This is a genomic window from Paenibacillus ginsengihumi DSM 21568 (assembly GCF_000380965.1).
GTDB lineage: Bacteria > Bacillota > Bacilli > Paenibacillales > NBRC-103111 > Paenibacillus_G > Paenibacillus_G ginsengihumi.
In genome coordinates this window covers 1-57,671 of record NZ_KB905557.1, presented here as the reverse complement: position 1 = coordinate 57,671, position 57,671 = coordinate 1, and the positions used below count along the sequence as shown (strand labels likewise).

Below are 57,671 nucleotides of genomic sequence, written 5' to 3'. Positions count from 1 at the left end.
AACAATTTTGAAGTTTTTTCCGATATTTACGAGAAGGTGCTGAGCACCCCGCTGGCGGAAAATGAGGAGAAGCAGGTCGAGGGCGTCGTCGTCTTCGAATCCGGAAGCGTGCCGGAAAATTACGTGGACCGCATGAAGCAGCGGCCGGAAGTCGTCGTCATGAAGGTGCGCGACCGCGACATTACGATTTTGCAGCATCGCAATGTGTTCGAAATATTGCTCCCCGAAACCGAATCTGTGGTACACTAAAAACCGAAGTCATTCGGTTTTTTTTGTTTGAAATTGCTGCATGGGAGAGGAAATCAAAGAGAGATGAGTTACCCGACGATAATCGACACAAATCGCCAATTGGAAGAAGCATTGCAAGGACTGCTGGAGCAGGTCCGCAAGGAGGGGGACCGGGTCAGCGAGGGGAAGATCGTCCAGCTGCTGCACAAGGCGGCAAGCGGGCGGATGGGGATTGCCTTCTGCGGCCATTTTTCCGCAGGCAAATCCAGCCTCGTCAACCGGCTGTGCGGTCATGAGCTGCTGCCGTCCAGTCCGATACCGACAAGCGCCAATATTGTTACGATCGCAGACGGCGAGGCCGGAGCCCGGATCGTATACCGGCAGAACCCGGGGGTGGCCGGCGCCCCGCGCACGGACGTGGTGCCGCTGCACGAGCTGGCGGAGCACTGCCGCAACGGCGAAGCGATCGAAACGGTGGAGATCGCCTATCCGATTCCGTTTCTCGGCTCTGCTGCGGCGCTGCTCGACACGCCGGGGATCGATTCGACGGACGACGCCCACCATTTGGCGACGGAGTCCGCGCTGCACTTGGCCGACGTCGTATTCTACGTGATGGATTACAACCATGTGCAGTCTGAGATCAATTTCGCTTTTACGAAGAAGATGAAGGAATGGGGCAAGCCGCTTTATCTGATCGTCAATATGATCGACAAGCACCGCGAAGCCGAGCTGCCGTTCGCCGCTTACCGTCAAAGCGTGGACGAGGCATTCGCCGCCTGGGGCATCGAGCCGGACGGCGTGCTGTACATTTCCGGCAAGCATCCGGACCATCCGCTGAGCGAGTTCGCGCGGCTGCAGTGGCTGCTCGGCCGCCTGATCGCGCAGCGCGAGCCGCTGACGCTGGCCAGCCTGGCCAAGTCGGCGCAGGCGATCGCCGCGGCTCACGCCGCCTGGGCAGCCGAACGGAGCGAGCCGGCGAAGCAGGTGCTGCGCAGCCGGCTGGCCGCCGATGACGGCGCGGCGGAGGCAGAGCGGGAGCGCAGCGAGGCCGAAGCGGAGTTGCTGCGCCTGGAGGGGCTGCCGCAGGAGCGGGAAGCGGCCGCGCGCAAGGAGGTCGCGGCTGTGCTCGACAACGCCAATCTGACGCCGGCCGCGACGCGCGACCTCGCTCACGAATATTTGCAGAGCCGAAAGCCGGGCTTCAAGGTCGGCTGGCTCGGCTCGGCCGCCAAGACGGCCAAGGAGCGGGAGCGCCGGCTGGAAGCGTTCCACCGCGATTTCGCCCACCAGCTGGAGACGCAGGCCGAGAGGCATGTACAGCAGTCGGTGACGCGCGCCTTCGCCGACTGCGGGCTGGATGACGCCGCCGTCGCCCGCGAGGCTGGCGCCATCCAAATCGAGGCGACGCCGGAATGGTTGGCGGGCCAGGTGAATGAAGGCGCCGGATTCGGCGGCGACTACACGCTGACCTACGCGAAGCAGGTCGCCGGCGAGATCAAGGCGCAGTACCGCAAGGCGGCGTTCGAGGCGGCGGAGCGGCTCGCCGGCCAGCTGGCGGCGGAGCTGGCGCCGCGCGTCGCGGCGCTGCGGGAGCGCATCGCCGCGCTCGACGAGCGGCTTGCCGACGCCCGCGAGCTGGCGCGGCTCGAGCGCGAGGACGCCGCCTACGCGGCCGCGCTGGCGGCGCCGCTGGCGGCGGCCGAGACGCCGCTGCCGCCGCTGCCGCAGCCGGCGGACGCGCCGCCGCCGGCCGCGCCGGCCGGGGCGCCGGCCGCTGCGGCGTCCGCTGCCGCCGCGCCCTCGCAGGCGGCTGGCGCGGCGCCGCTCGCGAGGGCGGCAGCGCCGGCAGCGGGCACGCCGGCGGCAGCCGCCGCCGCGCTGGCGCCCGCCGCCGCAGCCGCCCGGCCGGCGACGGCGCTCGCGGATGGCGAGCACCGCCGCCGCATGCAGGCGGCCGCCGCGCGGCTCATGGCCGCTGCGCGCGAGCTGGACGGCGTTGCGCCGCTGGCGGCGATTCGCCGCTCGCTCGAGGAGAAGGCCGAGCGGCTGGCGCATAATCGCTTCACGGTGGCGCTGTTCGGCGCGTTCAGCGCCGGCAAGTCGTCGTTCGCGAACGCGCTGATCGGCGAGCGGGTGCTGCCCGTATCGCCGAATCCGACGACGGCGGCGATCAACAAGATCATGCCGCCCGATCCCGACAACGGCTGGCCGCACGGCACGGCCAAGGTTCGTATGAAAAGCCGCGAGCGGCTCGAATCCGACATCCTGTATTCGCTGGAGGTGCTCGGCGAGCCCGCGGCCGATCTGGAGGAGGCGCTTCGCCGCATTGCAGGGCTCAAAGCTTCGCGCGTTCCCGGCAAAGGGAAGCCGCATTACACGTTCCTGAAGGCGGTCGAACGCGGCTGGGCGGCTGCGATGCCGAACATCGGGCGCGAGCTGAAGGCGACGGCCGAAGAGTTCGCCGGCTACGCGGCGGACGAAGCGAAGTCGTGCTTCGTGGAATGGATCGAGCTGTATTACTCGAATCCGCTGACCGATCAGGGCGTCGTCCTCGTCGATACGCCGGGGGCCGATTCCATCAATGCCCGCCATACGGGCGTCGCCTTCGAGTATATTAAGAACGCGGACGCGATCCTGTTCGTCACCTATTACAATCATGCGTTCTCCCATGCGGACCGCGAGTTCCTGCTGCAGCTCGGGCGGGTGAAGGACAGCTTCGAGCTGGACAAAATGTTCTTCATCGTTAACGCCGCGGACCTGGCCTCCTCGCCGGAGGAGCTGGACGGCGTGACCGGACACGTGAAGGATAACCTGCAGCAGCACGGCATCCGCCATCCGCGCATCTATCCTTTGTCGAGCTACAACGCGCTCGAAGGACGGCTGACGGGCGATGCCGAGGCGGTGCAAGCGTCGGGCATCGAAGCGTTCGAGCGGGATTTCGCCGGGTTCGCCTTCGGCGAGCTGACCGAGATTGCGGTTCGCGCCGGAGAGGCGGACGTCAGGCGGGCTGCCGAGGTGCTGCATAAGCTGGCGGACAGTGCCCGGGCCGACGCCGGCGAGCGGGCCAGACAGGCCGAGGCGCTCCACGTCGCGCTGCAGCAGATCGACGCGGAGCTGAAGCGGCCGGAGACGGAGCTGGAGCGCGAGGAACTGGCCAAGGAAATCCGCGAGCTTGTCTATTACATCAAGCAGCGCACCTCGTACCGGTTCGGCGAGCTGTTTGCGCTCGCCTTCAATCCCGCCGATTTCCGCGAGGACTCGCGGGATAGCAAGGCAGCGCTGCAGTCGGCGTGGAACGATCTGCGCCGCATGCTGGCGTTCGACCTGACGCAGGAGGTGCTGGCGACGACGCTGCGGATCGAGAACAAAATCAACCGGCTGGCGGAGCGCGCCGCGCAGCGCTGGACGGAGCGCATCCGCAAGGACATCCCGTCGTTCGAGCCGGCAGGTTACGAGCCGCTGCAGCTTGTCCGCCCGGAGCAGGAAGCGGCGTTCGAGCCGGACGAGATTACGGTCAAATGGCTGTCCGGCTTTTACAAGAACGGGAAGCAATTTTTTGAAGGCGACGGCCGCACCCAGCTGCGCCGGGAGCTGGGGGCGAAGCTGGGCGAGCCGATGGCGCGGTTCGCGCAAGCGCAGGCCGACCTGCTCGTAGCGGCTTACGAGGCGCAGCTGGATGAAGGCTGCAGGCAGCTGGCCGAGCGCATGCTGAGCGAGTTGAAAGCTCACGCCGACGGCCTGCTGTCCGCGCTGGAGGCCCGCGTCGACCCGCAGGAGCTGATCGGACGGCAGGAAGCGCTGCTGAATCTGCTCTCTTAAGCTGAAAATGCGCTTGCCATTGCCGACGCATTCTTCAGCAGGCCACAGGTGACGGCCGCTGCGGCAAGATTCGCTCGCAGCCGGCGTCCATAAGGAGGTCAAATAACAGCATATGCGAAAGGCTCGGGAAGCGTTCCCGGGCTTCTTTTTTTCAGAATTCGTGAAAGGGTTTACATTGCTTGGATTTCGGCATTTTCCTATGAAATAGACCGATTATGCAACCATAATGTGGCGAAAACGGTGTTATTGCCTGTTTCCACGACATTTCCGGCTGGACGGATTGTTGCCGCTTTCAACCGATGATGCTACACTTCAATAACGTAGCTTTGACGCTTTCGGGCATTGCTAACGGCGGCCCGAAAGCCATTTTTGCTTTAGGCGGCAAAAAAAGCTAACCATTCAGGCACATCATTTGTACCTGCGGAGAAGGAGGGGTTTCCCGCATGAATGTGTTTAAGCAGTTGAAGCCGTTTTATTGGCCGGAAAGGAAATATTTGTTCGCCTCGATTTTCTGCCTGATGATCGCGACGGCGCTGGGGCTTGTCTATCCGAACATGCTCCGCTATCTGATCGACGAAATCATCGTCAAAGGGCAATACCACCTCGTGCCGACGCTGTCGCTGGCGGTGATCGGGGTGATGACGGTCAAGGCGACGTTCCAGTTTCTGCACGGGGCTTCCAGCGGCAAATTGGGCAATCATACGGCCTACAACTTGCGGAACGCCTTGTACGAGAAGCTGCAGTATTTATCCTTTCAATATTACGACAAGGCCAGAACCGGGGATCTGATGTCCCGGCTGACCGCCGATTTGCAAGCGGTTCGCGATTTTATCGGCTTCGGCTTCGTACAAATTCTCAACGTCTGTATGATGGTGCTGTTCGGCTCGCTCATGCTGATCAGCATCGACCCGCTGCTGACGCTGATTACGATGCTGACGATGCCTTTTCTCGTATATACGGCCATGCGCTTCGAAAGCAGGATTCACCCGGCGTTCCGGTCAATCCGCCAATCGATGAGCTCGATGACGACGGCGGTGCAGGAGAACATCACCGGCGTGCGCACGGTCAAATCGTTCGCCCGCGAGGCGCATGAGATCGACAAGTTCGCCGGCCGCAACCAGGACTACCAGACGAATAATGTCAACACCTCCGGCATCTGGGCCAAGTTTTTCCCGCTGATGGAGCTGTTTGCCAATTTGAGCGTCGTCCTCTTGATCGGCGTCGGCGGCTGGATGGTCATTGTGGAGCGCATTACGCTCGGCGAGCTGGTCGCCTTCTCGAGCATGATCTGGTATATTATCGGGCCGATGTGGGGCATCGGCTTTCACATCAATAACTTCACGCAGTCCAAAGCGGCCGGGGAAAGGCTGCTGGAGGTGCTGCATCAATATGTGCACGTCAAGAACAAGGATAATGCGCGCATGCTGTCGCCTGACCGGGTGAAGGGCCATGTCCGCTTCGAAAAGGTGACGTTCGGCTATCCGGAAAACCCGCCGGCGCTCGTCGACTTCGAGCTGGACGCTCCGCCGGGTTCCGTCATCGGTCTGCTCGGCGGCACAGGCTCCGGCAAATCGACCGTCATTCAGCTGCTGCTGCGCGCCTATAACGTGAAGGAAGGGCGCGTCACTGTGGACGGGGAAGACGTCCGGGACGTGACGCTCGAATCGCTGCGCGAGCAGATGGCGATCGTCTTCCAGGAGACGTTCCTGTTCTCCTCGAGCATTCGCAACAACATCGCCTATGGCGTGAAGAACGCGACCATGGAAGAGATCGAACGGGCGGCGAAGCTGGCCAAAGCTCACGATTTTATCATGGAGCTGCCGCAGGGCTACGATACGATCGTGGGCGAACGGGGCCTTGGGCTCTCCGGCGGCCAGAAGCAGCGGATTGCGATCGCCCGGGCGCTGCTCAAAAATCCGAAAATCCTCATTCTCGACGACGCCACGAGCGCGGTCGACATGGAGACAGAGCACGAAATTCAGCGCGGCTTCCAAGAGGTGATGAAGGGCCGGACGACGTTCATCATTGCCCACCGCATTTCGTCGCTCAAGCACGCCGACGAAATCATCGTCCTCGACCAGGGACGCATTGTGCAGCGGGGAACTCACGAGCAGCTGATGAAGCAGGAAGGACCGTATTTGGAGACGTATAACATCCAGTTCGCCGACAAGCCGGAGGATATCGAGGAGACTGAGGACGCTCCTCCCGCCGCAGCGGGCAGCGGCAGGCCGGAGCCTTGCGATCGTCAGGCGGCCGCCGAGGTGGCGGCGGCATCGAATAACAAGCTGAGGGGGTTCGCGCATTGAACCGGGCAGACAGGAGCAAGAACAGGCCCGCCGGCGCTCAGGCCGCTGGCGGGGCGGCGCAGCCGCGCTTCGTCTATCAGGACGACGAGGTGCTGGACAAAGAGTTCGATTGGGGCCAGGTCAAGCGCCTCAGCCGGTATATGAAGCCATACGCCAAGCAAATTTTGCCGATTATCGGCATCATGATGGTCGTCGGCGCCTTGACGAAGCTGCTCAATCCGCTACTCATCGCCTATGCGATCGACCATGCGCTCGAAGGCAAGAATCCGACCGCGCTCTTGTGGTGCGTCGCCGCCATGCTGGCGCTGTATGTCATTCAATGGCTCGCGAACAATTTCAAAATCCGCTATACGAATATCATCGGCCAGAAGGTCATCTACGATCTTCGCCACGATTTGTTCAGCCATATTCAGCAGCTGTCGTTTCGCTTTTTCGACAAGCGACCTGCGGGCTCGATTCTCGTCAGGGTGACGAACTATGTCAACTCCTTGCAGGATTTGTTTACTAACGGCGCGGTCAACCTGATGATCGACTGCGTGCAGCTGGCCGGCATTATCGCGATTTTGCTCATTTACAACTTCAAGCTGGGGCTTGCCATCATCGTGACCGTTCCGATCATGTTCATGGTCTCCACCAAGCTGCGGCTGCGCATCCGCCGGGCATGGCAGGTGGTGCAGATGAAGCAGTCCCGCATCAACGCGCATTTGAACGAATGCATTCAAGGCATCAAGGTGACCCAGGCGTTCGTGCAGGAGAAGGAAAACATCCAATATTTCGACGAAATGAATCGGGACAATATGGTCACCTGGAACCGCGCCTCGACACTGAACCAGTCGTTCAACCCGATCATCGAGGTAACGGGAGCGATCGGCTACTGCATCCTGTTCTGGTACGGCGCGCACCTGATTCAGGCGGAGGAAATTACGGTCGGCGTTCTGGTGGCGTTCTCCACCTACATCGGCCACTTCTGGGAGCCGATCAACCGGCTCGGCCAAATGTATTCGCAAATGCTCGTCGCCATGGCATCGTCGGAGCGGATCTTCGAGTTTATCGACGAGCAGCCGAACGTGGCCGAGAAGCCGGACGCGAAGCCGTTGCCGCCGATTCGCGGCGCCGTCGATCTGAAGCGGGTCGTCTTCGAGTATGAGCCCGGCCGCCCTGCGCTCAAAGGCATCGATCTGCATGTGGAGCCGGGACAATCGATCGCTCTCGTCGGCCATACCGGCTCGGGGAAAAGCACGATCATCAACCTGCTGTGCCGGTTTTATGACGTGACGGAAGGCAGCGTCTCGATCGACGGCATCGATGTGCGCGACGTAACGATTCACAGCTTGCGCTCGCAGATCGGCATCGTGCTGCAGGATACGTTCATTTTCTCGGGCACGATTCGCGACAACATTCGCTTCGGCCGTCTCGACGCGACCGACGAGGAGGTAGAGGCGGCGGCGAAGGCCGTCAAGGCGCACGATTTCATCGTTAACCTGCCCAACGGTTACGACACCGAGGTGCAGGAGCGGGGCAACGTGCTGTCGATGGGGCAGCGTCAGCTCATCTCTTTCGCCCGCGCGCTGCTGGCTGACCCGCGCATTCTCATTCTGGACGAAGCGACGGCCAGCATCGATACCGAGACAGAGCTGAAAATTCAGGATGCGCTCAAGACGCTGCTGCATGGCCGCACGTCGTTCATCATCGCCCACCGGCTGTCGACGATTCGCGGCGCGGATCATATTCTCGTGCTGGACCACGGCAGCGTGATGGAAGAGGGCAATCACGAAGCGCTGATGCGCCACAAAGGCATTTATCACGGCTTGATTCAGGCGCAGTACCGGCTTCTGAAGGAAACCGGATAACGCTTGGCTGACGGCTGACTCACCGCTTTTGCACCTTGTGCAAGGGCGGTTTTTTCTTGGCGCTGCAGAAAGCTTAGCTTCACGCTGCAGAAAGCTTAACTTCGCTAAAGTGAAAGCGAAGTGCGACTTTCTGTGCCAAGAAAAGCACTGCTGCTCAACCGCGGCAGCTCCTCCTTGAATGGACGCCGATAGACGATTGGCTTCCGCGGGCATGTTCTACTTCAAGCGAAGGCCAGCCGCTGAGGCGCAATTCGTTCGCTCGGTTTGCGGCCAAGCACGAAAAGCGGCTGAGGCTGGGTGGGATCAAGCAAGGCGCGGTATTTTCGGGGCTGGGGTGGGGGAACGGAAGAAGGGCCTCAAGCTGCTGGTCTGCGAAGGAGGCCGCGGGCAGTGGCAGCATTTCCGATCGCTGCATTTTAACGCTTATGACACACGCTATTTTGATGAGGATGGTGCTGTAAAGAATCTAACGAAGCTGAGCCGCGCTATTCGTTCGGAAACCTGGATCTTGGGGTCCCACAAGGCGAAGATTGCTGGAAAATGGCGCCATCGGAAAGCGGTCATTTCGGGCTAGTTAAGCTTTGTGGCTAGCGTGAGCGCCTTTATGGCAATCGTTAGCGCAATATTGCGCTGGCTTTCCCCGGCTTATTCGACCCCATGGTGCCTGCGGCTTGCGGAAACGGGCATTTATTCTTCCGGTTAGCGCGAATGCAGAATTCGTCGTCTGGCGGAGGGGGGATTTTTGCCTAATTCCCGTATTTTGGGCTTTTTTGTGCATGGGCGGCATACACTGGATTTATGGGTTGACAGCGTTCTTCGGTGCTGAAAATGTTGCCGGCCGGCAGGTTATCTTCAAATTGTAAAGATAAACGCCGATGTCGAGCGGTTCCTTCGTCGTCGGCCGTCGCCTTCGGTGTTGAAATTTTGTCCGGTGGATACCGTCAAATTGTAAAGATAGACGCCCATGCCCTCGCGCGGCACCGTCCAATGATGAAAAAGGGCTGCGAGCCCTGAAGTATATTCAAGAGAATCCGCAAATGTTGTATTTTGTACAACAAAAACGGGGGGGTACCCCCTGTTTGCGGCTCAAAGTTGCACTTTGTACAACATTTCGGGCGATGTTCCCGGATTTGAAGCCAATTTCGCTCGAATTGTTGCACAAAATGCAACATTTCCCTGCTTCTGGAGCGAAGAGGCCGGAAAATGTTGCATTTTTTGCAGGATTTGTCGCCTGATGTGCCTGGGGAGGGGCCGCGCACCAAGCGCTATTTTCAAGATAGACGCCTATGACGAGCGATTCCTTTCGTCATCGGTCGTCACCTTCGGTGCTTGAAAATTCGCCGGAGGGTTCCGTCCAATTTTTCAAGATAGGAGGTAAGCAGCGTTGAAGAGGCATATCGGATGGAATGGGAATTGGCACTGCTTCCTGCAATGGTTTACAGCTCTTGCCGTTATCATCGGGATCTCTGTTTCGGGACGATGGTTCGTGAAAAGCCATATGAGCGGCAAAATGGACGTTTTTCTGGATGACCAATGGATCGGAACCGTATCGAGCGCAGACATGGTAATTCGTTGGAAAGAAAGCGTTTACAATAACTGGCGGGAGCGGTTCGCTCACGCGGACATCGTATCGAAGCTGGACCGGCTGCGGCTCAAGCAGACCGAGCGCTTCCGCCTCGGCACGGACGACGAGCAGGTGATGCAGTCGCTTCGACAGGCGGCCGTCCCCTCGGCCCTGGCTGTAGAGATTGTCGTCGACGGGCTATCGTTCGGATACATCCGCAACCGGGAAGCTGCGGAGGAGCTGTTCGAGCGGCTGAAGCGGCCCTTCGCTCCGGCGTCTTACCGCGCTCTCAGCGAGCGCTTGCGTCCCGTGTCGATGAGCGCTTCGGCGGCTGCACCGGCGGCGCAGGTGGAATTCGTGGAGGCGGTCGAGCTGCGGGAGCGGACGGTGCCGCCCGAGCTGGTGGAGCCGCCGGAGGAACTGTTCCGGAAGCTGTCGGCTGAACGGGAACAGGCGCAGGAATATATAGTGCAGAAAGGCGATTGCATCTCCGTGATCGCCGCCCGGCTCGGCATTCCGCAGCGAGACATCTACGAACTCAACCCCTGGATCGAGAACGATTTGATCCGTCCAGGCGACCGGCTGGTGTGGAAGAAGAACAAGCCGGTTTTGTCGGTCAAGACGGTGGAAACGCGGCAGGAGACGGTCAAAATTCCGAATCCGATTATATATGAGAAGGACGAAACGCTCGATTCCGGGGTGATTCAGATCGCATCGGAAGGAAAGCCGGGGATCAAGCGGGTATCGATCAGCTCCGTCAAAATCGACGGACAGCTGGTGGAAAACAAAACCGTCGGCGAAACCTTGATCGAAGAGCCGGTGCCGACTGTTGTGAAGCAGGGGACGAAGCGATCGGGAATCGGTACAGGATCTTTCGTGCACCCGGTGATCAAGCCGACGATTACGAGTGAATTCGGGCTGCGCTGGGGCAAGTCCCATACGGGAACCGATTTCGTCTCCGACGAGCCTTCGATTTTGGCTGCGGACAGCGGCAAAGTCGCGTTTGCCGGCATCAAGTCGGGGTACGGCAACTGCATCATCATCGACCATCAGAACGGTTACGAGACGCTCTACGGCCATTTGAGCAAAATCGGGGTGCGGGTCGGCGACAATGTGGCCAAGGGTGACAAAATCGGCGTCATGGGCAGCACCGGCAAGTCGACCGGCGTCCATCTGCATTTTGAGATCATCCGCAACGGCAAGCAGGAAAATCCGATGAAATATTTGCGCAGTTAATGGCTCAAGCGCCCATTCACATTTGCAAAATGCGCCGCAAACCGCTACTCTAAAAGGGATAAACTATATGACAATGGCATCAAGCGGAGGGAGCCCGGTGAAATCGACAAGGCGATGGTGGCTGGCGGTCGGCGGCACGGCGCTTGCGGCGACGCTCTTGTGCGCTGGCGGATTCGTTTACGCGGTCAGCGTGATTATGAACCCGAGGCCCGCGGCGGAGACAGGAGTTGTTCAGCGCCCGGAAGCGGAGAAGCCGGCGGCGCCGGAGGAGACATGGGAATCGAAAGAGCAGATTCGCATCGTGGCGCTCGGCGATTCGCTTACGGCCGGCACCGGCGATTTGTCGGGGCGCGGTTACGTCGGTCAGCTCAAGGAGAAACTGCAGGCGCGGTGGAACAAGCCGGTCTATGTGTATAACAATTTTGCCATTCCCGGCTATCGCACGACGGATGTGCTGCGGGATTGGGACGACAAGCGGGACATCGCCGAGGCGCTCAAGGAAGCGGATCTGGTGCTGCTAACGATCGGCGGCAACGATTTGTTCGACGGGGGCCGGGACATGTGGGGCGCAAACGGGGATGCCGAGGCGTTCAACCCGCAGGGAGCCGAGGGAAGAATGGATGAGGCGCTGCAGCGGCTGGACGAGATTTTCTCCCGAATGGCGAAGGCGGCGCCGCAAGCGCGCATTTTGTACATGGGGCTGTATCATCCGTTCCTTGACCTCGATGACGAAAGGCTTGGCGCTCCCATCGTTCAGCGCTGGAACGGCGCTGCCTTCGAGCTGGCGAACAAGCATCCGAATATAACGGTCGTGCCGACCTATGACTTGTTCCAGCTGCATCTGAACAAGTATTTGTACAGCGATCATTTCCATCCGAATCAGGAAGGGTACGAGCGAATCGCCGAACGCATGGCGGACACGTTACAGTAAAATCGCCGGTTGTTCCGGGAGCGGATGGACGCAGGCGAGCAGGCGGACGATTGCGATTGGAAGGGGGAGCGGCGGCAAGGACATGGAAACGCAGCAAGCATCAAGTCCGGACAAGCCTCGAGACGTCGTGCTGTCCGTCAGCAACGTCAAGAAGCGGATCGGGAAGCGAACGATTATCAAAGGCATTTCGTTTGAAGTGTACGCAGGGGAAATTTTCGGCTTTCTCGGCCCTAACGGGTCGGGGAAGACGACGACGATCCGGATGCTGGTCGACCTGATTCGACCGACGGAAGGCACGATCCGGATTTGCGGTTATGATGTCGCCAAGGATCACAACAAGGCGCTGCAGCATGTGGGAGCGATCGTGGAAAATCCGGAGCTATACGGCTATTTGACCGGCTGGGAGAATCTGGAGCATTTTGCCCGCATGCTTCCCGGCGTAGGCGAGGAGCGTATTCGCGAGGTCGTCGAGATCGTCGGCATGGACGCCCGCATTCACGACAAGGTGAAGACGTATTCCCTTGGCATGAGGCAGCGGCTCGGCATCGCCCAGGCGCTGCTGAACCGCCCCCGGCTGCTCATCCTGGACGAGCCGACGAACGGCCTCGATCCGCAGGGGATCAAGGAGCTGCGGGCATTCATCCGCCGGCTGGCGGACCAGGGCCTCAGCCTGTTCGTGTCGAGCCATTTGCTGAGCGAAATTCAGCAGATGTGTGACCGGGTCGCGATCATCGCCCGCGGCGAATTGATTCGCACGGGTGAGGTGGCGGCGCTGATCGACGAATCGGTCAGCAGCGTCGTCTGGAGCGTGGGCGCGCGACGCGCCGCCGTGGCGCGCGAGCTGCTGGAAGCGGGCGAGGGCGTTCAAGTATTGCCGTCCGGCGGCAGACCGCACGGACAGCGCGAGCAGGCGCATTCGCATGAGGGCGCGCTGGACGGCGACGCGGAGAGTTCGCTTGCCGGGGCAGAGCAGCCGCCGGGCATCCGCGCGATCGTCACTCGGATGAGTCAGGCCGCCATCCCCGAGTGGACACGGACGCTTGCCGCCGCCGGCGTGGACGTATTCGGCATCGAGATCAAGCATCCGACGCTGGAGGATTTATTCCTGGAGCTTACGGAGGGAGAACACGTTGGTTAGTCTGTATCCGCTCGTCGTTAACGAATGCATCAAAATCGTCAAAAAGCGCCGCTTGTTCGTCGTGCTGCTCATTTTGGCGGCGATTATACCGATGTTCGTCTACGCGCAAATGAAAGTGACGGAAAACGCCTGGAAGCAATTCGGCACGGAGGATTGGCGGGTCGAGCTGCGGCAGAAGATCGTCGATTACACGCGGAGCATCGGCAGCGCCCGGGTGCCGGAGGAATGGAAGCAGATTCGCAAAATTGAGGTGCAGAGAGCGCAATATTATTTGGATCGGGACGTGAATCCAAATTCCCCCAACGGGGTAACCTTTACAAGAGAATTTATGAAAAATGCGGTAGGACTTTTCATTCCGTTAATGGTGATGGTGATCGCTGCGGATCTCATATCGGGCGAGCATACGTCAGGGACGATCAAGCTGCTGTTGACAAGACCGGTGGAACGATGGAAAATCTTACTGAGCAAGTGGATTGCACTGGTTCTGTTCGTCTCTGTCGTCGTGGTCGCTACAGCGCTGCTCTGTTATTTGATCTCGGGAGCGGTATTTGGTTACGGCGGATGGGACATGCCCGTCTTTTTCGGGTTCCAGCTTGCCGGGGGCGACATCGATTTCTCTTACGTCCGGCCGATCGAGCAGTGGCTGTACTTGATCATGGAGCTGGGCCTCGTCTGGTACGCCGCCCTGATCGTCGGCTCGATGTCGCTGATGATCTCGGTGCTTGTGCGCAGTACGGCCGCCGGCATGGGAATCATGCTGGCGCTTCTCATCTCGGGCACGATTTTGTCCAACATGGTGTCGAACTGGGAGACGGCCAAGTATTTGTTTATGGTAAACTTGGAGCTGACGAATTACTTGACGGGCGCGCTGCCGCCGATCAAGGGGATGAGCCTGCCGTTCTCGCTCGCCGTGTTGACAGCGTGGGGCGCGGCATCGGTCGTCGTCTCTTTTGTTGTCTTCACAAAAAAAGATGTGTTAAATTAATTCCAGTTAATGTTATAATTGAACTTTCAGGATGGACCGCCGATGACGAGTGAAAACTCGTCATCGGACGTCGCCTTCGGTGTTGAAAAATTCGCCGGAGGGATTCGTCGAATTTTCAAGATCGACGTCTATGACAAGCCGCACGCTTGTCATCGGACGTCGCCTGCGGTATTGAAAATTCAGCGTGTGGATATCGCTAAATTTTCAAGATTGACGCCTATGACGAGCGATTCCTTTCGTCATCGGTCGTCACCTTCGGTGTTGAAACTTTGCCGGAGGGTTCCGTCCAATTTTTCAAGATAGTAACTCGTTTGGGAGGATCGCGATGGCGGAGCAACTCGATATGTTTGCGAATCATACGGAATCGCCGGCGGATTACGGAGCGGACGACATTCAGGTGCTGGAAGGGCTGGTCGCCGTCCGCAAGCGCCCGGGGATGTACATCGGCAGCACGAGCGCTTCCGGTCTTCATCATCTGGTGTGGGAAATCGTCGACAACGCGGTGGACGAGCATTTGGCCAAGTACTGCACGCAGATCGACGTGACCATTCATAAAGATCAATCGGTAACCGTATACGACAACGGCCGCGGCATCCCGACGGGCATGCACAAGATGGGCATCCCGACGCCGCAGGTGGTCTTTACGATTTTGCACGCCGGCGGCAAGTTCGGCGGCAGCGGCTACAAGAAGTCCGGCGGCCTGCACGGCGTCGGCGCCTCGGTAACGAATGCGCTGTCGGAATGGCTCGTGGTCGAAATCTACCGCGAAGGCAAAATCCACCGCCAGCGCTTCGAATATTGGGTCGACAAGGACGGCAAGGAGCATGTCGGCGAGCCGGTGACCGGACTTGAGGTGGTCGGCACGACGCGGAAGACAGGGACGAAGGTCACATTCAAGCCCGACAAGCGGGTGTTCCAGGGCGGGACGACGATCAGCTACGATACGCTGCTTGAGCGGCTGCAGGAAATCGCCTTTCTCAACTCCGGGCTGAAGGTGACGCTCAAGGACGAGCGCACCGACAGGGAGGACGTATTTCTGTACGAAGGCGGCGCCAGCCAATTCGTCGCTTTTTTGAACGAAGAGAAGAATGTGCTGCACGATGTCGTTCATTTTTCGGCGGAGAAGGATGAGATTGACGTCGAGGTGGCGCTGCAGTACAACGACGGCTATACGGAGACGATCGTCTCGTTCGTCAACTCGATCCCGACCCGCGGCGGCGGCACGCATGAAACGGGTTTCAAAACGGCGTATACGCGCGTGATGAACGAATACGCGAGGAAGAATGCTTTTCTAAAAGAAAAGGATAAAAATTTGGACGGTCAAGATTTGCGCGAAGGCTTGATGGCCGTCATCAACATCAAGATGAGCGAGGTCGAATTTGTCGGTCAGACGAAGGACCAGCTCGGCAGTGCGGCGGCGCGCAGCGCGGTTGATTCCGTCGTCGCCGAGAAGATGGCCGTGTTTCTCGAGGAGAATCCGCAAGTAGCCCAGCTCATTATGAAGAAGGCGATTCAATCGGCCAAAGCCCGCGAGGCGGCGCGCAAGGCGCGGGAAGAAGTGCGCAGCGGCAAGAAGGGCAGGAGCGAAAGCTCCAACCTCGGCGGCAAGCTGACGCCCGCGCAGTCGAAGGATTATACGCGCAACGAGCTGTTCATCGTCGAGGGCGACTCCGCCGGCGGCTCGGCTAAGCAGGGCCGCGATTCCCGCTTCCAGGCGATTCTTCCACTGAAGGGCAAGCCGATGAATCCGGAAAAATCGAAGCTTGCCGATATTTTGCGCAACGACGAGTACAAGGCGATCATCGCTGCCATCGGCGCCGGGGTCGGTCCGGAGTTCGAGGAGAACGAGAGCAATTACGCGAAGATCATCATCATGACGGATGCCGATACGGACGGCGCGCATATTCAGGTGCTGCTGCTGACGTTCTTCTACCGGTATATGAAGCCGCTGATCGACTCGGGCAAAGTGTATATCGCCCAGCCGCCGCTGTACAAGGTAACCAAGAAGGCGGGCAAAAATTCGGTCGTGAAATACGCCTGGACCGATGAGCAGCTGCAGGCGCTGACCCGGGAGCTCGGCAAAAACATCGAGCTGCAGCGCTACAAGGGGCTCGGCGAGATGAATCCCGAGCAGCTCTGGGAAACGACGATGGACCCGGCGACGCGGACTCTGCTGCAGGTGCAGATCGAGGATGCGGCCAAGGCGGAGCGGCGCGTGTCCACGCTGATGGGCGACAAGGTCGATCCGCGCAAGCGCTGGATCATCGAGAACGTCGATTTCACCGAGTTCGAGGAGTGACGCGATAGTGAGCATCAAGGAACAGTTTTTGCCGGCTTTTCTGGAGGAGATTGTAGGCGACCGGTTCGGCCGGTATTCGAAATACATTATACAAGACCGCGCGATCCCGGATGTGCGGGACGGGCTGAAGCCCGTGCAGCGGCGCATTCTGTATGCTATGTACGAAGCGGGAAATACGCCGGACAAGCCTTATCGCAAAGCGGCCAAAACGGTCGGCGACGTCATGGGCAACTATCACCCGCACGGCGATTCGTCGATCTATGAAGGCATGGTGCGGATGGCCCAGCCGTGGAAGATGGGGCATCCCCTGATCGACGGCCACGGCAACTGGGGCTCGATCGACGACGACCCGGCTGCGGCGATGCGCTATACGGAAGCCCGGCTGTCTTCCATAGCGATGGAGTTGCTCCGCGATATCGACAAGCGGACCGTGGCGTTCAAGGACAACTTCGACAATACGGCGAAGGAGCCGATCGTGCTGCCCTCCCGTTTTCCGAACCTGCTGGTCAACGGCGTGAGCGGCATCTCGTCCGGCTTCGCAACGGAAATTCCGACGCACAATTTGCGCGAGGTGATCGACGCCTGCATCGCTGTGATCGACCGGCCGGCGATCGGGCTGGATGAGCTGATGCAGATCGTCAAAGGACCGGATTTTCCGACCGGCGGCATCATCATGGGCTTGGAGGGCATCCGCGAGGCGTACCGCACCGGCCGGGGACGCATTCATATCCGCTCCCGCACGGCGATCGAGGATGTGCGCGGCGGCAAGCAGCAGATCGTCATTACGGAAATTCCGTACCAGGTTGTCAAATCCCGACTCGTTACGGCCATGGAGAACATCCGGATCGAGAAGAAGATCGAAGGCATCGCCGAGGTGCGCGACGAGAGCGGCCGCGAAGGCATGCGGATCGTCGTGGAGCTGAAGAAGGATGCCGACGCGCAGGGCGTGCTCGCTTATTTGCTCAAGAAGACCGACCTGCAAGTGACGTACAATTTCAACATGGTGGCGATCGTCAACAAGACGCCGATGCAGCTCGGTCTGAAGGAGATGCTGACAGCGTACATCGAGCACCAAAAGGAAGTCGTGACCAACCGCTCGCAGTATGAGCTGGAGAAGGTGGAGGATCGCGCTCACGTGCTCGAGGGGCTCGTTAAGGCGCTGAACATTCTCGACGAGGTGATCGCGGCGATCAAGGCGTCGAAGAACCGCCAGGACGCCCAGACCAACCTGGTTGCGCAGTTCGGGTTCACCGAACGGCAGGCGGACGCCATTTTGACCTTGCAGCTGTACCGGCTGACGAATCTGGAGATTCACTCGCTCGAGAAGGAGCTGAAGGACGTCCAGAAGACGGTCGATTATTTGCGCGGCATCTTGTCCAGCGAGAAGAAGCTGCTCGGCGTCATCAAGAACGAGATCGCTGCGATTCGCGACAAATACGGCGTCGACCGCCGCTCCGACATTCAGGACGAGGTCGAGGAGCTGAAAGTGAACCTCGAGGTCATGGTGACGGCCGAGGACGTATACGTTACTTTGTCCAACGAAGGATATATCAAGCGGACGAGCAAGCTGTCGTTTACGCGCTCCGGCGGGGAGATCGAGGCGACGGGCCTGAAGGAACGCGACTATCTGCGCTATCTGCTGGAGGTTAATACGCTGGACAGTCTGCTTGTCCTGACCCAGCGGGGGCAGTGCTACCTGCTACCGGTTCACCAGGTGCCGGAGTTCAAGTGGAAGGAGAACGGAACGGCGATCGTCAACGTCATTCCGCTGCCGAAGGAGGACCGGGTCGTCAGCGTCATTCCTGTGCGCGATTTCAATGAGCCGGGCAAATCGCTCGTGTTCGTCACGCGCAGAGGACAGGTCAAGCGAACCGAGCTGAAGGACTACTACACGAGCCGGTCGAACGGCATCGTGGCGATCAAGCTGGCTGACGACGACCATGTGCTGGACGTGAAGCTGAGCGAAGGAGGACAGGAGCTGCTGCTCGTCACGCAGAACGGCATGAGCATCCGCTTCTCCGAGGATGAGGTGAACCCGATGGGTCGCGCGGCGGCCGGGGTGCGCGGCATTCAGCTCAAGGAGGGCGACGAGGTCGTCAGCTGCGAATGGATTTCGGGCGATGAGGGCGAGGTCGTCGTCGTCTCCGATCTGGGCTATGCGAAGCGGTCGCTGGTGGCCGATTATCCGGTGCAGGGCCGCGGCGGCAAAGGCTTGTTCACCTTCGAATTCAAGGAAGGCAAGCGGGTAAAGTCGAACGGAAGCGCGCTGCTGAAGGCGTTCGTTGTGAAGGAGCCGTTCGATTTGACGCTGGTGCTGGCCAGCGGCGACAAAGCCTCGTTCTCGACAGAGCAGACGCCGATCGACGAGCGAAAGTCACCGGGCAAGCCGATGGCTCCACTGGCCAAGGGCGATTCGGTGATCGACGTGCTCAAGCTGGTTTAGCGGCGCGCGGCAAAAAGGGACTAACCAGGAAACAGGCTGACGCAGCCGGGCGGGAGGACGACTCTCGCCCGGCTTGTTGCGCTGCCTGCTGCTGAGCCGGGGCGCTCTGCCGGGCTGCCCTGCCGGGCCGCTTTGCTGCCGGCTTCGTCGCGGCTGTGCCGAAAGCTATGTACCTATGCCGATAGGGCGCTTCGCCGCGGACAAGCGGCTGCGGGCGCGCGGCAGCCCGGCAAGCTCGCTCAATCAATCATAGCTTTGATAGGTCGGCTCAAGCTGTTCCTTCAGCTCCAGCAGCAGCTTAAGCACCGCCCACACGGGCATTGGCTCATCCAGCTTGTTCAGCCATTCCGCATCGTCGATGAGTCCGCACCGCAGCGCTGCTTCTCCGACCGATCGTTTCCACGTTTCCATATTCGTCCCTCCTTAGACCGAATTCCATACGAAAATAAGCCTGTTCCAAAGATTGACAAGCTCCGACGCTAGGCGCTTGTTCCCTAAGCAATATATGTAGGACCGCGTCAAGCGGTCCCTTTTTTTATCGTTTTATGTCCTAAAATATTGATGCTATTAATCTTTCGCGCGTGCGAATGCGATGGTATAATATACATGTACAATGACCAGATCGGAGATTCGAGGAGGAATGACGGTGGTAACACAGGAGTTTGCCAAGCTGTGGTGGAAGGTGTCCAAAGATTTGCGCTCGCACATGGAGGCGGAGCTGGCCCCGTCGCTCACCGAAGGGCAGCTGACCGTGCTGGAGCTGCTCTTATCTTCCGGCCAGCGCCGGATGAAGCCATCCGATTTCATCGAGCATTTGACGACGACGCCTGCCGCGATCACGACGCTGCTCGACCGGATGGAGAAGGGCGGACTGATCGTCCGCGAGCGCGACGAGAAGGATCGCCGCATCGTCTGGGTCGTCGTTACGGACAAAGGACGGGCGGAGTGTGAGCGGGGAATGAAGGTGAGGGAGCAGTTTTTGCAAAATTACTTGAGCCGCATCTCGCTGCATAACCAGCAGCTGCTCGTCTATTTGCTCGGCAAGGTGGCGAACGCCTGAAGCGGTCGCGGTTCGGACTTGCCGTCCCGTAAGGCAGCCCTCGGGCAGCGGAACGAGTTCGGGTGCCGTTCCGCCGTCCGGGGGCTTGTTTGCGCGTTTACCGTGCATCGTCCTGCCACAGCAGCCAAGGATACGTATTCGGCGGGGAGGAGGCGAAGCTGAGCGCTTCCTTCGTCGTCGGGTGCTCGAAGGCAAGCCGGGTCGACCAGAGGGCGATCTGCTCCCCGGGGCGGGACTTGCCGCCTCCGTAGCGCTGGTCGCCGTACAGCGGGCAGCCGATCGCCGCGAACTGGACGCGAATCTGGTGAGGCCGCCCTGTATGCAGCTGAATCTCGACGCGCGCCAGCCCTTCGAGCTGCCCGGTAACGGTATAGTCCAGCAGCGCTTCCTTGGCGCCGGCCCGCTCGCGGGGCACGGCCGACACCGTGTTCGTGCGGGCGTCCTTCAGCAGATAGTGGCGCAGACTGCCGCTCGGCGGCTGCGGCCGGCCGTGCACCACCGCCGCATACGTCTTGGCGATGCTGCGGGTGCGCACCGCGTCGGACAGCCTGGACGCCGCTTTCGACGTCTTGGCGAACACCATGACGCCGCCGACAGGACGGTCGAGCCGGTGCACGAGGCCGAGAAACACATTGCCCGGCTTCTGATAGCGCGCCTTCAGGTCGGCCTTGATCAGCGACAGCATATCGGGGTCGCGCGAGTCGTCCTCCTGGCTCGGAACGTTCGGCGGCTTCACGACGACGATTAGATGATTGTCCTCGTAGAGAACGGGGATGTCTCCGGGACGGATTGCGGTCGCCATGCGGTCAAGCCTCCCAGCGCCCGAGAATGCCGCAAGGCAGCATCAGGCCCGACGCGCTGATCGGGAGCCCGATTTCTCCGCACGTGATGGAGCCGCCGTAAGTCCGGCCGAGCGACAGCGTCAGGATGTTGCGCAGCACGGTCGAAGAAATTCCCGTCGTATAGGAATTGATCAGGAAGAATAGCGGCCGGTCGGTCAAAATGTTCATGCACGATTCGACGAACGGATACAAATTCGTCTCCAGCTTCCACGTTTCGCCATTCGGTCCCCGGCCGTACGACGGCGGGTCCATAATAATGGCGTCGTATCTGCTGCCCCGGCGCTGCTCGCGCTGAACGAACTTGAACACGTCGTCCGTGATGAACCGGACCGGACGGTCGCCGAGCCCGGACAAGTGCAGATTCTCCTTGGCCCACTGCACGACGCCCTTGGAGGCGTCGACATGGCATACTTCGGCGCCGGCATAAGCGCAGGCGACGGAAGCCCCGCCGGTATAAGCGAACAGGTTCAGCACGCGAATGCGGCGGCCTGCCCCTTGAATTTTGTCCATCATCCACTGCCAGTTGATCGCCTGCTCGGGAAACAGCCCGGTATGCTTGAAGCCCGTCGGCTTGATATGAAACGAGAGGCCGCGGTAGCCGATCGTCCAGCGCTCCGGAATCGGCTTATGGTAGCGCCACTGGCCGCCGCCGCTCGAGCTCCGCAAATAATGGGCGTCGGCGTTGCGCCACGCCCCGGTTTCCTTGGATAAGGGCCAAATGATTTGCGGGTCCGGCCGACGCAGGACGATCTCGCCCCAACGCTCCAGCTTCTCGCCCCCGCCGGTATCGATCAGCTCGTAATCTTTCCAATCCTGTGCAGCAAACATAAGATGCGTTCCTTTCCGTATGTATATTCGATATTGCCATTATCCATCCTGCGCAATGTCACCATTATTGCCTAAAAAACGGCCTGCGAATCACAAGGCCGGAGCTGGGCGGCAGGAGGGATTTCCATCCGGCAGTATCATATATTTGGCCGGGCGGAATATAATTGTCAGTGTCCACCTGGGACGACATTCCCGGGTATGCGGTGCGTTCCACATCCGGCAGCATCGGGCAATCCAACAAATATTCCACACGCATCGGCAAAAATCCTTTTTTTCTTGCGGGGATGTCGAACGATTTTCGGAAAGGACGGAGAGAAATTGGCGTATTTGCATCGTACTTGGTTATTACCGGGCGAAACAGGGGGGATCGCTTGTCTTCAGCGGATAGACGCCTATGACGATCGATGCCTTTTAAGGGGATGAACGATACGGTGACGATCACAATCCCTGGTCCGGAGGACCTGTACTTGTTCCATGAAGGACGTCTGTTTCGAAGCTACCGCGTGATGGGGGCCCACCGAGCGGAATCCGGGGGCCTGTCAGGCGTGCGTTTCTCGGTCTGGGCGCCGCATGCGAAGGAAGTGCGCGTCGTCGGCGATTTTAACCGCTGGGACGGCAGCCGGCATGCAATGCGCAAGGTCAGCGTATGGGGCGTATGGTCTCTGTTCATTCCAGGGGTGCAGGAGGGCGAATATTACAAGTACGAGATCGTCACGGCCGAAGGCGCCGTTCTGCTCAAAGCCGATCCCTATGCGTTCCGGTCGGAGCTTGCGCCGGGCACCGCCTCGCGCGTCTGCGCCTTAGGCGGTTACCGCTGGGGGGACCGGGCTTGGCAGGAAAGCAGGGCGCACCGCTCTGTCTACCGCTCTCCCGTGAACGTTTATGAGATGCATCTGGGCACCTGGAAGAAAAAAAGCGGCGGAGAGCATCTTACCTACACGGAGCTGGCCGACGAACTGATCCCGTATGTCAAGGACATGGGATATACCCATATCGAGCTGCTGCCGCTGGCGGAGCACCCCTATGAGCGCTCCTGGGGCTATCAGGCGACCGGCTACTATTCGGTCACGAGCCGGTTCGGAACGCCGCAGCAGTTCATGCAGTTCGTCGACCGCTGCCACCAGGCGGGCATCGGGGTCATCCTCGATTGGGTGCCGGGGCATTTCGTCAAGGACGAGCACGGCCTGCGGCAGTTCGACGGCAAGCCGCTGTACGAATGCGCCGATCCGGAGCGCGCCGAGAAGCAGGAATGGGGGACGCTGGCTTTCGATTTCGCCAAGCCGGAGGTCGTCAGCTTTCTCATTTCCAATGCGCTGTTCTGGTTGGATGTCTACCACATCGACGGCTTGCGCGTCGACGCGGTGGCAAGTATGTTGTACCTCAATTTCGGCCGGCCTCACGACCGCAAGCTGCTGAACAGCGAAGGCGGGGAATCGAATCTGGAGGCGGTCGCCTTCCTCAAATTGCTGAACGAAACCGTCTACCGGCATTATCCCGACGCTCTGATGATGGCCGAGGATTCATCCGACTGGCCGCTCGTAACGGCGCCGGTGCACGATGGCGGGCTCGGCTTTGGCTTCAAATGGAACATGGGCTGGATGAACGACATGCTCCGGTATATGGAGATCGATCCGTACTTTCGGCCCGGCAGCCACCATCAATTAACCTTCAGCATCATGTACACCTACTCCGAAAATTATGTGCTCCCGCTGTCTCATGACGAAGTGGTGCACGGCAAACGGTCGCTTCTCGGCAAAATGCCCGGCGATTACTGGCAAAAATTCGCGAACCTGCGCGCGCTGTACGGCTATATGACCGCCCATCCGGGCAAAAAGCTGCTTTTCATGGGCGGAGAATTCGGTCAGTTCGACGAGTGGAAGGATTTGGAGGATCTCGATTGGGAATTGCTCGGCTACGACAGCCACCGGAGCATGCACCGCTATGTCCGGGAGCTTAACCGGCTGTATCTGGAGGAATCGTCCCTCTGGGAGCTGGATCATGAGCCGGCCGGCTTTCGCTGGATCGATCCGCATGACCGCAGTCAAAGCGTCGTCACTTTCATGAGATCGGGGGCCGAACCGCATAACTTCCTGATCGTGCTGGTCAATTTTACGCCGGTCTATCATCGGCAGTACCGGATCGGCGTTCCGGCTGCCGGGGAATATGTCGAGCTGTTCAACTCCGACGCCGGCCAGTACGGAGGCTCCGGCAAGCTGAACGAGGGCCGGCTCCGCACCGAGTCCGTGCCGTGGCACGGCGAGCGGCAAAGCCTGCATATAGCCGTTCCTCCGCTGGCTGCCGTCTACCTGCGGCCGATCAAGCTGACGGGGCAGGCCGGGGCGAGGCAGGGGCTCGACACCTTGAGAGAGAGCAGTCCTGCGAGACGCAAGCGCAGCGGCGCAGCCAAACAGAAAGGTACCGCTATTCGAGAAAGGGGGCAGGCCGATGCGTAAAAAGGAATGCGTGGCTATGCTGCTGGCGGGCGGCGAAGGCCGCAGACTGGGCGGGCGGCGAAGGCCGCAGACTGGGCGTGCTGACGAGGCAGCTCGCCAAGCCCGCCGTTCATTTCGGGGGAAAATACCGCATCATCGATTTTACGCTGAGCAACTGCACCAATTCGGAGATCGACACGGTCGGCGTGCTGACGCAGTATCAGCCGCTCGTGCTGAACTCCTATATCGGCATCGGGTCGCCGTGGGATCTCGACCGCCGCAGCGGAGGCGTCACCGTGCTGTCTCCCTTCATGGAGCAGAGCGGGGGCGACTGGTACAAGGGAACGGCGAACGCGATATACCGCAACATGGCCTTCATCGAGCAGTTTTCCCCGGAATACGTGCTCGTCATCTCGGGCGACCACATCTACAAGATGAACTACGACTTGATGCTCGATTTCCATCGAAGAAAGCGCGCCGACGCCACGATCGCAGTCATCCAGGTCAAACGGGAGGAGGCGAGCCGCTTCGGCATCATGAGCACCGACGACGACAACCGCATTCTCGAGTTTGCCGAGAAGCCCCGGGAGCCGAAGAGCACGCTGGCGTCCATGGGCATCTACATCTTCGACTGGCCGATGCTGAAGCGGCAGCTGATCGAGGACGAGGCCGATCCAGAGTCGAGCAATGATTTCGGCAAGGACGTCATCCCCCGCATGCTGCGCGAAGGGCTTCGCATGTACGCTTACCCGTTCAAGGGCTACTGGAAGGATGTCGGGACGATCCAGAGCTTGTGGGAAGCCAATATGGATCTATTGGAGGAGCAGCCCGCGCTCAATCTGAACGACAAAAATTGGCGCATTTATTCGGTCAATCCGTACCAGCCGGGGCAGTATGTGGCGCCGTCCGCCGTAATACGGCGTTCGCTCGTGAACGAAGGCTGCTGCGTTTTCGGTGAGGTGGACCATTCCGTCCTGTTCTACGGCGTGGAGATCGGGGAGAACAGTCTCGTAAAAGATTCGGTCATCATGCCGAATGTGAAGATCGGCAGCAACGTAAAGATATATAAAGCGATCATCGGGGAAGGGACGGTTGTGGAGGACGATTGCGTCATCGGGCAGCCCGAACGGGACGGCCCTCAGGACATCGTTCTGATCGGCAGCCATGAACGGGTCAGCTTGGCCACTAGCGGGATGAAAGGATGAGTTCTCATGAAACGGATGATGGGTATCGTAAACCTGGTGAACGAGCCGGACGACCTGGAGGAGCTGACGTACACGCGCTGCATCGCCTCGGTTCCGTTCGGCTCCCGCTACCGGCTGATTGATTTTATTTTGTCCAATATGGTGAATTCGCGCATCGAGAACGTGTCCGTATTCACTCAGCACAAGTACCGGTCGTTGATGGATCATCTCGGCTCGGGCAAGGAGTGGGATCTCGACCGCAAACAGGGCGGGCTGTTCCTGCTGCCGGCGGTAACCCACGAGATGAGCGGCATGTCCCGCGGCGATCTGTTCCAGTTCTACAACCACCGCGATTATTTGTACCGCGGCCGCGAAGAATTCGTCGTCATCGCGAGAAGTCATGTCGTCTGCAGCATCGATTTCAACGACCTGCTGAACGAGCATCTGGACAAGAATGCGGATATTACGGTCGTCTACGCCAAATCGGCCGAGGACGAATGCTCGTCCTTTCGCCGGCTGGCCGTCAAGGAGGACGGTCAGATCACGGTGATCGAGGATCATACGGGCCGCCTGCGCACGGACAACATTTCGCTGGAAATGTATGTCATGAGCAAGGGGCTGCTGCTCGATATGGTCGAATCGTGTCTGGCCCAAGGCTACGATGATCTGGTGCGCGACGGCATTATGAAAAATATCGGCAAGCTCGGCGTTTACGGCTACCTGCACCGGGGATACGCCGGCATCGTCAACACGGTGCAAAGCTATTACAAGCACAGCATGCAGCTGCTTCATCCGAGCATTTGGAGAGAGCTTTTTTTTTCGCCAAAACCGTCCGATCTATACGAAAATCAAAGACGAGCCGCCCGCCCGCTACGTCGAAAACGCCCACGCCCGCAACGCGCTGATCGCCAACGGCTGCGTCGTCGAAGGGAAGGTCGAGAACAGCATATTGTTCCGGGGCGTCAATATTCGCAAGGGCGCGTATGTGAAGAACAGCATCATTTTGCAAAATTGCGAGATTGAAGAGAATGTCATTATCGAAAATGCGATTCTCGACAAAGACGTCTTCATCAGCCGCGGACGCGTGCTGACAGGCGACAAGCAGGCGCTGTTTATCGCTTCCAAAACGAAAATTATTTGAGTTTAGACGCCTATGGTGAACGGAACCTGCCGACATTTTATCAGGAAAGGGAGAGCGTCAAAAGCTATGAACGTATTGTTCGCCGCGTCCGAAGCCGTGCCTTTCGTCAAAACCGGCGGGCTTGCCGATGTCATCGGCTCGCTGCCCCAGGCGCTCGCGAAGCTTGGCGTCGATGTCAGAGTGATGCTGCCGAAATACGAGGATATCCCGGGCGAGTGGAAAGAACGGCTGGAGCCGGTCACCGTGTTTACTGTCAAGATGGGCTGGCGGGAGCAGTACTGCGGGATCGAGCAGCTCGTGCAGAGCGGCGTCACCTACTATTTTATCGACAACGAATATTACTTTCGGCGCAAAGGCTGCTACGGCTACGGAGACGATGCCGAGCGGTTCGCCTATTACTGCCAGGCGGTGCTGGGTGCGCTGCCTCATATCGGCTATAGGCCCGACATCGTTCATTGTCACGACTGGCAGGCCGGGATGATTCCGGTGCTGTACAGGGCGCAGTATGCGCAGCAGCCGGCTTATGCGGGCATCCGCACGGTCATGACGATCCATAACCTGAGGTATCAGGGCGTCTTCGGGAAGGAGCAGTTTCGGGACTACTTCTCGCTCGGGGAGGAGCACTTCAGCGGGTATGCGCTGGAGCAGCACGGCGGGGCCAGCTTTCTGAAGGGGGGGCTGCTCTATTCCGATTTCATCACGACGGTCAGCCCTTCCTACGCCGAGGAAATCCAGACTCCCTATTACGGCGAGCATATGGACAGTTTGCTGAGAAGCCAAAGCCACCGGCTGGCGGGCATTGTTAACGGCATCGATTACGATACGTTCGACCCGATGAACGATCCGCATATCGCCGTGCCGTACCGCGATTCGCTGTCCAAAAAGCGGCAGAACAAGCTGAAGCTGACAGAGCGCCTCGGATTGCCCGCGATGCCGGATTTGCCGCTGATCGCGATCGTTAGCCGGCTGGTCGATCAGAAGGGCATGGATCTGATCGGACGGGTGCTGCCCGAGCTGATGGCGCTGGACGCGCAGTGGGTCGTGCTCGGCACCGGGGAGCCGCGCATCGAGCATATGTTCCGCGATGCCGCCGGACGCCATCCGGACAAGTTGTCCGCACAGATTTTGTTCGATGAAGCGCTGGCCAGACAAATGTATGCCGGCTCCGATCTGTTCCTGATGCCCTCGCTGTTCGAGCCATGCGGCATCGGGCAGCTGGTGGCGATGCGCTACCGGTCCGTGCCGATCGTCCGCGAGACCGGCGGGCTGAAGGATACGGTGCAGCCGTTCAACGAGTTCACCGGCGAAGGAACGGGCTTCAGCTTTACGAACTACAACGCTCACGACATGCTGTATACAATAGAGCGGGCTGTCAGGATGTTTCATGACCCGCAAGCGTGGAGCCAGATTATAAGCAACATCCGGAAAAAAGATTTCAGCTGGCGCAAATCTGCGCAAGCATACGCCGAGCTCTATGGCAAGCTGAAGGAACGGGTGATTTGATGCGGCGCCTGAAACGCCGCCAAGCCTCCAAACCGGCCGGACATCGGTGTACGTCCGGCGCATTTGGAGGCTTCCGGGTTCGGCTTGTCATGGCAAAAGCCGTTCTTTTCCGTATGCGGGGGATGCGGGCGCCTGAAACGACGCCGGGCGGCGGCGCTCAGGCGGACGGCGGGCTCGCCGTCCCGACCGGCCGCTCCTCAAAGTACATCGTTTCTTTGTTGAACGCCCGGTTGATCGTCAAAAAGGTGTGGAGCAGCTCGAACAGCTCCGATTGATTCAGCTCCAGCGTAACGGGCGCCGCGCTTTCGCCGAATCGCTTCATATGAAGCTTTAACGTGCGCTTTTCGGCATTGGCCTCAATTTCAATGTACTCGTTGCTCAGCATGCTTTTCCACATTAGCTTCCTGTCCTCCCTTTCTTCGTTGCGGCCATGATGCCGTACACAGTAAGTGTATGCCCAGCCCGGGGCGATCATGAACCGGAATCGCCGATGCCGCCAATGATCGCTGCCGATGAATGTAAAGGCGTTTTTTTGCTGCGGCCCGTGCTTTTTGATTTGCCGAACCGTAGGGCAATGTGAGATATTAATAAGGGACAATAATACGGCAAGCAGACGATAGGTGGTTATAAACGGGATGGAGTGGCTACAGCAGTCATTTTCCTTTGTTTTTATTGTGAACCTGGTGCTGGCCGGGTTTCTCATCTTTCTGGAGCGGCGCAATGTGGCGGCGACATGGGCTTGGCTGATGGTGCTGCTGTTTTTGCCGGGCGTCGGCTTCCTGATCTACATGCTCTTTGGCCAGAGGCTGATCCGAAGGAAGCTGTACAAGCTGGAAGAGGGCGAATTTTCCCGCTTTATCGCGTTCGTCAAACGGCAGAGGCGCCAGCTGGAGCACGGGACGATGCGCTTTCGGGACCCGGCGATGGAAGATTATTCGGATATGGTGCATATGAATTTGGTCAATGATGCCGCCTGGTATACGCAGAATAACGAAGTGCAGCTTTTTGCGGAAGGAGACAGCAAATTTGCGGCGCTGCTGCGCGATATTCGCCAGGCCAGGGATCATATTCATTTGCTCTACTTCATTATTAAAAACGACGAGCTGGGCAGGACCATCGTATCGGAGCTGGCGGCCAAAGCGGCGGATGGCGTCGAGGTGCGGCTGCTGTACGACGCGATCGGCAGCTCCCGGCTGCCGAAGCGCTTCTTCGCCCCGCTGCTGCGCGCCGGCGGGCAAGTAGAGGCGTTCTTCCCTACCCGGTTTCCGTTCATCAACTTTCGCCTCAACTTCCGGAACCACCGCAAGCTGGCGATCATCGACGGCCAGTCGGGATACATCGGCGGGTTCAATATCGGCCGGGAATATGTGGGCAAGGGCAGGATGGGATTTTGGCGGGATACGCATTTGCGCCTCACGGGCAATGCCGTACATATGCTGCAGGCGCGTTTTTTTCTCGATTGGAACTTGTCGTCGTCGAAGCGCATGGAGGAGCTGAGGCGGTATTTTCCGCCGCCTTCGGTTACCGGCAAGGTCGGGGTGCAGATCGTTTCCAGCGGGCCGAATTCGGAGAAGCAGCAGATCAAGCATGTGTACCTGAGAATGATCTATAAGGCGCAGAAGCAAATTTTGCTCCAGACCCCTTACTTCATTCCCGACGACAGCATGCTGACGGCGCTGAAATCGGCGGTCATGTCCGGCGTCGACGTGCGGGTGATGATACCGGCGAAGCCAGACCATAAGATGGTTTATTTTGCCTCGTATTCCTATTTGGGCAGCTTGCTGAGCAGCGGCATTCGCTGTTACTTGTACGAGAAAGGCTTTTTGCACGCCAAAATGATGGTCGTTGACGGCGAGATCGCTTCGGTCGGCTCGGCGAATCTCGATATCCGCAGCCTGGAAATCAATTTCGAATGCAACGCGATTTTGTACGATACCGCGACGGTGTCCCGGCTTGTCGAGCTGTTCGAGACCGATCTTGCGCATTGCCGAGAGATGACGCTGGCGGAATACGAGAGCAGGCCGATCCCGGCCAAGCTGACGGAATCGCTGATGAGGCTTTTGTCGCCGATATTGTAGATAGACGCCTATGCCGCTGGCGCAGCACCATCAAATGGTGAAAATTGGGCCGCGGGCCCGGCGCTATTTTCAAGATAGACGCCCATGCGGCTTACGCAGCACCATCAGAAGATGAAAATGAACCGCCCGCCCCGGGCGTTATTTTCAAGATAAGCGACAAGCGAAAAGCCATGCCGGCGACTGCCGCATGGCTCTTCTGCGATTTCGGGGCGTTCAGATGTATCCGGCCCACTCCACATGCACGTCGTCCGAATCGTCGTCCGTTCCTTCGACCGCGGTCGCCGCTTCATCCGCATCCGGATTTTCGCTGATTGTTTTCTCGTTCGGTTCCATCGAGGAAGCTGCTCCTTTCTATGCAATAGTTGGCAACGGGATTCTTGTTTAGGATTCCAAAATTCCCCACAATCCATGCAAAAAAGAAGAAAACACAATTGAATCCCTTCATGCATCTGGGCGAGAATGAGCAAGAGAATGGGCAAAAATCTTGGAAGCAAGCGATTTTTTGGAAGATTTCGCTTGTTTTCGTTAAGCTGCCGATCTTGATTGCAGGGCCAAGTTGACATAAACTGTTGTTAGCAATCGTTTTGGTCGAGTGCTAACAACGGGAGGGCGAAAGGAGGATGCTATGCGGTAGCTGAGGCCTGTGCTGAGCGAAACGATCATGCTCCCAAAAATTGGATAACGACAACGAAGAAGATTTTTTTAAACCGAAGGTTTCTACTGGATAGGCGGCGGGCAAGCCGTTATTGTCCACAAACAAATTGCGCAATACGCAGTTGCATTTCCGGGACCGCGTATTACGGAGTTTTTTGGCCGAAAGGCGTGAGGATCCCTGGCTTAAACGAAGCTTCTTTTTTTATTTAGGAGGGTGATTCGATCATGAATGCATTGCTGCTCGCCGGAGGATTAGGAACGCGGCTGAGACCGCTGACGGAGAACTTGCCCAAGCCGATGGCGCCTGTCGCCAATCGTCCTTGGCTGGAGCATCTCGTTATCCGTCTGAAGCAGCAGGGAATCCGGCATATCGTCGTGGCGGTCAAGCATTACCCGGAGCTGATCCGCAGCTATTTCGGCACGGGCGACCAATGGGGCGTCACGATGGAGTATGCAGTGGAGCATGAGCTGCTCGGCACGGCCGGCGCGATCAAAAATGCGGAGCCTTATCTGGAGGAGACGTTCGTCGTCGTCAACGCGGATATTGTTCACTATACCGAGCTTGCGCCGCTCATCCAGTTTCACCGTCGCCATGAGGGAGCGGTGACGATAGCGCTGACCGAGGTGGATGACCCGTCGCACTATGGCGTCGTCGAACAGGACGAACAAGGGCGCATTCTTCGCTTCGTCGAAAAGCCCGCGCCGGAGGAAGCGCCGTCCAGGCTGGTCAATGCCGGCATTTATATCATAGATAAGAAGGCGCTGCAGTCGATCCCCGAACAGCGGGAAGTGTCGATCGAACGGGAAACGTTCCCGATGTGGATCGAGCAGGGCGCCGGAGTGTACGGCAAGCGCATCGACGGGTATTGGATGGATATGGGGACGAAGGAGCGTTACCGGCAAATTCATTGGGATTTGCTGAATCGCTCATGCCCGCTGCCGCTGCCCGGCAAAGCGAGCGGAAAAGGCATCTGGGTTGGCAAGCAGTGCGACATTCATCCCGGCGTGCTGCTCATCCCTCCAGTGCTGATCGGAGATCGCGTCCGCATCGGCGAGCGGTCGATCATCGGTCCCTTCAGCGTCATTGGCAGCGACAGCGTCATCGAAGGCCACGTGCGCTGCGCGGAGACGATTCTGTGGGATCGCTGCACGGTTCGCAGCGGTACGGTCGTGAACCGCTGTATCGCCGGCTGCGACGTCGAGATGGGCCCGCAGCAAACGATGCACGAGGCGGTTATGATTCGAACGGAGGCGATGCAGGCATGACGCGCATTGCTTACGTCAGCACCTACGTGCCGCAGAAGTGCGGCCTGGCTACGTACACCTTTCATTTGCGGCAGGCTGTGAACGGAGCCAAGCAGTGGAAGGGCAGGGACCCGGTCGTCGTGCTTTCCAGCCAGGCGGCCGAACAGGGGAAAAGCCCAATCCTGTGGCCGCTGATGCGGGATCGGAAGGAAGATTACGTGAAGATGGCGCGAAAAATCAACCATTCCGATATTGACGTCGTGTCGCTGCAGCATGAGTTCGGCATTTTCGGGGGCGAGGCAGGGGCCTTTGTATTGGAATTCGTACGGCATTTGCGCAAGCCGCTCGTCACCACCTTCCATACGGTATTCGAGCAGCCGAAGCCGCCATATGCGGCCATTCAGCATGAAATTGCCGAGAAGAGCGCGAGAATCGTCGTAATGAACCGGAAGGCAACCGTTTACTTGCAGGAGGCGTTCGGCATTCCCGCAGAAAAAATTCACTTTATCCCGCACGGGACGCCCGAGCCTCCGTCCGGTAGCCGGGAAGCGATCCGCGAGCAATTGAACTGGCGGGGCCGCAAGGTGCTGATGACGTTCGGTCTGCTCAGCCGCGGCAAGGGCCTTGAATTGATTCTGAACGTGCTGCCCAACATCGCTTCCCGCGTTCCGAACGTGCTGTACGCCATCGTCGGACAAACGCACCCCGAAGTGAAAAAACGGGAAGGCGAGCATTACCGCGAGGAGCTGAAGGAGCGGATTCGCTGCAGCGGCATGGAAGAGCACGTCGTTATGATAGACCGGTATATGGATGAATCAGATCTCGTGCGCCATATTATGGGCTGCGATCTGTATGTTACGCCGTACCCGGGTATGCAGCAGATCACGAGCGGCACGCTGGCGTACGCCGTGGGACTGGGCAGGCCGGTATTGTCGACGCCGTATTCGTATGCGACCGACCTGCTCGGCGATTATCCCGAGCTGCTGCTAAATTTTGGCGCGGAGGCGGACTGGACGGAGAAAATCGCCTCGCTGCTGGCAGACGACGCACAGCTGGAGGCGTGGAGCCAGCGCATCGGGCGCATCGGCCAAGCGATGCATTGGCCGGAAATCGGCAGGCGGCACGCCGCTTTGTTCAACGGGGTGAGGCAGCTTGAATTCGCCGGCTGATCCGCTGAAGCATCTGCGACGGCTGACCGACGATACGGGCATTCTGGAGCATGCCTTAGGAAGCATCCCCCGCCGCAGGGAAGGCTACAGCACGGACGATCAGGCGAGGGCGCTGTGGGCTTGCCTGGAGTGGTTAGAGCTGGTCGAGGCAGCGCGCGCCGAGGAGCTTCACCAGCTGATCGATACGTACTTGTCCTTTATGCTGTGGGTGCAGGACGAGCGGGGGCAATTTCACAACAACATCGCTTACGACCGCACGAAGGAGCCGGAGTCGGCGTCGGACGACTGCCTCGGCCGCTGCCTGTGGGCCGGCGCGGTCGCCTACACCCGCCTGCGGGAGCGGGAGCGCCGCCTGGCCGCTGCTGCGCTGCTGGAGAAGGCGCTGCCTTTGGTCGAAACCATGCGCTTCCCGCGCGGATGGGCTTATGCGATGGCGGCGCTCAGTCTGCTGATCGCCGAGCGATATCCGCTGGCTGCGGAGGAGGAGCTAAGACGGCTTGCGGCGAAGCTGACCGACGCCTACCGGAGGAACGCCTCGGCCGATTGGCCGTGGTTCGAGCCGGTCGTCGCCTACAGCAACGCGCTGATGCCGTGGGGGCTGCTGTGCGCATACGAGGCTTTGAAGGATGAGGAGCTGCTTAACGTCGCGACGGAAAGTCTGGATTTTCTCATCCGCTTGTCGACGGGGGAGAATGGACGAATCCGCCCTGTCGGCAACAGGGGATGGTGCACGCCGGGCAGCAGAGCGGTCTGGGATCAGCAGCCGATCGACGTCATGAAGCTGTGCCTGGCTTCGGCCAAAGCCTGCGAATTGACGGGACGCGCCCATTACGCCGAAACGGCGGCCCGCTGCCGGGACTGGTTCCACGGAGCGAACGATGCCGGCGAACCGATGGCCAGCGCTGCAGACGGGAGCTGTTACGACGGCATCGGCGAAGCGGGCGTCAATCTGAATCAGGGAGCGGAGGCCGCTATTTCTTACCTGATCACGGAAGCGATTTGCCGAAAGCGGTAGAAAGCGCCGATTGGGCCTCCTCCCGGCTCGATCGGGTATCCCTGCGTCGGCCTGAATGCTGATGGATGACAAGGGGCGGGCAGCGGGTTTCATTCATGGTCGTCTGCTCGCTCTCCGGAGTCCTCCATGTCTTGCGGCATTTTTCTTGGATGCATTTTCAGTATTCCCCGGTTCTTCATGAACACCTTCACAGCGATCGACTGTATGGAATCGCGCTGCAGCCAGAAGCGGTTCCCGGCCTGGAGAGTTTTCCACAGCGGGTATTGCTCGCGATAGAGAACAAGCTCCAACGAATACAGGTCGGCTTTCGTCTTTAATCCTTCGATATACGTGCTGCGGATTTCCGTTTTAATTTGCTCCTGCACCTTTTCGATGAGCTCCTTCTCCGTGAATGAATCGCGGACGACCATCGAGAACCGAGGCTTGGCCGAACCATCAGAAACCTGAATATCACGATTTTGGGCGTTGCCATCGAAATGATGGCTTGTTTTCCCTCTTTTCCAATCGACAGCGGAGCCCGGCAAAATGGAGTCCGACAAGCGCGATCCGGTTCATCAGCGGCACGACACGTCCTATCGATTTCTGCTGTCCAGCAAGAAGCTCTATGCCCAAGCTGCTCCGCTCCTTTATCCATAAGGGGTGGGTAAAATGGATCGATGAAACGAACGTTGAAGAAATGGAAACAGGAGGCAGTCCGAAATTCTCTTAAAAGGGGAATTTTGGGCAGCTTTGCTGGCGGTCTTGTGTGAGTTCTTGACACGCTTGCGAATCGAGGTTATTATAGATACACAAAGTCTATCAATGCCTTATCCATCAAGTGATGCTTACGGGCGGGAAACGATGGAATGGGACTAAAGAATGCCCAAATGATCGAGCTGGCCAAACCAAGGGCATTTCCTTGCAATCGGCAGGGCTTTGTTTTATTGAATTACGGATATTGAATATCCGTGAAAACCATTTTAGCGTGGAGGGATTAGCTTATGCTTTACGATTGTGCCATTGTCGGCGGAGGGCCGGCGGGATTGAATGCGGCGCTGGTGCTGGGACGAGCAAGACGGAGCGTTGTTCTCTTCGACAACGGTCAGCCGCGCAACGGCGTAACGCACGCTTCCCACGGATTCATTACGCGGGACGGGATCAAGCCGGGCGAGTTTCGGCGCATCGCTTACGAGGAAGTGCTCAGCTACCCGTCGGTCGAGCACCGGCCGTCCGAGGTGAGCGAAATTCGCCGAGCGGAGCCCGGTTTTGTCATCCGCTCCATATCCGGCGAGCAGGTGCAAGCGCGCAGGCTGATCCTGGCTGCCGGAATGAAGGAGGCGCTGCCCGATATCGAGGGACTGCGCGACTTTTACGGGAAAAGCTTGTTCAACTGCCCTTTTTGCGACGGTTGGGAGCTGAGAGATCAGCCGCTGGTCATCGTTGCGGACAATCAACACGTATTTCATATGGCCAAGCTGCTTTATAATTGGAGTCAGGATATTGTAGTGTGCACGAACGGTCCCGCCCCTTTAGGCGCCGAACAGCGGCAACTGCTTGCGTCCAGGGGCATGCGGATTATCGAAACGCCGATTGCCAAGTTTTCCGGACAGAACGGCAAGCTGGAACGGGTACATTTTACGGATGGCACGCATATTGAGCGGAGCGGCGGATTGGTAGGCTGCGCGTTTGTTCCTAACGCGAGGTTCGCTGAAGCGCTCGGCTGCGAAACGGCAGAAAACGGCGGGATTGTGACCGATGAGATGGGCAGAACCGCTGCGGCCGGAGTGTATGCCGCCGGGGATACGGCTTATGTGATGCCTTCCCAATTGATTTATGCCGCGGCCTCCGGCAGCAAAGCGGCGATGGCTGTCATGGCGGACTACATTGAAGAGGAATGGAAAGTGCGTTGAAGACGTCCGGGGCGGATCATTTGTTGACTTATTTGGCATAATCACCCATGCCATCTCCAGGGATACGAGCATAAGGTATTACGAAATCATTGAAGGGGAGATGGCAGGGTGCAAAAGATTCCTGTGGCGGGATTTGTGTTTCACTCAAGCGATGGCGATAATGCCCATTCGCATCGTCTTTATTTGACTTCCTGGGACGGTCGGCCGATCTATCACGTCCATCCGTTCTCCGGCGTGACCTCCTACGACGCGGGACATACTCATCAATACGTAGGGACGACGGAGCCGGCGCCGAGCGGCGTTCCGCACGTCCACCGTTATCATACCGTAACCTCGTTCAACCATGGACATACGCACACGATCCATGGAGTTACGGGACCGGCGATTGATGTTCCGGGCGGCGGACATATTCACTATTTCGAAGGGTTCACTACCGTAAACGGAATGCCTCCGCATACTCATCGTTATAAAGGCGCGACAGGCAACGAGGTATGACTGCCAATTCAATGGAATTCAAACGGAATTTTCGCCGCTCCTTATCGGGGCGGTTTTTCCGTTGAGCGAGCTTTTCGGGAGGCCTCTATCACCGTTTCATGCCGTCGAACGAGTGACGAAAAGTGCGGTAACTCAAAGTGCGGTTCGGCTCGAATTTCAGGATAGTGCCGTACAAATGCACGGGGCGGTCGCCGTCGTTGCCCGGCCCCACATAGGCGAAATCGCCTCATGTGACAAACGCCCCATTTTTTGATTAAATGGGAGGTACAATCATTTTTCCAAATACGTTATTTACTCTCCGCTTGAGGTGGTTCATGATGGCAGCCAAAATTTTACTGGTCGACGACGATCCGGACATTCGCGAGCTGATGCGCCTTTATATCGCCGCCGAAGGGCTGGAGGTGATCGAAGCGGGCAACGGCAAGGAAGCGATCGAGCTATTGAACAAAGGGGCCGTCAATCTGGTCGTGCTCGATATTATGATGCCGTATATGGACGGCTGGGAGCTGTGCCGCGAAATTCGGCGGCGGTATCCGGATTTGCCACTGCTCATGGTCACGGCCAAAGGGGAGTCCGCCGACAAGGTGAAGGGCTTCCATCTCGGCACGGACGATTACGTGGTCAAGCCATTCGATCCGGTCGAGCTGACGATGCGGGTGAAGGCGCTGCTGAAGCGCTACCGCATCGCCTCGTCCCAAAAGATCCAAATTCATGATATCGTGATCGACCGTTCGACTTACGAGGTGTACATGCAGAAAGAGACGATCCTGCTTCCGCCGAAGGAGTTCGAGCTGCTGTTTACGCTGGCCAGCTACCCTTCGCAAATTTTTACGCGGGCGCAGCTGATCGAGCTGATCTGGGGGATCGATTACGAAGGGGATGAGCGCACTATCGACGTCCATATCAAACGGCTGAGGGAGCGCTTCGAGAGCGCTGCGGACCGTTTCGTCATTGCCACGATTCGCGGGCTCGGCTACCGGCTCGAGGTGAGCTCATGATCAAGACGCTGTATTTGCGCATGGTCATTACGTTTTCAGCTGCCGTCCTGCTCAGTATGGGTCTTAGTTTTCACCTCTTCTTTTTCTTCAATGGGGACCGGTTGCTGACGAAGACGCACAACGATTTGCTGCACATCGGGGAGGAACTGGCCGCGATGAGCCAGCATGTGGAGCCCGGGCTGCTTATCCCTTTGTTGGAAAGCATCTCACGGCTGAACGAATCGGTGTCCCTTGCTTTGGCGGACGACGAAGGCCGATTGCAAGCGATCAGGGCGGACGAAAGCGAAACGTTGTCCAAGCTGAACCGTTCGGTAGTAACTCGAGTGCTGCAGGGCGAAGCCTACGAGAACAAGTCGCTTCGCGACCCGGACGCCATGACCATCGGCCTGCCGCTAACCGTAGGCGGCCGGAGCTACGCGCTGTTCATTTCGCCGCACTTTTCGCCAGCCGCCAGGTCATATGCGGCATCCGCCATCTTGACCGTGCTGGCCCTCGTTTTGTGCATCGGCAGCTTCCTGATCGCGATCGTATCCCGTTATATCGTCCATCCGATCAAGAAGCTGACATCGGCTACCCAGGCGCTGGCCAGAGGCAACTTCGATGTGCAAATCAAGCTGAAACTCCATGACGAAATCGGCATTTTGCTGAAAAGCTTCAATTCGATGGCCGCCAAGCTGCAGAAGCTGGAGCAGATGAGACAAGACTTCGTATCTAATGTATCCCACGAAATTCAATCGCCGCTGACTTCCATTCGCGGTTATTCCAAGGCGCTGCGGCAAAGCGGGATGAAGGAGGAGGACCGGAAGCGATATTTGGAAATTATCGAACGGGAGAGCGAACGATTATCGCGCCTGGGCGACAACCTGTTAAAGCTCGTATCGCTGCAGTCGGAGCATCATCCGTTCCATCCGACGACCTTCGATTTGGCCGAGCAGCTGCGCCGCATCGTCGTGACGCTCGAGCCGCAGTGGAGCGCGAAGCAGCTGGAGCTGCAGCTCGATTTGCCGAAGGTGAAATTCAGGGCCGACGCCGATCAGATGAACCAGGTCTGGATGAATTTGCTCAGCAACGCCATCAAATTTACCCCCGCCGGTGGAAGAATCCTGGTCCGCCTCACCGCACTCACCGACAAAGTGAAGGTATTGATTCAGGACAGCGGAATCGGCATCTCCGCCGAGGATCAGGAGCGCATCTTCGAACGATTCTACAAAGCAGACGCTTCCCGTGACAAAAAAACGGACGGCAGCGGCCTCGGATTATCGATTGTGAGAACGATCGTCGAGCTTCACGGCGGTGCCGTCGAAGTGGCGAGCAAGCCCGGCCAAGGCTCCGCTTTTACCATTACGCTGCCGATCGTCTCCTACAACGAGTCCCAATCATAACCAGTTCCCGCGAAAATTCGGATTGTTCATCCGAATTTCTTTTTTTTGTTCATACTGAGTTCATATTCGCCCCGTACATTCAATTCGAGTACATTGTGAACCGAAGAAGGGACGGGACTGCAGGGATGACCCCAATCATTCGTTTTTCGATGAAAAACGTTTCGGCGTTGTTCATCATCATGATCCTCTTGTTCGGCAGCGGGTTGTATTCCGCAGGCCAGTTGAAGCAGGAAAGCATGCCGGAAGTTTCATTCCCCCTGGTCATCGTCCAGACGACGTATACGGGTGCGCCCCGGGACGTCATGGACAATGTGACCGAGCCATTGGAGGAAAAGCTCGCCAATCTTGAGGATATCGATATGATGTCCTCCACTTCGAGCAACAATTTCTCCAGCATCATCGTTCAATTCAAGGAAAATGTGGATGTAGACAAAAAAAAGCAGGACATCGAAGACCAGATCGCGCAGGTCAGCCTTCCCGCATCGGCAGGCACCCCGAGAGTAATGACTTTCGGAGTGTCGTCGATGGCAACCAACTATTTGGCGCTGTATGCCAAGGAAGGCATGAGCCAAACGGATCTGGACAACGAGTTCAATGATACGATCAAGCCGCAGCTGGAGGGGCTCAAAGGGCTCGACCATATGGAAGTGATCGGCGAGCGGACGACCTCCCTCGATATCGAACTGAACGCAGATGCCCTCACGGTCTACGGACTGTCGCTCTCGCAGGTGTCGGGCGCGATCAAGGCTGCGCTGGCCGAAAGTCCGATCGGCAGCGTCGAGATCGACGACAACGAGAAGAATGCCCGCGTGACGGGAAAGATGGACAGCATCTACGAGCTGGAGCAGCTGGAGATAACGACAGCTGGCGGCGATATCGTCAAGCTGTCCCAGGTGGCCAACATCAATGCGATCACCGAATCCAAGTTCGTCGGACGGATGGACGGCTCGCCGGCGATCGGCATTATTTTGTACAAAGCGCCCAATGCGAACGCGGTCGAATTTTCCGACGGTATTCATTCGCTGCTTCAGCAATGGGAGACGACGCTGCCGAACATCACGTTCAAGAGCATCTACGATAGCGCCGACGAGATTCGGGAATCGATCTCCGGTCTGCTGAACGAAGGCATTCTCGGGGCGATTCTGGCCTCGATCATGATCCTGGTGTTCCTGCGCAATGTCCGGATGACCTTGATCGTGCTCGTATCGTTGCCTTTATCGATCCTCATCACTTTGTTGTGCATGCGGCTGTTCGGGCTGACGCTAAACACGATGACGCTGGGCGGTATCTTTATCGCCATCGGCCGGGTCGTCGACGACTCGATCGTCGTTATCGAAAATATATATTCCTCTCTGGAAAAAGCCCAGGAACGCAAGGAGTCCGTCATCGTGCTGGCTACGAAGCAAGTGTCGATGGCGATCACTTCGTCGACGCTGGCGACGGTCGGCGTATTCGCGCCGATCGGCATGATTTCCGGCATCGTCGGAGGCTTCTTCAAGCCGTTCGCCATAACGATCGCCTGCGCGCTGCTGTCTTCGCTGCTCGTGGCGCTGACCGTCATTCCGATGCTGGCCAAGCTGCTTGTGCTGCGCAGCACCATCAAGGGGCATGCGGAAGACAAGCCGAGACGGTATGTGGCGTTTTACGAGCGGGTGCTGCAGTGGTGTCTGAATCACCGCGTCAAGACGCTGCTATTGACGGCGGTCATCTTTGTCGGCTCGATCGTCGGCTCTGTTCCGTTCCTGAAAGTATCCTTTTTGCCCAGCAGCGAAGAATCTCATACGATGTCGTTCCAGCTCAAGCTGCCTTACGAGACATCGTTCGAGACGACCAATGCCATTACGAAACAATTTGAACAGATTTTGCTGGACAAAAAGGACAGCCTGGGACAGCCTGTGTTCCGCTTCGTGGAAGCTTTCGTCGGGTATGCAGGCGACGACGAGGAACGGATGCCTTACGCCTCGCAAATTGTGGTGGAGGTAAACGAAAGCTTGAAGCCGGATGTCATTCGCGAGCAGGTGAAGCAGTTTATGCTCGCCGAACTGCCCGCCGGGTCCACGGTCGAACCGAGAAGCATCGGAGGCGGATTCAGCATGGGCACGACGGACTTCTCCTATACGTTGAAAGGCGAAGACCAGGAGCAGCTGGAGAAAGCGGCGGCGATGGTCAAGGACAAGCTGCTGACCTTCCCCGAGCTGAGCGAAGTAGAGGACAGCTTAAGCGACGCCAAGACCGAAGTGGAGATTGCGGTGGACCCGGGCAGCGCGCGGGCTTACGGCTTTAACGTATCCTCCGTGATGGATACGGCGCGCCAGTGGATTCAGGAGCAGGAGCTCGGCGATCTCAAAATCGACCACGTGACTTATACGACCAAGATAATGATGGAAAAATCGTTCAAAAACTCGCTGGAGAAGCTGGGCAATATTCCTTTGCAGACACCGGACGGATCGACCGTGCTGCTAAAGGAGGTCGCCAAAATATACGAAAAGCCGTCGGCTTCCTCGCTCGCCAGAGAGGATCAGCAGCAGCTCGTCAAGGTGACAGCCAAAATCAATTCCGACGATAAAAACCGCATCAGCATGATGGTATCGATGGCGCTCGGCGAGCTTGAACTGCCGGAAGGCGTCTTCCCGGAAGTGCAGGGCGTATCCGCCGACATCGACGAAAGCTTCTCGCAATTGTATGTCGCGATGGTCGTTGCAGTCGCCGTCGTCTATCTGATCATGGTGCTCGGCTTCGGGAACGCTTCGGCGCCGTTCGCCGTCCTGTTCTCGCTTCCGCTTGCCGTCATCGGCGGTCTGATCGGCCTGGTCGTTACCGGCGTCACGCTGGACGTTACCTCCATGATCGGCTTCATGATGCTCATCGGGATTGTCGTCACCAATGCGATCGTGCTCATCGACCGCGCCCAGCAGCTGATGGAGGAAGGCTACGTCGTGCGCCAGGCGCTGCTTGAGGCGGGGAAGGTGCGGCTGCGGCCCATTCTGATGACGGCGGGAGCCACGATCATGGCGATGTTTCCTCTGGCGCTCGGGCTGTCCCACTCGGGAGGCTTGATCGGCAAAGGGCTCGCCGTCGTCGTCATCGGCGGTCTGACCACCTCGACGATTCTCACTCTGGTGATTGTCCCGATCATTTACGAAATGCTGGACCAAATGAAAAAAAGGTTTGCCCGCCTGTTTAGCAAGGGCAAAGAGCGGAATCCGCAGCAGACTGCGCTGGAAGGTTAACGATGAGGGAGGCCGAGAAGGATGAACATATGGAGCTATACGAAGGGGAAATGCAATCGATTGTGGCGCACGGCGGGGATCGGCGCGCTAGGCGCCGTGATCGTCTTCGCCGCCGGCTGCGGGGCAGGCGGCTCCGGACAAGCATCCGCCGATTTCAAACCGCGTCCGGTGCGCACGGAACCGGTCGCCAGGCATACGATCAGCAGTCCGGTCGAGCAAATTGCCGAAGTATCGGCAGGAACCGTATTCGACATCATTCCGAAGGCGAACGGCCAGGTCGTGCAAGTACTCAAGAAGAACGGCGATGCTGTCGAGGAAGGCGAGACGCTGTTTGTGATCGACAGCGAGGATGCCGAATCGGCCAGACGCAAGAGCGAGCTTGCCTTGAAGAACGCCGAGCAGTCGCTTGCCCAGGCGCGAATCGACGCCGTCAACAACCGCAAAAATCTGGTTGACAACGTGACTAAAGCGGAGATGGCGTACAAGACGGCCGAGCAGGATTACAACAAAATCCGCAACGAATTCGATGACGGTCTGGCGACATCCCACCAGGTGGAGCAGCTGAAGGATGCTCTCGACAACGCGCGAATGGGGCTGGAAGCGGCGCAAGCGCAGCTGGCGAAGTTCGACCAGACAGATCCGGTCGCCAGCTTCGAGACACAGCTGGAGACGGCGAGGCTGAATCTGGAGGACGCGGTTCGTTCGCTGGAGAATTACAGCGTCAAGGCGCCGGGACGGGGCATTTTGACCGATTTCAGGCTCGTGGCCGGGCAATCCGTATCGACCGGGGCCAAAGTCGGGCAAATTCAGCAGGTCGATCCGATCAAGATTGCGACAGAGCTGACCGAAACCAATTACGCGCTCGTCAAAGGCAAGACCGAGCTCGTATACTACAATCCGGATACCCCGGATAACAAGCTGACCGCACCGATCACTTACTTGGCGCCGATTATGAGCGCCGCCTCCAAAACCTATACGCTGGAGATGGAAATTCCGAATGCCGAGCAGACGATTCAGCCGGGCAAACGGTACATGGTTCAGCTGACGACGGAAACCGAGGAGCAGGTCATCGCCGTGCCGGCCTTGAGCGTCGTGCGGGATGAAGGCGGAACGTTTGTCTTCGTCAAGCAGGAGGATCAATATGAGAAGCGCAAGGTGAAGCTGGGAAGGATCAGCGGCGAGTACCAGGAGGTGCTGGAAGGCTTGCAGGAAGGCGAGGAGCTAGTCGTCTCCGGTCAAAACACCTTGAAGGACGGGCAACAAGCAGAGGCGGCAGCGACGACGAGGTAACGGCGATCAGCTTGTGCTGATGGCGCTGCTGAGACGATTCGCTCCTGGGAACATCTGCGGCCCGATGACGATTTACCGATTGTGACCATCGAATGTTCAAGAAAGACGCCGATGACAAGCGATTCCTATCGTCATCGGTCGTCACCTGCGGTATTGAAATTTTGTCGGCGTATACCGCCAAATTTTCAAGATAGGAGAGGGTTAGAAGTGAAGCGGCAACGGAGAACTATTGGCATATCGGCATTGGCTTTCACGCTCTTGATTCCAGCTGCGGTTCCGCAGGGGGTATTCGCCCAATCGGCAGCCGTTGCAGCCGCCCCCGCGAATTACGAGCTGGCGAGCGAGATGCGCGCAGCTATCAAAAATGTGGCAGTGCTGCCGACGGAGAAGGGCTCCCGGCTGTCGGCGACCGTCCGTCTGTACAACGGCGGATCTTCCAAACAGCGCGTGCCCGAGCACGAGCTGCGCGTGCGTACTAGCAGCGGGTCGGAGTATGCGCTGAAGCCGAGCGCAGGCAACAAGCCGGCGCTGGAGCCCAAAGAAATCGGCGAACTGGTGTACATGGCCGAGATCGACAGCAAGGAAATCGGGACAGTTACGGAGCTATCTTTTGTCTATGTCGATATCTACACTTATCCGAAGACAGAGAAACGGCTGCTGACGATGCCGGCAACGAACGTGTGGTACGGCACGTCAGCTGCCGCCCCGCAGAAGCCGGAAACGCTGGCCTGGGGTCAGAGCTTCAAAATCCCTGGCGTCAATTCCGAGCTCACGTACCAGCCGATCGACTGGTCTGTGCAGCATACGGCCGAAGGCCGGGCCGCCGTCGTCAAGCTGTTGGTCGACAATCCCGGAGTCGGCAGGGAGACGGTTCCCGCCTTCCGGATGGACGGTCAATCCGTCTGAAGATTTTCGCAGGCGAGCGCGCCGACGCTGGCGCCACCACTCTGGAAGCAGGCGAGAAGAAATACATTCATTTTGCCATTCCGCTGGATAACCAGGCGTCGCTGTCCAATCTGCTCGTCGTCGTGACCGACAGCTTCCTGCCCGGCGCCGAGGCGCAGGCGGCGATCCCGCTCGACACCGGCAAGCTGGCGATTTCGCTGCCGCAGTCGGGGCAGCTGCCGGCGACCGAGGCGTATACGATCGGCCGGCCGATGGTGATCGACAGCTTGACGACAGCGATCGACAGCCAGACGGAAGTGGCGCTGATGGAGCTGACGATGCATGACAATCCGGGAGAAGGCTTTAAATCGGCCGTCGCCAAATTCAAGTTAACGAACAAGAGCAGCGAGCCGGTGACGACGCCGACATTCCAGGCGGCGCTCGTAAACAGCGAAGGAGTCACCTACCAAGGGGCGCGGCAATCCTCCGTCGTTCAGACGATGAATCCAGGCCTTGGCTATGTTGTCAGCTATTCGTTCATCATGCCTCAGACAGAGGAGGGGGCCGCCATTCAACTGAAGCTGCTTGAACCGCTTAAGCCTTCTGACGCCGAATCGGCGCAACCGGGGGCGCAGCAGACCGGAAGCCAGCCGGCAGCGTCGTACACGACGGCGATCGCCTCGGTGTATACGCCCTTTCAGGAAGCGGACAAAGGGACGAAGAAATATTCCCTATATCCGTTCGAATTGACCATTCGCGATGTCGCCGCCGTCGCCACGTATATGAACAATTTGTATACGTATAAGGTGACGCTCGATATGGACATCGAACAAAAAGAAAATGTCGTCGTCGACGAGAATTTCTCCAAGCTGCGACTGGAGATCGTGGACAACGGCGGCCGGGTCGTCGGTTACAAGGATGCTGCCTTCACGGGAGAAAACAAGCTGATCAGCGGCAAGCAGACCGTCGATGCCAGCAATATTACGACAGACCAGTTCAATTATCCGTATACGATCAATATTTACGAAACGATTGAAACGCAGAACGGCACGGCCAAGCGGCTGCTGATGTCAACGACGAAGTAAAGGCGCTGCAACCTGCAGCATTTGCTGATCATCGTCAGCGAATGCTCAGCTCGCAGGCGACGACTAATGACGAAGAAATCGCTGGTCATAGGTGTCAATGATTTGAATGATTCATGTGGAGGTGGCGCCGGATGCGTATGCACAAGAAAAGAAACAAGCCGTCCTTGGCCGATAAAACGCAATGGTTTGCCGACGTTCATACCATGCTCCTCTTCTTCGTCGATCAATATGATATCCGGAATGCAGCAGCCAGCCGTCATCAGGAACCGGTACAGCGGGAGGAGCCGTTCGATCGGGATTCCATTTCCATGCTGGGCAGCGGACCTAAAGAGGCTTTGTCCGACTGGGATGAACGGGAGCTTCATTAGTCTGAACGAACGATTCACTTGTCACATTCGTCAAATTTCGACATATTTCAATATAAACAAAAAAACGGCAATCCGGAATTATATCCCGGATTGCCGTTTGCCTTTTGACATGAGTAAGTTCATTCTACTTCCGAACGGCGAACGAGACGGACGTACCTTGGCCAGGCGCGCTTTGGATGCGCAGTCCTTCCCCGTAAAGCCGCTTTAAGCGATAATAAGTATTTTGCAGGCCGATGCCTTTTCTTGGGCCGCTGCCGGCTGGCGCGATATGCGGCAATTGCGCGATCGTCTGCTCGTTCATCCCGATGCCGTCATCCTGGACAGTTATTTCGGCATAGGCTCCCTGGTCGGCGACGGCAATCCGGATCGTCCCGCCCTGTGCGCGCAGTCCGTGACGCACTGCATTTTCAACGAGCGGCTGAATGGTGAGCGGGGGAATCAGCAGCTCAAGACGATCGTCCACCTGCCATTCGATGCGGATGCGCTCTCCGAACCTCGCCTGTTCAATCATCAAATAAGCGCGGACGAGCTCCAGCTCCTGCTGCAACGGGACAAGCTGCTCCGCATTTCTGAAATCGAAGCTTGCCCTTAAGTAATCGCCGAACGTTTGAAGCAAGTGGCGCGTGCGGTCGATATCGATCTCGCTTAAGGCGATGACGGCGTTGAGCGTATTGAACAGAAAATGCGGTTCGATTTGCGCCTGCAGCCATGCCGCTTCGGTCCGGGCCTGAATGCGTGCCGCACGGGCGACGTCCGTTAACGCGCGCACCCGGAACCGCAGCTCGATCCGTTCCACCGGCTTCGTAACATAATCGTTCGCCCCGGCGCGGAACCCGGCTTCAATATCCTCTGGGCGGCTGCGCGCCGTAAGCAGAAGAATCGGCAGCTCGGTCAGCGAAAAGCGCTCCCTGACCCGCCGGGTTAATTCGTATCCGGACATTCGCGGCATCATGACGTCGGCGATGAGCAAATCCCATGGGCCATCGTTCAGCAAAGCAAGCGCTTCCGCGCCGCTGGCCGCCGTGACGAGCTCGCAGCCTTCAGGCTGCAGGAGGCATCTGAGCATGCGCAGATTGACCGGGTCGTCGTCCACGGCCAGTACGCGAGGCCGGTCTCCGCGGGCCGGTCCGGACTCGGTCAAGCCGGCATCGCTCTCGGCATCGGCTGCTCGGGAAGCGGCGGCAACAGCGATCGCTGTGCGATCCAGCGCCTCATAGGCGAAGACGCTCTCGGCGGGGAGCTCCTCTGGCTCGGCACTCGCGGCCAGCGGCAGCGAGAAAGCGAATGACGAGCCTTGCCCCGGCGCCGATTTGACCGTCAGCGCTCCTCCGTGCAGCTCGACCAGCTGCCTCGCAATCGCCAGGCCTAAGCCCAGTCCCGCCGGTTTGCCGCTCTCTGTGAAGCTTCCCTGCTCATAGGGCAGGAAGATGCGATCGATCATCTGTTCGTCGATTCCGATGCCCGTGTCCGCTACTTCCACACGCACCTTTCCGTTCTCTTCGAAGGCGCTGACGCGAACGACGCCTTTGTCTGTGAATTTGATGGCATTGTGAAGCAGATTGAACAATATTTGAATTAACCGATGCTTGTCTGCATATACCAGGGGCAAGCTGTCCGGCACGCCGTTTTCCAGCCGGATCGGCTTGCCTTCGGTCATATAGCGGACCATATCCACAGCACCGGACACTACAGCAGACAGATGCAGATGGACCGGTTGAAGCCGCACGCGGTTATCCTCGAACCGTTTCAAATCCGCCAAGTCGTCCAGCAGCACGGACATGCGCTTGCCGACAGAGATGAGCAGCTCGAGCCGCTCCCTGTTCCTTGCCTCGTCGAGGCGTCCGCCGCTCTCCACGACCGCTGCGGCCATATTCAGCATGCTGTGCAATGGGTTGCGCAGCTCGTGGGACGTAGTGACCAGATAATCGTCCTTCTGCTTGTCGGCCGCCTGCAATTGCTCGGCAAGCTGGGCTGTTTTCTGGAACGTGCGAAAATAACCTTTGAACCAGTACATTGCGAACAATGCGAATGTGACCAGCATATCGAACGGATAGTAGTCGCTTGTGACCAAACCGGTCATTTTGGCGGCGCCCCACAGCAAGTTGTTGCCGATGGCCGTCATTCCGAGCAATATATAAATCATATCGCGCTCGTTCGACCGGGTTGCGCGATAAGCATAGTAAGGCACCACTACAAAAGGCGCGAAAGTAAGCGCCGTATGCAGCATATCCGCGCCGCTTACAACAGCGGGCGGCAATGCCAGCACCAACAGCGCGTAGATCGCGCAGAGGACCGAGATCCATCGCGTGCAGGTAGCCAGCCGTCCGAAATTCGGCATCAGCTGCCTGGCGAACAGCATGAGAAAGGCGGAGCTGCCCAGGAATGAAAGATTGAACAATTTCCACGCCCATAAGTAATCGACGCCGAACCAGTCCTGCAAGATGCGGTCGTCGTCGGTCGCGATCGACAGCAGCGCGCTGACCATCAGCAAGGTGAAGGGAAGCAGCGCCTTGTGCCGGGTTCCCATCACATATAAAGCGACCGAGTAGGCGGCGTGCATGATCAAGAGCAGCACCATCGCCGCCTGAAAGCTGCTCGATATCGCATACGACTTGCGGACGGCTTCCTCCGTTCCGAACTTGATGTGCTGCATAACGCCGCTCAAGGCGCGGTTGTCGAAATTGGCCACGTGCAGGACGATATCGACAACCGCGCCGCCGCTCGCGAACGTCCCGGTAAACGGCACATTGCCGGCCGCGTAATCTTCCGCGCGTTCCGCCGGCACGCCGGACCCGCCAATCCGCTCTCCGTTGACGTACAACGCCGATGAAGAAGGAAGCGAAGGGACGCGAATGCTGTAGGCGTTTGCATCTGACGGATTCAGCAGCAGCTTGAGCCGATACGAGGCATAACCGAGTGCTGTACTGCCTGCTGCCTGCAAATCGTCTTGCCAACCGGACGGCAGCGTAACGAGCTTGCCACCTGTGCTGCTGTCCGATTCCGCCCCGGGATCGATCAGCTTGAAGGGGTAAAACAGCCACTCGCCGTCGAGCAGCAGCAACGGGGACTGCTGCGCATCCCATCCGCGCAAATCCAGAACGCCGTCGGACGCTTGCATCCGACTTGTCGGGACCTGCTGTTGCATCCATACGAGCCGTATGGCGTTTAATACAAGCACGAGTATCATCAGATACGCGGCAATTCTTCTTCGACTCATGCGCAGTACCTGCCGATTTCAAGGTAGTAAAAAATCGAGTCATCGATGCGATCCGGCCCGGACACCGCTCAAGGCGTATGTCATTGGTCAAGTAGCCGAACGAACCAAGAGCGAAGGGGAGCCTTCGTCTTAGGCCTTAATTAACGGTTCCTGATTGAGAACAATCGACCTTCGAACGGGTTGTAGCGCAAGATCTTCTCTTTTTGCTTGATTATTTTATCACAATTGGCTCCATTTCACATTCGGCCCTAAAGCTCAAAACGTTCTCCGGAATCAGGTCACCCAAAAATAAGGGGATAAAGTACCTATTGACTTTTCTTGCTTGATGGGTCTATGTCACTAGAAAATATGAAGAGAACTTACGGGATAGGATAAACTGCTCAACAGATCGTCCAGCTTGGAGACGGAATGGGGGAAAGGAGGCTCAAGGAGCTGAAAAATGCGGCGCAAGAAGAGAATCAGCCATCGGATTAACGGTGTTGGAATCAAGCCTGCCATACAGGCGAAGACAAATATCGGCAAAAAAATTATAAAGACCGATCGGATTTCCTGGAAAAGAATCGGCTGTCCAACGAATAGGCCTTTGTTCATGTTAGAGAAAGTCGAGCTTGCAGCAAATGTTGTATTTTGTAAAGCAAAAACGGTGGGATTAACCCTATTTGCGGCTCAATGTTGCAAAGCGTGCAACATTTTGGGCGGTGTTCCTCGGTTTGAAGCTCATTGCATTCCAATTATTGGAAAAAAGGGGGGATCGGCGAGCTGTCCGCCAACAACAACTTTCGGAGCGGCTCCATTCCCGCATCATCACGCTGGAGCTGGACATCGAGAAGGAAAAACAGCCCGAACATACCCGCAAGCAGTTTATCGCCGGCGTCTCGCGCGAGCTGAAAACGCCGCAGAGCGTATTTCATTTGAACAAAAAGCGATAGCGATCCGCAGGCCGGGCGCCCAATTTTTCACTCTTTTCAAAAAGGATATTTACCTCTCGCCCGATATTTGATATCATAAACGCATCAATATCAAATGCGATGAAGAGACGAGTAAATAAACGGAACCTTGCACAGAGAGCTCCGGCAGCTGGGAAGGAGCGAAGGGGCCTTTATTGAACAAAGACTCTGAGCAGCGCATCGGAACTTCTTGCCGCAAGAAGGGATGGTGCGACAGGAGCTCCTGTTACAGAGCTAGAGTATAAGCATTGCGCCGCCTGTCGTAATGCCGTACTTGAAGAGGCTGATATGGCGACATATTGGCGAATTTAGGGTGGTACCACGAGAGCTTGCGCAATCTCGTCCCTGAGACTGGTAGTAGTCTTGGAGGCGGGATTTTTTATTTGCCCATTGCAGGCAACCCCACATGCGAAAGGATGAAAATCGCTATGACACAAAAATTGAAAGTTGGCATCGTTGGCGGAACAGGGATGGTAGGGCAGCGGTTCGTCCAGCTGCTGAACGGGCATCCGTGGTTCGAGGTGACATCGATCGCGGCAAGCAGCGGTTCCGCCGGCAAAACATACGAGGAAGCTGTCCGCAACCGCTGGAAGCTGGCCGACCCGATCCCGGATTCGGTCCGCAATATTGTCGTGCAGGATGCATCGAAGGTCGAGCAGGTCGCCGCGGATGTTGATTTTATTTTTTGCGCCGTCGACATGAAGAAGAACGAGATTCAAGCGCTGGAGGAAGCGTACGCCAAGACGGGCACCCCTGTCGTCTCCAACAACTCCGCCCACCGCTGGACGCCGGATGTGCCGATGGTCATCCCGGAAATCAACCCGGGGCATCTGGAAGTGATCGCGGCCCAGCGGAAGCGGCTCGGCACCACCACCGGCTTTATCGCCGTGAAGCCGAACTGCTCGATTCAGAGCTATGTGCCGATGCTGAACGCCCTGCTCGAGTTCAAACCGACGAAGGTCGTAGCATCGACGTATCAGGCCATCTCCGGGGCGGGCAAAAACTTCAGCGACTGGCCGGAAATGCTCGATAACGTCATTCCGTATATTGGCGGCGAGGAAGAGAAGAGCGAGCAGGAGCCGCTCCGTATCTGGGGCAGCGTCGCTGGCGGCGAGATTGTCAAAGCGAACGCTCCGCTCATTACGACGCAGTGCATTCGCGTGCCCGTGACCGACGGGCATTTGGCGACCGTCTTCGTATCGTTCGAGAACAAGCCGTCGAAGGAAGAGATTCTCGAGCGCTGGCGTACATTCCGCGGCCGGCCTCAGGAGCTTGGGCTGCCGAGCGCGCCGAAGCAGTTCATCACTTATTTCGAAGAAGAGAACCGGCCGCAGACGAAGCTGGACCGCGACTTGGAGCGCGGCATGGGCGTATCGGCGGGAAGATTGCGCGAGGACTCCCTGTACGACTACAAATTCGTCGGGCTCTCGCATAATACGCTGCGCGGAGCGGCCGGCGGCGCCGTGCTGATCGCCGAGCTGCTTAAAGCCGAAGGTTATATTCAGGCGAAATAATATAGATTTTCATCAAGCTTAAAGTGCAGAACTGCGGTTCTGCACTTCGTCTGCATCTTATCTTGATCTCTCTCGATTATTCTTCCTTTTGTCGCATTCATTTTATTCATCGAAGAGAGGGAACCGAGCAATGATCAACCGAATGAACAAATTCGCCGGGCTGCTGATGGGGGCGGCCGTCCTATCGCTTGCTGCATGCGGGAACGAGAACAGTCCGCCGCCGGGGACGGCTCCGGTCTCAACATCGCAGGCAAGCTCATCCGCTGCGGAAGCTTCCCGGGCTTCCCAGTTCGCCGCCTTGTTTCAGGACAGCGTATTTCTCGGCGATTCGATTACGGAAGGGCTGTCGTATCACGACGTGCTGGAGGAAGCGAATGTGCTGGCCGGCGCGGGCAAGACAGCCGAGTTCGCGATGGAGGATATCGAGGAGCTGGCGAAGCGCAAGCCGAAGCATGTCTTCATTCATCTGGGGTCGGACGATATTCTTTGGCCGACGGACAATCCGCAGGAATACTCGCTCAAGCATTACGCCGCCTTGATCGGCGCGATCAAGGACAAGCTTCCGCAGGCCAACGTCACGCTGCTGTCGGTTACCCCAGTGACCGCCGAAGTGGAGGAGAAGGAGCCGCGCTATGGGAATATCGAGGCATACAATCAAGGGCTGCGGGAGCTGGCGGACAAAGAAAGCGTCGGATTCGTCGACATCTCCGGGATCGTGACCGGAAGTCCCGAGCTGTACGATGCGGACGGCATCCATTTCAAGGCAGAGTTTTATCCGCGGATGCTGGAGCTGCTTGCGGACAGGGTGAAATGACAGGCGGCTCGGTTAAGACGGCGCGGGAGGTGACGGGCATTGGTCTTCAGCAGTCTGCTCTTCCTGTTCCAGTTTTTGCCGGTGGCGCTGCTCGTTTATTACCTTTCGCCTAACAGGCTTCGGAATGCCGTATTGGTTGTCGCCAGTCTTGTTTTTTACGCCTGGGGAGAACCTTTATATGTTTTCCTCATGATCTTTTCGACCTTATTTGATTATGCGAACGGGCTGCTTATTGATAAATACCGTCATCGCAAGCCGGTTGCCAGAACGGTTCTAATCTTCTCGCTCCTCGGCAATGCGGCGGTTCTCGGCTTTTTCAAATATGCCGGGTTTCTCATCGATAACATCAATCGCCTGTTCCACGTGCACATTCAGGCGGCCGAGCTGCCGCTGCCGATCGGGATCTCTTTCTATACGTTCCAGACGATGTCTTATATCGTGGACGTCTACCGGGGCAGCGTGCCTGTGCAAAAAAACATCGTTGCCTTCGGCACCTATGTGACGATGTTTCCGCAGCTCGTGGCGGGGCCGATCGTCAAATACGGCGACATCGCAGCGCAGTTGGCTTCCCGCCGAATGACGCTGGAGAAGTTCGGCGAAGGGGCGGAATGGTTCATTCGCGGGCTGGCCAAAAAAGCGCTGCTCGCTAATCCCATCGGATCGCTATGGATGAGCGTAAAATCGACGCCGGCGGAAGAGCTGACCATAGGCTATGCATGGCTCGGCATTATTGCGTTCACCTTCCAGATTTATTTCGATTTCAGCGGGTATTCGGATATGGCGCGCGGGCTCGGCAAAATGTTCGGGTTCGAATTGCCGGTCAATTTCAATTACCCTTATATATCCCGAAGCGTAACGGAATTTTGGCGGCGATGGCATATCACACTCGGATCGTGGTTTCGGGAGTACGTCTACATTCCGCTCGGCGGCAACCGGCGGGGCTTGCGGATTCAGCTCCGCAATCTGCTGGCGGTTTGGCTGCTCACCGGCCTGTGGCACGGGGCGAGCTGGAACTTTATCGTCTGGGGCCTGTACTTCGGCTTCTTCGTGACGGTGGAGAAGCTGGCGCTGCTGAAGTGGCTGCAGCGCGTTCCCGCCCTAGTCTCGCATATCTACACGATGCTGACCGTCATCGTCGGCTGGGTCTTGTTCGAAATGGACCTGGGCACCGCCGGGCCGTTTATCGGCGTCATGCTCGGCTTCGGCGCCCGCGGTTGGGCGGATGACCGGACGCTTTATGCGCTGTCGACGAACCTGGTCCCATTGGCCGTGCTGGCGCTGTGCGCGACGCCGCTTCCCCGAAAAGCATTAATGCATTTGGCGCAAAAAGGGAAGCGGGGAGGCGCGATCGCCGTGTCGGCCGCATACGGCATTTTGCTGGCGCTGTCGACGGCCTATTTGGTCACGGCAACCTACAATCCTTTCTTGTACTTTCGATTTTAAAGGGAGGCGGTCGCTCCGATGACGACAAACAACTTCTATCGAAACGCCGTTGCGCTCATCCTGATGCTGTTTGTCGGCACGATCGCCGTCCTGCATCCGGCGCTGCCCGACCGCGGCTTCTCCGAATCGGAAAATCGGGTGCTCGAGCCGCTGCCGCCATTTTCGCTGTCGTCGCTCTTGTCCGGAAAGTTCGCTTCGCGTTATGAGAAATATGTGGCCGACCAATTCGCTTTCCGTGACGTGTGGATCGGATTGAAAACCGATGCGGACCGGGCGATGGGCAGAAAGGACAGCAACGGGGTTTACTTGGGCGAGGACGGCTATCTGATCGCAGGGTTCGCCCCGCCGGCGGAAGGGGATGCGGAGGAGAAGGCCGCGGCCATTCATTCGTTCGACCGGGCCACGCCGGGCGTCCGCAAATATATGATGCTCGCGCCGACGGCCGCCGCTGTGTACCGGGACAAGCTGCCGGCCTATGCACCGGCTGGCGACGAGCTGGCGTATATGGAGCGAATTCGCAAGCTGCTTTCTGCGAATATTCGCTTTGTAGACGTGTACCCCGCGCTGTACGCTGAACGGGAGCGGCCTGTCTATTATAAAACCGACCATCATTGGACGACGCAAGGCGCCTATACGGCTTACCGGGAACTATGCAAGCAGATGGGGGTGATCCCGAAGGACGAGGAAGATTTCCGGATTCGCCAAGTGACGAATGCGTTCTACGGCTCGCTCTATTCGAAGAGCGGCTTCAGGCATATGCAGCCTGACGGCATCTCCTTGTATTTGCCGAAGAAGGAGACGGGCTATACCGTCGAGTATGCGGACGAAGGGCAAACGACGCATTCCTTATACGCCATGGAGAAGTTGGAGGGGAAGGACAAGTACCAGGTGTTTCTTGGCGGCAACCATCCTTTGATCCGAATAACGGCGTCCCGTCCGACCGGGGGCAAGCTGCTGGTCGTCAAAGACTCGTACGCCAACAGCCTGATTCCGTTCCTCGCCGGGCATTTCAGCGAAATCTACGTCGTCGATTTGCGATATTTCGACGGATCGTTGACGAAGCTCGTGGAGCAGCACGATATTCGGGACGTGCTCATGGTTTACAATATTCATACATTCTTTGAAGATTCGTCCATCAAATACTTGAAGGAGGAATGAAGCGCATGACGATCCGGCGCGGGAGAGGCAAAGGCCGAGGGATGGGCGCGCTGCTGGCGTTGATTGCGGCGATGGCCGTAATAGCTGTCTTGACGGCCGGCTGCTCCGGCGAAGAACCTGGGAGCGGGGGCAAGGCGACGGCGGCCGAGGTGTGGGAACGTATCCGGCCGGCGGCTGACCTGGAGGAGATGAAGCAGGGGGACGGCGATAAGCTGCTGAAGCTGTATTCGATCACAGCCGACGAAGTCGAGGATTTTGTGCTCTACACGGCTTCGTCCAATGTGAAGGCGGACGAGCTGGCCTTGATCCGGCTGAAGGATGCGAAACAATCAGGGGGCGTCAAGGAGCGAATCATGCAGCACATCGAAGCGCAGACGGCCAAATTCAAGGATTACCGTCCGGCCGAATACGCTTTGGTTGAAAAGCATGTTTTGACAGCGAAGGGACCATACGTTTTCTTTGCCGTCTCGAAGCAGGCCGACGAGCTGGAACAGGCGTTCAACGAGGCGCTGAAATAGACGCCTATGACGAACAAATCCTTCGTCCTCGGTCGTCGCCTCCGGTACTGAAAATTCGCCGACGGCATCGCCGAATTATCAGGACAGAAGAATGGAGCCCTTCGCGGGCTCCCCAAATGCTCGATCGCAATTACCTTGACAGCACAATATGCAGCGTCGTTCCTTCGTTTTCCTTGCTGGCTATGGTCAATTTGCCGTCGTGGTTTTGAATGATTTTTTGGCATACCATCAGGCCCAGGCCGGTTCCTTTTTCTTTCGTCGTAAAAAAGGGCTGGCCGATTTTGCTTAACATTTTGTCCGGGATGCCGCAGCCTTCGTCGCGAATCTGAATTGAGATGAAATCCTCCAGCAGCTGCGCCGTGACCGTAATTTGGCCGCCTTTCGGCATCGCCTCGATCGCATTTTTGATCAGATTGATGAACACCTGCTTCATTTGATGCTCGACGCAGCGGACCGTATATTTTTCTACCTCCAGCTCGAGGACGATCTCGCAGTTATTCATCAGCGCCTGCGATTCGAGCAGACCGACCACTTCTCTCACGATGGCAATAATGTTTTTGTCCTCGAATTCGACCGCACGCGGCCGCGACAGGAACAGCAGCTCGTTGACGATCAGGTTGATCCGGTCCAAATCCGCTTGCATGATCCGGATATATTCCTGATTCAAGCTGCCGGTCAGCATTAATTGCGTGAAGCCTTTAAGCGCCGTCAGCGGATTCCGTATCTCATGCGCGATACCCGCAGCCAATTGGCCGACAGCCGAATGCATCTCCGATTCCAGCAGCAAATTTTCCGTTTTCTTGCGTTCCGTGACATCCTCCGCCACCTTCAAGAAATAGATGCTTTGATTTTTCTCGTCGGTAATCGGCAGTATCGATACGTTTTCCCAATAAAACTCGCCGTTCTTCCTCGTATTTTTCCATTCCCCGGCCCACGTCTCTCCGGACCGCACCTTGTCCCAGATGTCGGCGAATTTCTCATTAAAATCGGCAGGATACAGCTCGGTCAGATGCTTGCCGACGCATTCGTCGAACGAAAATCCCGTTTGCTTCATGAACTGGGGATTGACATATTGGATGTCGCCTGTCACATTGAAAATCGCGATGCTGATCGGGCTTTGCTCGATGGCGTACGACAGCAGCTGAAGATGCTCGTTAAGATTTTTCAGGTCGGTAATGTCGTTGAAGGTGATGACGACGCCGTCCAATGTGTTCTTTTTCGAAAAATAAGGGAGCACCTTCATGGAATACCACTGGCCGTCCACCGTCTCGATCTTTTTCTCGATCGTGTGCGCGTGTTCTAGCACGCTTTGCGCATCGGCGATGAGGGAATCGTACTTGAACTTATGGGAAAAATGGTTTAGCGGCCGGCCGATATCGACCTCGATCAGATGGACCTCCTTCGTGATCGAAGGCGTGAAGCGGCGAATGCACAAAGGTCATAATAGAACACCTCGACCTGAGCCCTCCGCACCTTGTGAATGGCGGCTCGAACGGCGACGGTCAGCTCCTCGGGAACCAGCTTCAAAATATTGTTGGTCGGCTCGCCCTGCGGCATCCGGATAATCCGGTTGACCGGGCCGTTGGAATAGACCATGCGGTTATGATCGTCGATAATGATCGTCGCCGGGATATACTCCTTCAAGATCGTCGCTTCGATCTCCATGACATCGGACCCCGCACCGGAAAATTCGCTTAGAGCGCTGTACTTTCGGGAAGCGTTCAGCTTGTTGATCATATGGTCTTCGAAGCGGATCATATTGGAAGCGACGAACTTGTTGCTCTCCTTGTATTTGTAAATATTGGATTTGCGAACGAACGGCTCGAACAATTGGCTGGACTTTCCGACGGTTTCGCTGGATCCGAGGAACAGATAGCCATTCTCGTTCAAGGCGAAATGAAACAGCGACAGCACTTTCCTTTGCGAAACGGTCTGGAAATAGATGAGCAAATTCCGGCACACGATCAAATCCAGGTTAATGAAAGGGGGATTTTGCAAAATATTGTGATGCGCAAAGACGATCATTTTCCGTATGGAGTCCTGAATTTGATACCCTTCTCTTTTGCGAACAAAGTACTTGTCGACCACTTCCTTGGGGACGGTTTTTAATATATTGTGCGAATACAATCCCTGACTGGCGTATTCGATCGCCCGTTCGTCCAAGTCGGTGGCGAATATTTTGATATGATCCTGAATTTCGAAAGCATCGCTTCTTGAAAATATGAAAAGGGCTCCGAATCTTTGGTAGAATGGTGTTTGCAAGGAACACTACACCCAAAGAGAGGAGCACCTTTTAGGTGAAGTCTACCACAACGATCAGCAAAATCAAAACTGAATTTTCACTACAAAACGCAACGAGTTGCGGTGGCATCAAAATCTTCCTGGCCTTTCTCGAAAAAATCAAACTGCCGGAGGCGATGTGCAGCCTCTCCGGCGGCAAAGCGCGTAACTCACTCTTCCCCGTTTACCGTATTCTGCTCTATCTCAT

At 57.7% G+C, this 57,671-nt stretch carries 40 protein-coding genes, 3 pseudogenes and 1 other annotated feature (1 of these 44 running past the window's edge); of the genes and pseudogenes, 35 read left to right on the top strand and 8 right to left on the bottom strand.

Annotation, left to right across the window (positions count from 1 at the left end; translation table 11 throughout):
• The 10 genes from F591_RS0107675 to gyrA all read left to right on the top strand — a co-directional run.
• On the top strand, positions 1 to 249 hold the 3' portion of the coding sequence (locus F591_RS0107675) for a hypothetical protein (RefSeq protein ID WP_019534010.1). Its footprint begins 24 nt before the window's first position; the window shows 249 of its 273 coding nt (coding positions 25-273); its start codon lies beyond the left edge, outside the window; the stop codon is at positions 247 to 249.
• A gap of 63 nt (positions 250 to 312) precedes the next feature.
• Positions 313 to 4,047 (top strand): dynamin family protein, encoded by a 3,735-nt coding sequence (locus tag F591_RS0107670; RefSeq protein ID WP_019534009.1) that lies wholly within the window; start codon positions 313 to 315, stop codon positions 4,045 to 4,047.
• A gap of 443 nt (positions 4,048 to 4,490) precedes the next feature.
• Entirely contained in the window at positions 4,491 to 6,353 is a 1,863-nt protein-coding gene (locus tag F591_RS0107665) for an ABC transporter ATP-binding protein (protein WP_019534008.1), read from the top strand.
• Positions 6,350 to 8,203 (top strand): ABC transporter ATP-binding protein, encoded by a 1,854-nt coding sequence (locus tag F591_RS0107660; RefSeq protein ID WP_019534007.1) that lies wholly within the window; start codon positions 6,350 to 6,352, stop codon positions 8,201 to 8,203. Before F591_RS0107665 ends, F591_RS0107660 begins: the two co-directional genes overlap by 4 nt.
• Positions 8,204 to 9,587: 1,384 nt before the next feature.
• Positions 9,588 to 11,003: a M23 family metallopeptidase gene (locus tag F591_RS0107650; RefSeq protein ID WP_019534005.1), complete on the top strand. Its 1,416-nt coding sequence runs from the start codon at positions 9,588 to 9,590 to the stop codon at positions 11,001 to 11,003.
• 97 nt (positions 11,004 to 11,100) lie between these two features.
• The gene (locus tag F591_RS0107645) at positions 11,101 to 11,934 is read left to right on the top strand and encodes a GDSL-type esterase/lipase family protein (RefSeq protein WP_019534004.1); all 834 of its coding nucleotides are present in this window, start codon (positions 11,101 to 11,103) and stop codon (positions 11,932 to 11,934) included.
• An 82-nt stretch (positions 11,935 to 12,016) separates the two neighbouring features.
• Positions 12,017 to 13,072, top strand: a complete 1,056-nt coding sequence (locus F591_RS0107640; RefSeq protein WP_019534003.1) for an ABC transporter ATP-binding protein — start codon at positions 12,017 to 12,019, stop codon at positions 13,070 to 13,072.
• Complete coding sequence (locus F591_RS0107635; protein WP_019534002.1) at positions 13,065 to 14,057, top strand: ABC transporter permease; 993 nt, start codon at positions 13,065 to 13,067, stop codon at positions 14,055 to 14,057. Before F591_RS0107640 ends, F591_RS0107635 begins: the two co-directional genes overlap by 8 nt.
• A gap of 325 nt (positions 14,058 to 14,382) precedes the next feature.
• The gene (gene parE / locus F591_RS0107625; RefSeq protein WP_019534000.1) at positions 14,383 to 16,356 is read left to right on the top strand and encodes a DNA topoisomerase IV subunit B; all 1,974 of its coding nucleotides are present in this window, start codon (positions 14,383 to 14,385) and stop codon (positions 16,354 to 16,356) included.
• Between the two features lie 7 nt (positions 16,357 to 16,363).
• Complete coding sequence (gyrA, locus tag F591_RS0107620) at positions 16,364 to 18,799, top strand: DNA gyrase subunit A (RefSeq protein WP_019533999.1); 2,436 nt, start codon at positions 16,364 to 16,366, stop codon at positions 18,797 to 18,799.
• Between the two features lie 243 nt (positions 18,800 to 19,042).
• On the opposite strand, the gene F591_RS31925 is transcribed toward gyrA, so the two are convergent.
• Complete coding sequence (locus tag F591_RS31925; RefSeq protein ID WP_019533998.1) at positions 19,043 to 19,210, bottom strand: hypothetical protein; 168 nt, start codon at positions 19,208 to 19,210, stop codon at positions 19,043 to 19,045.
• Between the two features lie 229 nt (positions 19,211 to 19,439).
• On the opposite strand from F591_RS31925, the gene F591_RS0107610 reads away from it, so the two are divergent.
• The gene (locus F591_RS0107610) at positions 19,440 to 19,859 is read left to right on the top strand and encodes a MarR family winged helix-turn-helix transcriptional regulator (protein WP_019533997.1); all 420 of its coding nucleotides are present in this window, start codon (positions 19,440 to 19,442) and stop codon (positions 19,857 to 19,859) included.
• 97 nt (positions 19,860 to 19,956) lie between these two features.
• Here the strand turns inward: F591_RS0107610 and F591_RS0107605 are convergent, their stop codons facing one another.
• The gene (locus tag F591_RS0107605) at positions 19,957 to 20,661 is read right to left on the bottom strand and encodes an RluA family pseudouridine synthase (RefSeq protein ID WP_019533996.1); all 705 of its coding nucleotides are present in this window, start codon (positions 20,659 to 20,661) and stop codon (positions 19,957 to 19,959) included.
• Between the two features lie 4 nt (positions 20,662 to 20,665).
• On the bottom strand, positions 20,666 to 21,529 hold the full coding sequence (locus F591_RS0107600) for a class I SAM-dependent methyltransferase (RefSeq protein WP_019533995.1): 864 nt from the start codon (positions 21,527 to 21,529) through the stop codon (positions 20,666 to 20,668).
• A 419-nt stretch (positions 21,530 to 21,948) separates the two neighbouring features.
• On the opposite strand from F591_RS0107600, the gene glgB reads away from it, so the two are divergent.
• From glgB to glgA, 4 genes and pseudogenes are all read left to right on the top strand, one after another.
• A complete protein-coding gene (gene glgB, locus F591_RS0107595) occupies positions 21,949 to 23,982 on the top strand; it encodes a 1,4-alpha-glucan branching protein GlgB (RefSeq protein WP_019533993.1) in 2,034 nt (677 codons plus the stop codon).
• A pseudogene (locus F591_RS27595) lies at positions 23,975 to 25,166 on the top strand (glucose-1-phosphate adenylyltransferase). The gene glgB and the pseudogene F591_RS27595 overlap by 8 nt, the downstream one beginning before the upstream one ends.
• 15 nt (positions 25,167 to 25,181) lie before the next feature.
• Positions 25,182 to 26,286 (top strand): annotated as a pseudogene (gene glgD, locus F591_RS27590) (glucose-1-phosphate adenylyltransferase subunit GlgD).
• Between the two features lie 66 nt (positions 26,287 to 26,352).
• On the top strand, positions 26,353 to 27,789 hold the full coding sequence (gene glgA, locus F591_RS0107580) for a glycogen synthase GlgA (RefSeq protein ID WP_019533991.1): 1,437 nt from the start codon (positions 26,353 to 26,355) through the stop codon (positions 27,787 to 27,789).
• Positions 27,790 to 27,946: 157 nt separating this feature from the next.
• Here glgA and F591_RS0107575 read toward each other — a convergent pair whose 3' ends face one another.
• Entirely contained in the window at positions 27,947 to 28,186 is a 240-nt protein-coding gene (locus F591_RS0107575; RefSeq protein WP_019533990.1) for a hypothetical protein, read from the bottom strand.
• Positions 28,187 to 28,424: 238 nt separating this feature from the next.
• On the opposite strand from F591_RS0107575, the gene cls reads away from it, so the two are divergent.
• From cls to F591_RS0107545, 4 genes are all read left to right on the top strand, one after another.
• Positions 28,425 to 29,867, top strand: a complete 1,443-nt coding sequence (gene cls / locus F591_RS0107570) for a cardiolipin synthase (RefSeq protein ID WP_019533989.1) — start codon at positions 28,425 to 28,427, stop codon at positions 29,865 to 29,867.
• 879 nt (positions 29,868 to 30,746) lie between these two features.
• A complete protein-coding gene (locus tag F591_RS0107555; RefSeq protein ID WP_019533986.1) occupies positions 30,747 to 31,787 on the top strand; it encodes a nucleotidyltransferase family protein in 1,041 nt (346 codons plus the stop codon).
• Positions 31,784 to 32,935 (top strand): glycosyltransferase family 4 protein, encoded by a 1,152-nt coding sequence (locus F591_RS0107550; protein WP_019533985.1) that lies wholly within the window; start codon positions 31,784 to 31,786, stop codon positions 32,933 to 32,935. The genes F591_RS0107555 and F591_RS0107550 overlap by 4 nt, the downstream gene beginning before the upstream one ends.
• A complete protein-coding gene (locus F591_RS0107545; RefSeq protein WP_019533984.1) occupies positions 32,919 to 33,950 on the top strand; it encodes a glycoside hydrolase family protein in 1,032 nt (343 codons plus the stop codon). Before F591_RS0107550 ends, F591_RS0107545 begins: the two co-directional genes overlap by 17 nt.
• A gap of 89 nt (positions 33,951 to 34,039) precedes the next feature.
• Here F591_RS0107545 and F591_RS0107540 read toward each other — a convergent pair whose 3' ends face one another.
• Positions 34,040 to 34,315, bottom strand: coding sequence for a hypothetical protein (locus F591_RS0107540; RefSeq protein ID WP_156829487.1), 276 nt, complete (start codon positions 34,313 to 34,315; stop codon positions 34,040 to 34,042).
• Positions 34,316 to 34,930: 615 nt separating this feature from the next.
• Between F591_RS0107540 and F591_RS0107530 the strand changes: the two genes are divergently transcribed.
• From F591_RS0107530 to F591_RS0107485, 9 genes are all read left to right on the top strand, one after another.
• The gene (locus tag F591_RS0107530; protein ID WP_019533981.1) at positions 34,931 to 35,839 is read left to right on the top strand and encodes an NAD(P)/FAD-dependent oxidoreductase; all 909 of its coding nucleotides are present in this window, start codon (positions 34,931 to 34,933) and stop codon (positions 35,837 to 35,839) included.
• A gap of 108 nt (positions 35,840 to 35,947) precedes the next feature.
• Entirely contained in the window at positions 35,948 to 36,334 is a 387-nt protein-coding gene (locus F591_RS0107525; protein WP_019533980.1) for a YmaF family protein, read from the top strand.
• A 314-nt stretch (positions 36,335 to 36,648) separates the two neighbouring features.
• Positions 36,649 to 37,332: a response regulator transcription factor gene (locus F591_RS0107515; RefSeq protein ID WP_083935373.1), complete on the top strand. Its 684-nt coding sequence runs from the start codon at positions 36,649 to 36,651 to the stop codon at positions 37,330 to 37,332.
• On the top strand, positions 37,329 to 38,714 hold the full coding sequence (locus tag F591_RS0107510; RefSeq protein ID WP_019533977.1) for a sensor histidine kinase: 1,386 nt from the start codon (positions 37,329 to 37,331) through the stop codon (positions 38,712 to 38,714). The genes F591_RS0107515 and F591_RS0107510 overlap by 4 nt, the downstream gene beginning before the upstream one ends.
• A 125-nt stretch (positions 38,715 to 38,839) precedes the next feature.
• Complete coding sequence (locus F591_RS0107505) at positions 38,840 to 41,944, top strand: efflux RND transporter permease subunit (protein ID WP_019533976.1); 3,105 nt, start codon at positions 38,840 to 38,842, stop codon at positions 41,942 to 41,944.
• A gap of 21 nt (positions 41,945 to 41,965) precedes the next feature.
• Positions 41,966 to 43,234: an efflux RND transporter periplasmic adaptor subunit gene (locus F591_RS0107500; RefSeq protein ID WP_019533975.1), complete on the top strand. Its 1,269-nt coding sequence runs from the start codon at positions 41,966 to 41,968 to the stop codon at positions 43,232 to 43,234.
• Between the two features lie 207 nt (positions 43,235 to 43,441).
• On the top strand, positions 43,442 to 44,140 hold the full coding sequence (locus F591_RS0107495) for a hypothetical protein (RefSeq protein WP_026326438.1): 699 nt from the start codon (positions 43,442 to 43,444) through the stop codon (positions 44,138 to 44,140).
• 122 nt (positions 44,141 to 44,262) lie between these two features.
• The gene (locus F591_RS0107490) at positions 44,263 to 45,204 is read left to right on the top strand and encodes a hypothetical protein (protein WP_026326437.1); all 942 of its coding nucleotides are present in this window, start codon (positions 44,263 to 44,265) and stop codon (positions 45,202 to 45,204) included.
• A 137-nt stretch (positions 45,205 to 45,341) separates the two neighbouring features.
• Entirely contained in the window at positions 45,342 to 45,572 is a 231-nt protein-coding gene (locus tag F591_RS0107485) for a hypothetical protein (RefSeq protein ID WP_156829486.1), read from the top strand.
• 124 nt (positions 45,573 to 45,696) lie between these two features.
• On the opposite strand, the gene F591_RS0107480 is transcribed toward F591_RS0107485, so the two are convergent.
• Positions 45,697 to 48,789, bottom strand: coding sequence for a hybrid sensor histidine kinase/response regulator (locus F591_RS0107480; RefSeq protein WP_026326436.1), 3,093 nt, complete (start codon positions 48,787 to 48,789; stop codon positions 45,697 to 45,699).
• Between the two features lie 439 nt (positions 48,790 to 49,228).
• On the opposite strand from F591_RS0107480, the gene F591_RS31295 reads away from it, so the two are divergent.
• The 6 genes from F591_RS31295 (at position 49,229) to F591_RS0107450 (ending at position 55,183) form a co-directional block, all read left to right on the top strand.
• Positions 49,229 to 49,789 carry a hypothetical protein gene (locus F591_RS31295; protein ID WP_156829485.1) on the top strand — a complete coding sequence of 187 codons (561 nt, stop codon included), beginning with the start codon at positions 49,229 to 49,231 and terminating at the stop codon, positions 49,787 to 49,789.
• A 19-nt stretch (positions 49,790 to 49,808) separates the two neighbouring features.
• Positions 49,809 to 50,086 (top strand) — a binding site (T-box leader).
• Positions 50,087 to 50,164: 78 nt separating this feature from the next.
• Positions 50,165 to 51,250, top strand: coding sequence for an aspartate-semialdehyde dehydrogenase (asd, locus tag F591_RS0107470; protein ID WP_019533971.1), 1,086 nt, complete (start codon positions 50,165 to 50,167; stop codon positions 51,248 to 51,250).
• Between the two features lie 130 nt (positions 51,251 to 51,380).
• Positions 51,381 to 52,064 (top strand): GDSL-type esterase/lipase family protein, encoded by a 684-nt coding sequence (locus F591_RS0107465; RefSeq protein ID WP_019533970.1) that lies wholly within the window; start codon positions 51,381 to 51,383, stop codon positions 52,062 to 52,064.
• 39 nt (positions 52,065 to 52,103) lie between these two features.
• A complete protein-coding gene (locus F591_RS0107460; protein WP_019533969.1) occupies positions 52,104 to 53,507 on the top strand; it encodes an MBOAT family O-acyltransferase in 1,404 nt (467 codons plus the stop codon).
• An 18-nt stretch (positions 53,508 to 53,525) separates the two neighbouring features.
• The gene (locus F591_RS0107455) at positions 53,526 to 54,665 is read left to right on the top strand and encodes a DHHW family protein (RefSeq protein ID WP_019533968.1); all 1,140 of its coding nucleotides are present in this window, start codon (positions 53,526 to 53,528) and stop codon (positions 54,663 to 54,665) included.
• A gap of 5 nt (positions 54,666 to 54,670) precedes the next feature.
• Complete coding sequence (locus F591_RS0107450; RefSeq protein ID WP_245580995.1) at positions 54,671 to 55,183, top strand: DUF4358 domain-containing protein; 513 nt, start codon at positions 54,671 to 54,673, stop codon at positions 55,181 to 55,183.
• 130 nt (positions 55,184 to 55,313) lie between these two features.
• On the opposite strand, the gene F591_RS27585 is transcribed toward F591_RS0107450, so the two are convergent.
• Both F591_RS27585 and F591_RS0107440 read right to left on the bottom strand, forming a co-directional pair.
• On the bottom strand, positions 55,314 to 56,618 hold the full coding sequence (locus F591_RS27585; protein WP_019533966.1) for a PAS domain S-box protein: 1,305 nt from the start codon (positions 56,616 to 56,618) through the stop codon (positions 55,314 to 55,316).
• On the bottom strand, positions 56,570 to 57,445 hold the full coding sequence (locus tag F591_RS0107440; protein WP_019533965.1) for a CheR family methyltransferase: 876 nt from the start codon (positions 57,443 to 57,445) through the stop codon (positions 56,570 to 56,572). The genes F591_RS27585 and F591_RS0107440 overlap by 49 nt, the downstream gene beginning before the upstream one ends.
• A 35-nt stretch (positions 57,446 to 57,480) precedes the next feature.
• Here F591_RS0107440 and F591_RS27580 point away from each other — a divergent pair.
• Positions 57,481 to 57,671 (top strand): annotated as a pseudogene (locus tag F591_RS27580) (IS1380 family transposase); the annotation flags it as partial.

Bases quoted from the DNA above. Each gene is read 5' to 3' on its own strand.
- F591_RS0107605 (WP_019533996.1), bottom strand. From the start codon at position 20,661: ATGGCGACCGCAATCCGTCCCGGAGACATCCCCGTTCTCTACGAGGAC.
- glgA (WP_019533991.1), top strand. From the start codon at position 26,353: ATGAACGTATTGTTCGCCGCGTCCGAAGCCGTGCCTTTCGTCAAAACC.
- F591_RS31295 (WP_156829485.1), top strand. From the start codon at position 49,229: ATGCGGCGCAAGAAGAGAATCAGCCATCGGATTAACGGTGTTGGAATC.
- F591_RS0107485 (WP_156829486.1), top strand. From the start codon at position 45,342: ATGCACAAGAAAAGAAACAAGCCGTCCTTGGCCGATAAAACGCAATGG.
- F591_RS0107530 (WP_019533981.1), top strand. From the start codon at position 34,931: ATGCTTTACGATTGTGCCATTGTCGGCGGAGGGCCGGCGGGATTGAAT.
- F591_RS0107500 (WP_019533975.1), top strand. From the start codon at position 41,966: ATGAACATATGGAGCTATACGAAGGGGAAATGCAATCGATTGTGGCGC.
- F591_RS0107515 (WP_083935373.1), top strand. From the start codon at position 36,649: ATGATGGCAGCCAAAATTTTACTGGTCGACGACGATCCGGACATTCGC.
- F591_RS0107480 (WP_026326436.1), bottom strand. From the start codon at position 48,789: ATGAGTCGAAGAAGAATTGCCGCGTATCTGATGATACTCGTGCTTGTA.
- F591_RS0107555 (WP_019533986.1), top strand. From the start codon at position 30,747: ATGAATGCATTGCTGCTCGCCGGAGGATTAGGAACGCGGCTGAGACCG.
- F591_RS0107670 (WP_019534009.1), top strand. From the start codon at position 313: ATGAGTTACCCGACGATAATCGACACAAATCGCCAATTGGAAGAAGCA.
- F591_RS0107465 (WP_019533970.1), top strand. From the start codon at position 51,381: ATGATCAACCGAATGAACAAATTCGCCGGGCTGCTGATGGGGGCGGCC.
- F591_RS31925 (WP_019533998.1), bottom strand. From the start codon at position 19,210: ATGGAAACGTGGAAACGATCGGTCGGAGAAGCAGCGCTGCGGTGCGGA.
- F591_RS0107455 (WP_019533968.1), top strand. From the start codon at position 53,526: ATGACGACAAACAACTTCTATCGAAACGCCGTTGCGCTCATCCTGATG.
- F591_RS0107510 (WP_019533977.1), top strand. From the start codon at position 37,329: ATGATCAAGACGCTGTATTTGCGCATGGTCATTACGTTTTCAGCTGCC.
- glgB (WP_019533993.1), top strand. From the start codon at position 21,949: ATGAACGATACGGTGACGATCACAATCCCTGGTCCGGAGGACCTGTAC.
- cls (WP_019533989.1), top strand. From the start codon at position 28,425: ATGGAGTGGCTACAGCAGTCATTTTCCTTTGTTTTTATTGTGAACCTG.
- F591_RS0107550 (WP_019533985.1), top strand. From the start codon at position 31,784: ATGACGCGCATTGCTTACGTCAGCACCTACGTGCCGCAGAAGTGCGGC.
- F591_RS0107610 (WP_019533997.1), top strand. From the start codon at position 19,440: ATGACGGTGGTAACACAGGAGTTTGCCAAGCTGTGGTGGAAGGTGTCC.
- parE (WP_019534000.1), top strand. From the start codon at position 14,383: ATGGCGGAGCAACTCGATATGTTTGCGAATCATACGGAATCGCCGGCG.
- F591_RS0107665 (WP_019534008.1), top strand. From the start codon at position 4,491: ATGAATGTGTTTAAGCAGTTGAAGCCGTTTTATTGGCCGGAAAGGAAA.
- asd (WP_019533971.1), top strand. From the start codon at position 50,165: ATGACACAAAAATTGAAAGTTGGCATCGTTGGCGGAACAGGGATGGTA.
- F591_RS0107600 (WP_019533995.1), bottom strand. From the start codon at position 21,529: ATGTTTGCTGCACAGGATTGGAAAGATTACGAGCTGATCGATACCGGC.
- F591_RS0107505 (WP_019533976.1), top strand. From the start codon at position 38,840: ATGACCCCAATCATTCGTTTTTCGATGAAAAACGTTTCGGCGTTGTTC.
- F591_RS0107450 (WP_245580995.1), top strand. From the start codon at position 54,671: ATGACGATCCGGCGCGGGAGAGGCAAAGGCCGAGGGATGGGCGCGCTG.
- F591_RS0107575 (WP_019533990.1), bottom strand. From the start codon at position 28,186: ATGTGGAAAAGCATGCTGAGCAACGAGTACATTGAAATTGAGGCCAAT.
- F591_RS0107640 (WP_019534003.1), top strand. From the start codon at position 12,017: ATGGAAACGCAGCAAGCATCAAGTCCGGACAAGCCTCGAGACGTCGTG.